The following is a 47475-nucleotide window of genomic DNA, read 5'->3' on the forward strand; positions in this document are numbered from 1 at the left end:
AAGAAGAAATCATACACCAGCGGATAAGATGGAAAATCAAATTCCTGATGATATTAAACATGATAGATTCAATAGACTTGTGGCAACTGTTAATGAAGGCATTGTTGCTGGAAACAAGGCAGCAGAAGGAAAGATATATGAAGTTTTAGTTGAAGGAACTAGTAAGAACAATGAAAACAAATTAACTGGTAGAACAAGAAATGCTAAGCTTGTAAACTTTGATGGTTGTAAAGAAATGATAGGAAAGCTTGTTAATGTGAAAATAATTGAAGCTAAGTCATTTTCTTTAGTAGGAGAAGTTGTAGAGTAGGAAAGTAGAGTTGTTATATAAACTGTATTAGGATTAATAGATAATTATCTTAATGCAGTTTATTATTATTTTTGGTAATATAATAATCTAAAAGATTCTATAAGTACTCATAAAACAATAAAGATTATTTAATTGCTTAGTAGATTTTTTTTAGCATGTGGTCAAAAGATAGATATGTGTAAAAAAAATTACAGTTCCACAATAATCATTTTGTCGATTTTTTATAAAGGTGCCATTTTCATAGCTACAGAACATGTGTTCTATAATCGTGAAAATGGCATTTTTATAATAGATTTACATTAAATAAACACAATAAACCTCAAATATTGATAATTATCAATATATAATTAACAGGATCATCTTATCTATTAATATAATTTATTTAATTAAATCTATAAATGTACAATTCAGTATATTTTCTAATTGTTTTGGATTCATTTCAATTTGAGATCCAATTTTACCACCACTAAATACTATTGTTCCACAATTCAAAGCGGTATTATGAATAAAAGTTTTAAATGCTTTCTTCATTCCGATAGGAGAGCATCCTCCTCTTATATATCCTGTAATTTTATTAATATCTTTAACATGTATCATTTCAATACTTTTTTCAGATGCGGCTTTTGCAGCTTTTTTCATATCTAATTCTTGTGCAACTGGAATAACATATACATAAAATTCTTTAGAATGTCCTTGAGTGACCAAAGTTTTAAAAACTTCATTTTCATCCTTATTTATTTTATGAGCAACAGCTACACCATCTATTTTTCCATCTTTATTTTGATAGTTATAAGTGGTATATTCTATTTTACTGCTGTCTAAAATTCTCATAGCATTAGTTTTACTTTCTTTTGCCATAATTTTTTCCTCCTGTTATATAAATAAAATATTACTGAATAAAAATCATTAGACCATATCTATAAATTTTTATTTAATTCATCTACCTATTAATTTTATATAAAAAATTCTAAGTAAATACATATATATATTATATATTATATTGTATTTTTGTCCAATTTTTCATTCTACTTCTATTTTTAAAATAGAATTTGAAAAACAACAAAAAGTGTAATTCTTAGAATAAAGAAAAATTCAAATTCAATTTTTGATACAAATTCAATATTATAATATGTGTAAAACTTTATATTTTAAGGAAAATCAAAAAGAATTCTAGTGATTAGTTTACTAAATAACAATCATTAAAAATTTAATTATTTTTACAATTTAAGGAATAAAATTATTCATGGATAATAATTCTTATCTAAATGAAAATACAAGACTGATAAATATCCATAAAATTAAAAGTATATAATTTAGCTTATTGGTTAATAATTTAAGTTAGATGGATAATTAAATTTATATTTTAATAAGCATTAAATCTAAAACCAAGATTAAAATTTCAAATAAATCAATTTTAATGCTAAAAATCGCTTAATTTTATTTCGGGAAATATACATTTCCCGAAATAATTGATTAAAAATTCATTTATTGGTATAATATATTTAAATCTTATGAAAATAGATTTAAATTATAATAAATGATGGTGATAAAATATATGAATTATGATATTGATTTTTTTCAAAACAACGACTTACCTAATTCGGTAATAGATTTTTTAAATTACTTAGAAACCATAAAAAATAAATCTACAAATACAATTGCTGCATACAAAAAAGATTTAACTATCTTTTTTAAATTCATGAAATTATATCGAGGACTTATTAAAGATAAAAATATAGAATTCGAAGAAATAGATATTAGAGATATTGATGATGATTTTTTAAAAGGTATAAAGCTTAGAGATCTATATGCCTTTATGTCTTTCATTGAAAAATATAGAAATAATAGCGCTTATGCAAGAGCTAGAAAAGTTGCTACTTTAAAATCTTTTTTTAAGTTTTTACAAGGAAAAGCTAAAATAATTGTGGACAACCCTACAACAGAGCTAGAATCCCCTAAGATAAATAAACGACACCCTGTATATCTTACATTAGATCAAAGCATACATTTACTTGGATCTTTAGATAAAAATGATAAAAATTACGCTCGAGATTATTGTATATTAACTTTATTTTTAAATTGTGGAATGCGTCTTTCAGAATTGTGTGGAATATTAATTGAAAAAATTAGAAATGATATTTTAACTATTATAGGTAAAGGTAATAAAGAACGTACAGTTTATTTAAATGATGCTTGCTTAAAAGCAATTGAAAATTATATGGTGGTTAGGGATGATTCTAAAGCTTTGCCAGAATACAAAAAGTTTTTATTCTTATCTTCTCACAATAAACCAATAAATCAAAGAACAGTTGAGATAATGATTAAAAAACATGTAAAAAATGCAGGGTTAACAGATGAAAAATATACTCCTCATAAATTGAGACATACTGCTGCTACACTTATGTATAAGTATGGAGATGTGGATATAAGAAGTCTTCAAAATATATTAGGCCATGAAAATATTTCCACTACTCAAATTTACACTCATGTAGATGATGATACATTAAGAGATGCCGTAAAATCAAATCCACTATCAAAATTATAAAGAATTCTCTCCTACTTTATAAAAAATCTCTATTATTATAGTCTAAAAATATAATAATAGAGATTTTAAAAATATAAGTAAATTATTTTACATAATATTTATACTGTAATTTATATTTATTATCTTATAGGATTTCCTAAGGTTTCTTTAAATTGAGCAACATAGGTTGGATCATTACCTTCATATACAACCAAAGTATTCCCTTTTTTATAATAATTAGGTTTAGTTTTGTAATCTACAGTGGCCCCTTCTATTTTCATTCCATCATCAGATATCCTTTTTATATCTTCATCAATTTTATTAGAATCATCATATTCATAAACTCTAACATAATCATTTCCGACCATGTAGTCAGTTTCTGTTCCACTAAAATAATCTTTTTTACTTCCATTTACTGCATCTTTAAGTTCATTACCAGCATTTACTACATCATCTTTAAAGTTTATTGCTGTATATTTTATGGTTTCCCCAGCATCTTTTGTTGCATCTTTAACGTTATTACCTAAATCCTTAACATCTTCTTTAACATTTTCTCCTGCTTCTTTCATGTTTGTTTTAGAATCATCAGAATTATTAGATCCACATCCTATAAACATTGAACATGATAGCAATGTAGCCAATAGTAAGGCTAAAATTGATTTTCTTTTCATAAATCTTACACCTCATTTCTAATTAATCTTCTAATTTAGTTTGCCAAAAAACACTTAATATATTCACATTCGTTAAAACCGCTATTTTTTTAAACATAATAAACATTATGTAAACTAATATAAATAAAAAGATGAAATAACTCATAATACAAAGCTATTTCATCCGGTACGATTTTAAATGAATAAATTTCCAAACAATTTATTAAAGTGATACTCTTGCAGCACTTTTAATGCTATTACATGTTTTTATTATTCATAGACTTATATAAACAATATTGCTAATAATAAAATTAATTTTTTCATAAAAATTATCTTTCTTTTTCACAACTATTTCAATAATAGTTGTGTTAAAAAAGGATATATTTTTTTATGCTTTATTTTTGAATTTTCTTACGCCAGGATATACTTCTTCTGTAAGTTCTTCTATATTATCATCATTAAATAATTCATTATCATCTAAATATTCAATATGATCGAATGCATCTTCATATTCTGTTTCTTCAGTAAGTTTAAATTCATCACTATTTAATCCTTTAGATTCAATGAATTTAGAATAAATATCTTTTAAGTTTAAATTATTTTGTTCTAATTCTTCTATTTGATCTTCATCAAGAGATGATTTTAAGTTATTAAAAAATTCTTCTTCTAAAATCTTATTTTCATCTTTAGTTTTTGAAATTTCTTCTATTTTTATAGCTTTAATATCAACACCATCTATTTCTAAGCATTTACCACAATTATCACATATTTTATTTTCATATATATCGCAATAATCATCATCATTATATTTATTTGTCATTATTAAGTACCCTCATTTCTATAATGAAATTGTCATTCTATTATATCAAAACCATAAATTTAAATCAAATAAAATATTAACTTTAATCTTTGAAACATACAGAACATAAGTTTGTTATATTATAAAACCTATGTTATAATAACAATAAGATAGAGAGGTGTAATATTAATGATCGAGAGTAAGGACAGACAAACGGAAATTTATGAATTTTTAAAATTATATATAGAAAACAAGGGATATCCACCTTCAGTAAGAGAAATATGCGAAGCTGTTTCATTAAGATCTACATCTACTGTACATGGTCATTTAAAAAGATTAGAAAAAAAAGGATTAATTAGAAGAGATCCAACGAAACCAAGAGCATTAGAAATAGTTAAAAATAATAGAGATAAAAAAGAAATGGTAAACATACCCATAGTTGGTAAAATTACTGCAGGTATTCCGATACTTGCAACTGAAAATATAGAAGACTCGTTTCCGATACCTCTTGATTATATAAAACATGATAATGAATTATTTATGTTAAGAGTATCTGGTGAAAGTATGGTTAATGCTGGCATAAGAGATAATGATTTAGCAATTATTGAAAGCTGTAAGACTGCATTAAATGGAGATATTGTTGTTGCTTTAATAGATGAAGAAGCAACAATTAAACGATTTTTTAAAGAAAAAGATCATATAAGATTACAGCCTGAAAATGATTCTATGGACCCGATAATAGTTGATAATTGTTCTGTTTTAGGTAAATTAGTTGGAATATTTAGATCTTACTAACTTAATCAATTAAATTTAAAACAATATAATTTAGTCTTTATTAAATTAGTGAATTAAATTAATTACTATGCTTTAATTAGTGCTGAAAAGTTATGAGCTGAAATACTAAGTTATAATTTAGTATTTCAGCTTTTTTAATGTTTAGTACTAATTAAATTTTTAGTTATTTTACTTCAAGTACTTTACTTAATCCTATTAAGATTCCTATTTTACCATGATCAAAGTTTAGCCCACCTTGCATATAAGCTATATAAGGTTCTCTTATTGGACCATCTGCAGACAATTCAATTGTTGATCCAGATATAAATGCGCCAGCTGCCATTATTATTTCACTATCATATCCTGGCATTGCCCATGGTTCACACACAGCAAATGCATCAATTGGTGAAGCTGCTTGAATTCCGTTACAAAATTGAATTAATTTTTTAGGATCACCAAATTCTATAGCTTGTATTATGTCAGTTCTCTTATCAGTAGATGCTGGGAATCCCTTAAAGCCAGCAAGTTCCATTGTTTTAGCACAAAATATTGCTGTTTTTACAGCTTCCATAGAAATGTGTGGTGCTGAAAATAATCCTTGATATAAACTTCTCATAAGTCCATAAGTTGCGCCATACTCGCCCCCTATTCCTGGAACAGTGAATCTATAAGAGGCTTGTTCAACATATTCTTTTTTACCAACTATATATCCACCACCTGGAGCAATACCTCCACCTATGTTTTTCATAAGAGATCCTGCCATAAGATCTGCTCCAACTTCTGTTGGTTCAATAGCTTCAATAAATTCTCCGTAGCAATTATCTACAAAAATCACAACATCTTCTCTTACTTCTTTTATGCATTTTATTACTTCTTCAATTTCTGAAACTAAGAAAGATTTTCTAGAAGCATATCCTGTACTTCTTTGTATATGTATTAGTTTTATAGCTTTATCATTTTTTAATGTCTCTTTAATTTTATCGAATTTAAATTTTCCATTCTCATCTAATTCAATAACATCTGTTTTTATATTGTATTCATCTAATGAACCTTTAGTTTTTTTGTCAGCAAGTCCTAATACTCCTAAAAGAGTATCATAAGGCATTCCAGAAACACAAAGTATTTTATCACCAGGTCTTACATTTCCCATCATAGCAGCACCAATAGCATGAGTTCCGCTTACGAAATTAGGTCTAACTAAACCTGCTTCAGCTTTAAATATTCTAGCATAAACTCTATCTAAAGTATCTCTTCCAAAATCATCAAGACCATATCCTGTTGTATTAGTAAAATGTGATTCACTTATTCTTTCTTCTTGAAAGGCTTTTAATACTTTAAGTTGATTAAATTCTCTTATTTCATCGTACTGTACAAATATATCTTCAGTCTCTTTTAAAGCTTTTTTATATAATTTAAATGCTTCTTCACTAATATTGTAATTATTAATTAAAAATTCTTCTGTTTTCTTTAACATTTTTGTATATTCTCCTCCTAGGTATTACAAGTATATTTCCTCAAAAATAAATAGGCAAATAATTGCCTATTTATTTTAGTTTTCATTATCTACAAATAAAATTGGTTTTTCTGGAGTTACAGTGGTTATTGCATGTTTATATATAAGCATTTGTTTACCCTCACTATCTAAAATAACAGTAAAACTGTCAAACCCTTTTACAGTTCCATTTAGTTTAAAACCAGTTGAAAGATATATTGTTACAGGTATTTTGTTTTTTCTTGCACTGTTTAAAAATATGTCTTGTAGATTATTCTGTTGCTTATTCATAAAACCATATTTACCTCCATTTTATTAATTCTCTTTATACCATTATAAACCTAGTTATTTGTTATGTCATCAACAATTTTGCTTAATATTTCCTCATCAGACAATACATCTTTATCTAAAAAAGTACATCTAGGATCTCTTCTAAACCAAGTTAATTGTCTCTTAGCATAATTTCTTGAACCCTGCTTTATCAAATTAATAGCTTCATCTAATGAAATTTTTTTATCTAAGTAATAAAATATTTCTTTATATCCTATTCCTTGCATAGATTGCATATCAGAAGTATATCCAAGTTTTTTTAATTCTATGCATTCATAAATAAGTCCATTTTCAATCATGATTTCTACTCGCTTATTAATCCTATTATATAACTTTTCTCTATCCATAGTTAATACATAATAAAATACATCATAATCTGTTTTATAAAAATCATCACCTACATTATATGAACTAAATGGCTTTCCAGTAATTTTATAAACTTCAAGAGCTCTTATTACTCTTTTTCTATTGTTAGGATGTATCTCTCTATAACTTATTTCATCTATTTCTTTAAGCATTTCATGGACATAGTTATTACCATTAGCTTCTGCAAGTGATTCTAGATAAGCTCTATACTCATCATCTTTTTCAGATTCTGTAAAAGTAACATTACAAGTTAAAGAATTTATATAAAGTCCTGTTCCTCCAACTATCATAGGAAGCTTTTCCTTAGCTATAATTTCTTTTATTGCTTTTTCACCTATATTTTTAAAATCTGCAACTGAAAATTCCTCTTCTGGAGAAACAATATCTATCATATAATGATTTATATCTTTCATCTCTTCTTTTGTAACTTTAGCTGAACCTATATCCATGTTCTTATATATTTGCATTGAATCTGCTGATAGTATCTCTCCATTTAACTTTTCTGCAAGTTTTATTGAAAGTTCTGTTTTCCCAACAGCTGTAGGACCTCCAAGAACTAAAATCTTTTGTTTCATTATTTAAACAATCCTCCTAAATTTTTTATCTATATCTGTACTAGTAAATTGAATAATAGTTGGTCTTCCGTGAGGACAATGGAAAGGATCATCTATATACCGTAACTCTTCTATTAATTTAACCATCTCTAACTCATCTAAAGAATCATTTCCTTTTACTGCTGATTTGCATGCTTTAGTTGCTATAGCATTATATTTAACTTCAGTAGTTTTACCTGATCCTAAATTTTTAAGATTATCTAATATTTCTAAAAACAAATTCTTAGGTTTTAGCTTACCTAGAAAATAAGGTACTTCTTTTAATGCTATAGATGTGCCACCAAATTCTTCAATAGTAAAACCAGCTTCTTTAAATATATCTTTGTTTTCTTCAAAATACGAGTAATCATCCATGCTTAAATCAATTACTGTTGGTATCATAAGGGGCTGTATTATTATATCTCCACAATTTATATCATTTAAATACTTTTCAAACATTATTTTTTCATGAGCTGCGTGTTGATCTATCATATAAAGAGTTCCTGCATATTCCCCTAATATATACGTTTTATTATATTGACCAATAATTTTTATAGCAGGAAACTTTGGAATTTTTTCTTTTAATAATTCTGATGTTCCTACTGTTTTTGATTTACTTTCCTTATATTTCTCACCTTTACAGCTATCTTCATACTTATTAGAGTTAGATGTATAAGAGGTTTCATAATTTACTTCATTATTGTCACAAATCACTTCTTTATTAGAACAACTATTAGCATCATCTTCTAATTTAATGTGATCACTTTTTAAATCAACTGGAATATTAACATTTAAAGGAATCTTATTATGAATATCAGTGTCTTTTTTGTATTTTTCATCATAAATATGATTATTTATGCTATTATCCTCGTATATAGAACATATGTTCTTTTGTGACAAATGATTAGTATTAAGCTTAACTTTTTCTTGTTCTTCTTCAATTTTAAATGTTATTTCCTCAATATTTAAATTAGGATTCTTACGAGTAGCTTCGTTTTCTTCTTCTGGTATTGAAAATGTACTAAAAACTTCTTCCTTTAAAGATGTATGAACAGCACCAAATATCTTTTTAAAAATAAAACGTTCATCATTGAATTTTACTTCTGATTTAGTTGGATGAATATTCACATCTATATATTCAGGGTATATATCTATAAATAATATAAAGAAGGGAAACTTACTTACAGTAGAAAATGATTTAAATGCTTGCTCTACTGCAATTCCTAAACTTCTATTCTTTATATATCTGCTATTTACAAAAATACTTTGATTATTCCTAGAACCTCTAGCGATATCCTCTTTTCCTACGTAACCATAAATAGTAGCAATATCAGATGTATCTTCAAAATATAATACATTTTCAACTATACTTTTACCATATATAGTTCTTATAACATCTTTCATGTTGCCATTACCATATGTATGAACAATCTTTTTCCCATTATTAAATAGTTTAAAACTAATGTTAGGGTTAGATAAAGCTATTCTAGTTATAATATCATTAATTAAAGATGATTCTTTAGATGTTGTTTTAAGAAACTTTTTTCTTGCTGGAACATTGAAAAATAAATCCCTTACTTCCATTATAGTTCCTTTATTAACTCCACATTCTGTAACTTCTGAAAATTTTCCACCTTCTATTGTAATTTCATATCCACATTCTTCAGTTTCTTGTTTTGTTTTTAAATTAACTCTAGCTACTGATGCAATAGATGGAAGAGCTTCCCCCCTAAAACCTAATGTGTTAATACTATATATATCTTCAGACTCTTTTATCTTGCTTGTGGCATGTGGCAAAAAAGCTTTCTCTATATCCTCTTTATAAATGCCATCTCCATCATCAATAATTCTTATTAAAGAACTTCCACCCTCTTCTATTTCTATTAATATATTCTTAGAATTTGCATCTATAGCATTTTCGACTAATTCCTTTACTACTGATGCAGGTCTTTCTACTACTTCACCTGCTGCAATTTTATTAGCTGTATCTTCATTTAATATATTAATTCTTTTCACATTTTGCACCCCCTTGTAAGTCTCTACTTTATAAGTAAATCTAATATAACATATTGCATGTATATTTAGATATTTAATTCCCATTTATAAGTTTCTTCAAATGTATTATATCCAATTTAATTGCTAATAACAAATCTAAATTATATTTACAAATACAAATTAAAAACTCTTAGGTTATATTTCTGAAAATAACACCTAAGAGTTTTTAATTATTTAATAAATCATTATAATTTTTATTTACGTCTTCTTGCAAAATCTACAAATTTAAACTTATCTGGTCTATGTCTAGACTCAGTATATTGAAACAGACTTGTATCATCTAAGTAAGTATAACTTTTAACAACAACAATCATATTAAAGTTTTTCATATTTAAATACTTTTTGTCTTCTTCTGTTGCAAATTGAACAGTTATTTCTTTTTTTGCATAAGCTATTTTTAATCCAAGTTCATCTTCAATATACTTATAAATAGATTCTTCACATATTTCTTCAGTGATATTTTCAACATATTTTTTTACTAAATAATCTTTATCTAAGATTATTCTTTCATCTGCGATGCTTCTAGATCTTATTATTTTCCAAACCTTATCCTTAGAGCTTAATTCTAGTTTTCTACTAATACTTTCATTTGGATGAACACATTCTAAAACTTCAACTTTAGTTTTAGAATTTGGTCCTAGTTTATCTGCAATTTCTTTAAAACTAACTACACCTGATACAGGAAAATCAAATTTATTTATATCTAACACAAAAGACCGTCTACCTTTTATCTTTTGTATATATCCATTTTCCTCAAGCAAAGTTAATGCTTTTCTTGCAGTATCTCTAGAAACTTTATATTCTTTCATAAGATCACTTTCTGAAGAAATTTCATCATTTGCTTTAAATATCCCATTTTCTATTTTATTTGCAATTTCACTATATATATTAAAATATTTACTCGCCATAATTTATCACCATAAACATTTTAACATAATATATACTTAATTCTCAACAATATAAACAACAGATTCATATGGTCTAAGTAAAATTTTATCATTTAAATCCATACTATCTTTATAATTTGAAATTAATATTCTACAATTTTTAAATAAAAGATTATGTGGTAATAATACCTCAGTCTTTTCAGCATAAAAGTTATTTAAAACTATTAATTTCTCATTGTTATATTCTCTAGTATATGCTAAAACTTTTTCATGTTCTTCAAGTATCATATTAAATGATCCATTTGAAACAACATCATATTCCTTTCTAATCTTTATAAGATTTTTATAATGATAGAATATAGAATCACTATCTTTTAATGCATTTTCTGCATTTATTTCTTTATAAGATTTACCTACTGGTATCCAAGGTACGCTAGTTGAAAATCCACTATTATTTTTATCATTCCATTGCATAGGGGTTCTTGAATTGTCTCTTGATTTTGATGCTAATATCTTATATATTTCTTCTTCATTAACACCATTTGCTTTTAAAATATCATAATAATTCTTAGATTCAATATCTCTATATTCATCTATTGAATTAAAATTAGGATTTGTCATTCCAAATTCTTCACCTTGATAAATATATGGTGTTCCTCTCATCATATGAATACAAGTTCCAAGCATTTTTCCACTTTCTTTATGATATTTATCAGTATTTCCAAATCTAGAAATTATTCTTGGCTGATCATGGTTACACCAAAATACTGCATTCCAACCATTCCCTTGTTCCATACCTTCTTGCCATTCTTTGAAGATAGATTTTAGTAATTTAAAATCAAAGTTCATAAGTGTCCATTTATCACCATTATCATAATCGACTTTTAAATGATGAAAGTTAAATACCATAGATAACTCTTTTTCATCCGGATTTGAATATTTAATACAATTATCTATAGTTGTAGAGGACATTTCTCCAACTGTTATTATATCGTTATATTTACCGAAAGTATTTTTATTTAATTCCTTTAAATATTTATGTATATTAGGACCATCTGTATAAAATCTTCTTCCATCGCCCATAGTATCATCTTCAAATTTTTCTGGTTTTGAAATTAAATTTATAACATCAAATCTAAATCCTTTAACACCTTTGTTTATCCAATGGTTTACTATTTTGTATATTTCGTTTTTAACTTCTGAATTGGTCCAATCTAAGTCTCCTTGTGTCTTATCAAATAAATGCAAATAGTATTCATCAAATTTATCTATATATTCCCAAGCACTCCCTCCAAATTTTGATTGCCAATTAGTTGGTGGTTTACCTTCTTTACCTTCTTTACCTTCTTTACCTTCTTTAAATATATAGAAGTCTTTAAACTTTTCCTCTCCATTTAGAGCACTCTTAAACCACTTATGCTCTGTTGAAGTATGGTTAAATACCATATCAAGCATTATATTAATATTTCTTTTTTTAGCTTCTTTAACAAGTTTATCAAAATCTTCATTGGTTCCAAACAAAGGGTCTATATTATAATAATCAGCTACGTCATAACCATTATCCTTTTGTGGTGATACATAAAAAGGAGTAAGCCAAATATAATCAATCCCTAATTCCTTTAAATAATCTAGTTTGTTTATTACTCCATTTAAATCGCCTATTCCATCTCCATTTGAATCATTAAATGATTTAGGATATATTTGATAAACAGTACTTTTTTTAAAGTCTTTCATACTGCTAATTCCTCCAATTTAAAATTATTATTTATTAGCTTAGTTTTTTCTTTCCAATTATTAAAGTTAACATAAATGGTACTACTATAGCTATTACCATTGCTACTGCAAACATAAGCATATGTTGTGGTTTAATTGATAGAATACCAGGTAATCCACCAATTCCTACAGAGTTTGCCATTACTCCAGTTGATACAGATATTACAGCGGCTATAGCTGATCCTATCATTCCACATACAAATGGGAATCTATATTTTATATTTATACCAAATAATGCAGGTTCAGTTACACCTAAGTAAGCTGATATACATGCTGGAATGGCTATTTGTTTTTCTTCTTCATTTTTTCTTTGAAGATAAATCATGGCTAAAACTGCTGATCCTTGAGCTATATTTGATAAAGCTATCATTGGCCATAAAGATGTTCCTTTGAATTGAGCCATTAATTGTAAGTCTATTGCATTAGTCATGTGATGTAATCCAGTTATAACAAGCGGTGCATAAAGGAATCCAAAGATTGCAGCAAATATACTACCAAATGCTGATGTTAATCCACCATAAACTACTGCTGAAACCCAAGATCCAATTGTCCAACCTATAGGTCCAAGAACAGTATGTGCTATTAATACCGTTGGTACTAAAGCAAAGAATGGTACAAATATCATTGAAATTGAAGAAGGAACTATTTTTCTAACTCCTTTTTCAAGATATGCTAGTACAAATCCAGCTAAAATAGCAGGTATAACTTGTGCTTGATAACCAATCATATCTATTTTTGCAAAACCAAAATCCCAAAATGGAATTATGTCAGCTTCTGCAACAGCATAAGCATTTAAAAGTTGAGGTGATACTAATGTAATACCTAGTACTATACCAAGTATTTGAGTTGTTCCCATTTTCTTGGTTACGGCCCATGTAATTCCAACAGGTAAGAAGTGGAATATCGCTTCACCTATTAACCATAGAAAGCTATGCGTTCCTGCCCAAAACTGTGATATTTCAATAAGAGTTTTTGTACTGTTTTCAAACATCTTAATATCACCTATGATATTTCTAAAACCTAATATAAGTCCTCCTACTATAATTGCAGGTATTAAGGGTGAAAATATTTCTGCTATATTAGCCATCATTCTTTGAACAATATTCATATTTGATTTAGCTGAACTTTTTAAGTTGTCCTTGCTTACTCCATCAATTCCAGCTAATGCAGTAAAATCATTATAAAATTCCGCTACATCGTTTCCAATAATAACTTGAAACTGCCCTGCTTGAGTAAATGTACCCTTAACAGATTTTATTTTTTTAATTTTTTCTTCATCTGCAATAGATGTATCATTTAAAACAAATCTCATTCTTGTTGCACAATGTGATACAGCACTTATATTTTCTTTTCCACCAATGAATTCTAATAACTCTTTAACTTCCTTATTATACTTAGACATTATTTTTCCCTCCCTCTCAATACATATACGTATATGTTGTGATTAAATAATAACCTATACGTATATGTATTGTCAATGTTTACATTAAACTTTTTTATTTAGTAAAAAATACCTTAAAACAAACTATTAGATTAGAATGTTTTAAGGTATCTTAAATTTAATTTACATCATCATTAAAAATCTTAGCTTCTCTAATTACATAATTACATTGGGGATTTGGACAAGCTCTCTCTATTATTATATATGCTCCATCTATTTTACGTTTTCTAAGTAGATTTTTACTGCATTTTGGACATTCTAAAGGAATACTACAACCACAATTCATAAATTTATCTCCTATTTATCATTTTTATTAAAGTTTTTTTGCATCTGTAACTAATTTATATAAAGTATTCATAGCTTCCATAGGATTAAGGTTTAATATATCTACTTCACTAAGTTCTTTTATAAAACTTTCTTTTTCTATAAATTCAAAGTTAATTTGCATATTGTCATTAGAAACATCTTTATGCTTCTTGGTGTGTTTATTATTGTTTGATTCTTTTAACTCTTTTATTTCAGATTTTAAAGATTTTATAGTTTCTTCATACTCTGCATTTTGAGTTTCAACTCTTAAGATTCTCTCTTCAGTATAGTTACAACTAGTTTCATTTATATCTATATTTTGATCTAGATTATTTTGTGCATTAGAAATAATTTTATCCTCTTCATTTTTAGTAGAATCAATAGCAATTTCTTTTTCTTCATCTGAATCCATTGAACATGCTGATACTTTATTTATATCAAAGGCATTTTTGCCTTCTAAATCCTCAAGAATTTCTCTAGCACGATTAATAACATTCTCAGGAAGTCCTGCAAGCTTTGCAACTTCTATACCGTAAGATTCATCTGCACCGCCCTCTACTATTTTTCTTAAAAAGACTACGTTATCTTTTAATTTTTTAACTGCTACAGAGTAATTTTTAACTCCAGGTAAAATCCCTTCAAGTTTAACAAGTTCATGATAGTGAGTTGCAAATAAAGTTTTGCATCTTAAATCCTTATTCTTAGTTATATATTCAATAACAGACCAAGCAATTGAAAGTCCATCATAAGTTGAAGTTCCTCTTCCCACTTCATCAAGTAAAACTAAACTATTACTTGTAGCATTTTTTAAAATATTAGAAACTTCCCACATTTCAACCATAAATGTAGACTTTCCACCTGCTAAATCATCAGATGCTCCTATTCTTGTAAAGATCTTATCACAGATAGATATGTTTGCACTAGTTGCAGGTACAAATGAACCTATTTGAGCCATCAATGTTATAAGGGCTACCTGTCTCATATACGTAGATTTACCAGCCATGTTAGGTCCTGTAATAAGAAGTAATTCCTTATCAGTTTGATTTAATGCAGTATTATTTGATACAAAGTCTCCCTTTCCAATTACTTTTTCAACTACAGGGTGTCTTCCATCAGTTATTTTGATTAATCCATCTGTATTTATTTCAGGTTTAATATAATCATTTTCTAAAGCAACTAAAGCTAAAGTTGAAATACCATCTAAATCTGATATTATCCTAGCGCTCTTTTTTAATCTGCTTATTTCTTTTTCAATTTTATCTCTTATTTCAACAAATATAGAATATTCTAAGTTAATAAGTTTTTCTTCAGAACCTAAAATTTTATCTTCCATAACTTTAAGTTCTTCAGTTATAAATCTTTCAGCATTAGCTAATGTTTGCTTTCTTATATATCTACCTTCTGGGATAGAATTATAATTTGATTTACTTATTTCTATATAGTATCCAAATACCTTATTATAACCAACCTTTAAAGACTTAATACCTGTAAATTCACGTTCTCTATTTTCAAGAGCAGCAATCCACTCTTTTCCATGAAGTTTACTTTGACGTAATTCATCTACTAAAGTATTATATCCATCTTTTATTATGTTTCCTTCTTTTAAACTTAAACCAGGATCTTCTTTAATAGAGTCATTTAATAAATCTCTTACATCAATCAATTCATCTAAATTTTCATAGTATCCTTTTAACAATTCAGAACTAGTATCTTTTAAAAGTTCCTTAATACATGGAAGTTTATCTAAAGATGATTTAAGAGATAATAAATCTTTAGCATTGACATTTTTATTGGATATTTTACCAACAATTCGTTCTATATCATAAATTTCTTTTAAAGCGCTTCTTAAGTCTTCATTGAAACCTATTGAATTAAATACTTCTTCAACTCCACTTAATCTTTTTTCTATTTCATCTTTAACTATAAGAGGTTCATCTATCCATTTTCTTAAAGTTCTTCCCCCCATAGATGTTGCACTTTTATCAAGAACCCAAAGAAGAGATCCTTTTTTAGTTTTTTCTCTTATACTTTCTGTAAGCTCTAAGTTTCTTCTTGAATTTCCATCTATGGTCATATAATTTATAATTTCATATTGTTCTAATAAATTGATATTCGTTAAACTCATCTTTTGAGTTTCATTTATATATTTAAGAAGTACTTTACTTGGAATCTCTCTTTCTATTGTTAATCCACTTACTTCTAAGTCTGAAAACTGCTCTATAAGTTCTTCTTTTGAAACTAAAAACTCATTAAAATCTTTTTTCGTTATAAGAACAGGAAGTACATTGTTTATTTCTTCTAACAATTCTTCGCTTATATTATTGTCAACTAGTATTTCTTTTGGAGAAACCTTTGAAATCTCATCTAATAAGCTCATCTTAATATTATTAAAAGATGTAGTTTTAAATTCACCAGTACTTATATCAGACATTGCTATTCCAAATTTATCTTCATATCCATATATCACCATTAAATATGTATTATCATTTTCTAAATTAGAATTACTATCTATAAATGTTCCTGGAGTTATTACTTTTACAACTCCTCTTTTTACTATTCCTTTGCTTTGCTTGGGATCTTCAAGTTGTTCACATATAGCAACCTTATATCCTTTAGTAACAAGTCTTGGGATGTATGCAGCAGCTGCATGATGTGGAATACCACACATTGGTGCTCTTTCTTCAAGTCCACAATTTTTGCCTGTTAAAACAAGTTCAAGCTCTCTAGATACAGTTAGTGCATCATCAAAGAACATCTCATAAAAGTCACCTAATCTATAAAATAGAATACAATCATTATATTCTTCTTTTGTTTTCATGTACTCTACCATCATTGGCGTTAAAGCCATAATAATTTCCTCCTTTTAATTAGGTATAATAACATTTAATATTCTTACCTAATTTTAAACTTAAAATCAAGTCTTATTTTATCATAGGGGGAACCAGTAATCAAAATTAACTTAAAAATTACTTTATTCAAATAATATTAATTTTACTATATAACTAAAAAACAAAATATTATCACCATTGTTAATAATAGTCCGTTATTTAAAACATTAAAAACCATAAGCAAGGCTAAAATAATAATTACTACCCATATAACTGAATAATATAATTTATAAAAATTTTAAACAAAATATAAAAAAGCCTTCCAAAATAAAATGGAAGACTTTCTTTTAAATAATATACTTTATAACACTATTTTCAAACAATTCATTTATTTTAATTGTAAAAAATGATTTAACCTCTTCTAGCTGTTCTTTAGTATAAACATATTTTCCATATCCAAATTGACCGTACTTATATTTACGTTCTTCATCATTCATTGGTAAAGTATTATCTGGAAATACTTCATTTATAACATTTTTTGCTCTTGTAGTATATCTATGGGTTATAACTTCAAATGATAATGGATATTTTAAATCCTTAGGCATCTTATCATGTAATCTTATCAGAAGCTCATTGTAGTCTTCTTTCCAATTTTCATATAAAAATACTGGAGCTATTATAAATCCAATTGGATACTGTGCTTTTGCAACTTTTTCACAGGCTTCAAGTCTTAAATCATAAGAAGATGTTCTATTTTCAAAATCATTTATTACTTTATTCGTATTTAGAGTAAATCTAATTTCTGTCTTTCCTTTATGATTTATATTCAAAAGCGTATCTACATCATTATATTTAGTTACAAATCTAAATTTACCTTTTTCTTCATTTGCAAAAAATTCAATAGCTTTTTGTAAAGAATGAGTATATGGTTCTACTGGTATAGGATCTGATGTAGCAGCACCTTCAAATATTGTTATCTCAGGACTTCTCTCAATAATATGCTTTTTTGCTTGATTTAATATATCATCTATATTTACATTAACTTTAATAAATGGTTTAGTACTTAAGTTAGTATTAAGATAGCAATACTCACAATGTCCTGTACATCCAGAAAGAAGAGGCAATTGATAATGTGCTGAAGGCTTACATGACTGGAACTTAAAACCCTTTTTAATTCCAACTACTAACGTATTTTTACCTTCTCTATAATAACTATAAGTATCATCTCCTGGAATATGCTGTTTTACCCTATTTCCACTTATATTTATAATATCAACATTTTTATTATCTTTAAATGTATTATATATACTTTGACCAATCTCATAATCTAAACTTCCCTTTTCAAATAATATTCTTTTAGGAATAAACATATATAATTTTCTCCTCTCAAAAAGTTGATTTTATAGATTTTATTTTGTAAAATTACCATTAAATCAATAGTTAACATTTTTCAATAATTGTTTTCAAACATATTTTTTAATATTTGAAAATCTTAAGTATAGAAATCTAACATAATCTAATTTTTATTTTTAGTTAAATTTAGATATTTATACATATTGAAAATTATTTTATATGTATAAACACTAACTATGATCTTTTAATGCATATAATTAACTACATACTATTAATGTGCATATGATTACTAAATAAAAATAACTGCTTATTTAATAAAACAAGCAGTTATTTTGGTTAATTATCCATATAAATTACAGGTGGTTTTAAGACCTATTATATATTTTAACTTTATAATTTTATTTTATTCATTAGATTGATAATTTGTGATTTATTTCATTATATATCCTGTATATATTGTAACTCAGATAATTTAATACAAATTTTATTAATATCATCGTAACTTTTAGATATACTGTTAATATTGTTATTTAAGTCATCAATACTTGATGATACTTCTTCCATTGAAGAAGCAATATTTTCAATATTTTTACTTACATAATTAACTTCTTTTAATGTATCATTAAATTCTTTTTCTAGAATACTACAATTGCAATTTATGTTTTTTGAATTGTGCAATACATTTGAAGTATTGTTGTTTATATTATTAAATAAGTCCTTTACAGCTTCAGTATGCTTATTGCATACTTCAATTGATTTTTGCTCATTTAATATTTCATCTGAAACAATTATAGTTTTACCTGATATATTATTTAGTATTAATGATATTTTTTCCGTTGCATCTCTTGAATTTTCTGCAAGTTTTCTAACCTCTTCTGCAACTACTGCAAAACCTTTTCCATGTTCTCCAGCTCTTGCTGCTTCAATTGATGCATTAAGTGCTAAAAGATTTGTTTGATTTGATATTTCACCTATTGAATCAATTATTTGTACAATTTTTTTGTTTTCATTGCTAAGCTCTTTAATTAGATCAACCACATTTATAATGTTAGAATTCACTTTATTCATCTCTATAGAAAATTCATTAAAACTATTAATACCGTTAGTTACAACATTTTCAGTTTTTAAAGATAAATTCTCCATTTTTTTAATTGAAGTTGTAACTTCGTTAAGATTTTTTGCACCATTTTTCATCAATTCAATAACTTTATTTATAATTAGGACTTCTTCAGTAGTTTTTGCTGCTACAGCATTTGATGACTGGGTAATTTGATTGAAAATTTCTCCGGTGTTATCAATTCCAGATTTAATCATAATATTTGCATCAGTTAAATGATTAACAGTCTGATTAATTTCAGATAATAATTCATTAGACTTAGAATTTGATTCTATTATTGCTTTAGCATTCTCTTCAGATTTTTTATATGCCTTTTTAGTTAATATAGATAAGAACACCAATATACCAGTCATAACAACAATATAAGCTATAAAAAGTCCAAGTTGTTCATAATTAGCATTATTAAATACTTCAACTCTATATTTGAAGAAAAAGTATATAACTACTCCAATATTTATAATAGAATTGTATATAACAACTTTCTCTTCTTGATAAATACTTGTTAAGATAATTCCATAGTAGATAAGTACAAAAGCAGCTAAACCTGGCTTTAAATTCATTATTAAAATATTTAATATAGGAAATATTGTTACTGAATAATACATAGCACCAATCATATGATCTTTCTTAATTAAACATCCTAAAATAAAAATACAAATTCCACCAATTACTATTATTGGCATTATAACATGGATTCCAGATTTAAAAAATAAATCAAAACTTATTCTTCCAATCAAAGAAACCAAAAGCCCAAGTAACATAACTATATTTTTGAGCTTTAACATTTCACTGTGATTCATTTAATTTCCTCCTTAGTTAAATTCAACTTATAAAAATTATAATATTTTTATATATCATAGTCAATTATTGTTATTAAATGAAACATTTTGTAAAAAAAGGTATTTTTATGTTTAAAAATATAACTAAGATATAAAAACACGTTTATTTTCTTCAATTAGAATCTTTCTTTTAATCGCCAAGGTAAAAATCACCTAAGATAACTAAATCTTAAGTGATTTTTTTATTTAATCGTAATTTAAATGATTATATTATTTCCTCTACACAACAGACATCTTCAATATTATGAAGTTGAAGAGTGTAGTCAGAATGATTCCATTTTTGAGAGAGTTTTAATGTCATTGTTAAAGCAATTATACGATCATCCTTATTCGTAGTAGCTTTTTTCACTTCAATATTAGATATTTTAGTTCCGTCAGCTTGTACAGTTTTCATAAAATTAGCAACGCCTCTTATATCTCGAAGTTCTGTATAAACATCCATAACTCTAGAATGAGTTCTTGAATATAAATCTAGTCTATGAAGTCCTGTAACTACAGCAAGCATAAACACACATGCTATAATTGCACCCTCGTAAAAACCTATTCCAATAGCTAATCCCATGCATGCACATGCCCAAAGACCAGCTGCTGTTGTAAGACCTGTAACTTGATTTTTCCCAACTACTATGATTGTTCCTGCGCCTAAAAATCCTATTCCACTAATAACTTGTGCACCCAGTCTAGTTATATCTCCAGTACTATGAAGAACATCTCTCATATATTGACTTGTTATCATAATTAATGTGGCACCAATGCATACTAAAATATGTGTCCTAAATCCTGCAGGTCTATTTTTTCTTCCTCTTTCCGCACCAATAATTCCTGCACAAATAGTTGCTAAAGCAAGCCTTACAATTATTGATACTGTATTAATTTCTCTTAAGTATAAAATAAAATCATTCATACGCTATTAATCAACCTAATTTTACATTAGCTGACTTTTAATCACCCACCTTTGTATATTTAATATAATTATAACACTATAATATTAAGATTTTACGCCTTAGATATTAATGTGAATTTTTTATTTCAATCTATAGTATACGATATTCTTCTTCCTTTGAATCATCAAATAAATAATTCTTTTAGTACATTTGGATAGTTAGTTATTATTGCATCTACTCCTAAATCAATCATATTTTGCATATCATTTTTATCATTAACAGTATAGACATTTACTTTTAAATCATTATCATGTGCTTTTTCAACAATTTCTTTATTTACGCTATGATATTCTGGATGAAGAGCATTTCCACCAACCATTTGTACATAATTATGAGGTTCAAATATACAATCATAGTATAATACTCCTGTTTTTATGGTTCTATCTAGTCCTATACATCTTCTTACAGAGTAATGATTAAATGTAGATACTATGACTCTTTCTTCTAGCTTATATTTTTTGATTAAATCATAAGTTGTTTTTTCTATATTTTCATAATCAATTATGCTATTTTTAATTTCTATATTTATAATAATATTCTTATCACTAATATACTTTAAGAATTCTTCTAATGTTGGAATTTTTAATCCTTTAAATTCCTCACCAAATTTTATTCCAGCATCAAAATTCATTAATTCTTCTAATGTATAATCTTTAATTAAGCCTGTGCCAGTTGTAGTTCTATCAAGTTGTTCATCATGGCATATTACTGCATATCCATCCTTAGTTAATTGAACATCAGTTTCTATTCCATCACAGCCAACTTCTATAGCTTTTTCAAAAGCTAGCATTGTATTTTCTGGATATACTCCACTAAATCCTCTATGAGCAATATTTACTATTTTTTTCATTTATAGTTTCCCCCTAAGTCAATCTACTTTTCAAGTAATAACTAAACATAAATCTATTCTAGTTTTTTATACTAATTATTTATTTTTATCTAATAAAATTTTAAAATAGATTCTATATGATTATAATAACAAAATAAATATTATTATTAAAGAGTAGCAATAATTGGATTAATAGAATATGCTACTCTTAATATATTATTTCTTACTATTAAATTTTAATTCAAATAAAATGGACTATTTTATTTGAATCTATATCATTTCTTCAACCATACAAACTCCTTCTATATGATGAAGTTGTAAAATATATTCCATATGATCACAGCTTTGATTAAGCTTTAATGTCATGGCTAGTGCAATAACTTTTACATCACTATTTTTATTCTTAATTTCAACATTAAATATTTTAGTTCCATCTTTTTTAACGCAGGTCATAAAGTTCATAACTCCTTTAATATCCTCAAGTTCAACATAAATATCAATAGTTTTAGAATGTGTTTGCATATATTCATCAAGTTTATGAAGTCCAGTGACTACACCCATTAAAAATATACATGTTATAATAGCACCTTCATAAAAACCTATTCCAATAGCTAGTCCCATACAAGCACATGCCCAAAGTCCAGCTGCTGTTGTAAGTCCCTTAACTTGATTTTTTCCAACTACTATTATTGTACCTGCACCTAAAAAGCCTATACCACTAATAACTTGTGCACCCATCCTACTTGCATCACCTTGTAAATTTAATACATCAGTCATATACTGATTTGTAATCATTATAATTGTAGCTCCAATACACACTAAAATATGTGTCCTAAATCCTGCTGGTCTGTTTCTTCTTCCTCTCTCAGCTCCAATAATTCCAGCACAAATAGTTGCTAAAGTAAGTCTAACTATTATTGATACTGTATTAACTTCTCTTAAATAATTTATTAAATCTAAACTTTGCATATCATCACCTACTTTTAAACTCTTAACAAAAATCTTTTACAATTCTAATTTAAATAACAGAGATTTTTATAAATGCCTAATCTTATTTAAAGTTCTATATAAGAAGAGAGACAATGTAACCAAAATTTTGACTACATTGCCTCAATAGACATTGTATGTTTAAATTTATTCTATTTAAGTTTAAAGTTATGTTTTGCAAAAAGTTTATATATTCATAAACAAAGCTGAAGTAACAATTGAACTTACGTTTAAAACATAATTTTATAGATATTAATTGAATAAATTAATAATTTGTTCTTCATTTAAGGTATTTATAAATGAACCTATGTTTAAATCATCACCTAGGATTGTATCTATAAGCTTTCGTTTACTATCTTGAAGTTCTACTATCTTTTCTTCTATAGTACCTTGTGCTATAAGTTTAATTACTTCAACAGTGTTTTCTTGACCAATTCTATGTGCTCTGTCAGTTGCTTGATCTTCTACTGCTGGATTCCACCATGGATCGAAATGTATTACTATATCTGCACTAGTTAAATTAAGACCAGTTCCTCCAGCCTTTAAAGATACCAAAAATACATTATTCTCTCCATCATTAAAATCATCAACCATTCTCATTCTATTGATAGATGATACTGAACCATCCAAATAAGAAAATAATATGTTATTTTCTTTAAGTAAGTTACCTATATTTTTAAGCACAGATGTAAATTGAGAAAATACTAATATTTTATGGCCTGAACTTATGCTATGATCTAGTATCTCTAAAAGTGCATCTATTTTCCCACTTGTACCTAAATAATTTCCCATAATAACTGATGGATCTAAGCAAATCTGTCTTAACTTTGTTATATATGATAAAATTTCTATTTTACTGTTCTTAAATTCATCATCTTCAACTTTCTTTTGTATTAAATCTCTAGCATATTCAGAATAAGTTTTATATACTAATTTTTGCTCATCACTTAAAGGAATAACTAATCTTTTTTCAATTTTATCAGGTAATTCTTTAATTACATTTTTCTTATATCGTCTTAATATAAACGGCTTTACAAGTCTATTTATTTCTTCTAATATTTCTTTTTCTTCTTCAAGCCTTCTATAATATCTACTTGTAAATCTTTTTTCATCATAAAGATACCCAGGCATTATAAAGTCAAAAATAGACCAAAGTTCCATTAATGAATTTTCTATAGGTGTACCTGTTAATGCAAATCTTGATTTTGATTTAATACTTTTAACAGCTTTTGCATTTTGTGATGAAGCATTCTTTATGTTTTGAGCTTCATCTAAAATACAATAATCAAATATCATGTCATATAAATCTAAATCTCTTCTCAAAAGATTATATGTTGTTATAATAACATCATAGTTATTATATGCTTTAATAAGCTCTTCACGTTCCTCTTTATTCGAATTTACTATACATACTTTCATTGAAGGAGCAAATTTTTTAAATTCATTAAACCAATTATATATAAGAGAAGTTGGTGCTACTATAAGTGAATGTGAATTTTCTTTTGATAATAAAAATACTATGGCTTGAAGTGTTTTCCCAAGCCCCATTTCATCACCTAATATTCCACCAAATCCTAAATAATCTAATGTTCTAAACCAATTATAACCATCTCTTTGATATTCTCTAAGTTCCGCTTGAATACCATATGGGGGTTGAAATGATTTATTTTTAATGTTTTTAAGTTTATCTCTTATGTCAGTGATTTTTTCTCTACCAGTTATAAATCTAAAATCTTTATCTTCTAAATATTGTTCTAAGTAAATTCCTTTATTTTTATATAAAGCAATTGTGTTATTATTTAAAGTCTCTTCTAAAAGTAAATTATCTAAAAGAGTTAGTATTTCTTTTAGGTCTTTATCTTCTAAATCTAAGAACTCACCATTTTCTAATTTATAGTACTTTAAATTACTTCTAAAGCTTCTTAATATATTAGTGGTTTCTTCTTTAGATAGGTCTGATAATATAAATTCAAATTCAAAATAATCAAATTTGCCTTTTCTAACATCGCCTTTAAAGTCAGATTTTGATATATTTCTTATTCCTTTAAAATTCTCTGAATAAAAAACTTCACCATAATCTTGAAATCTTTCTATATCATATTTAAAGAATCTAAATATATAATCATCATCTTTTAAAAAGATAAATCTATTATTTACATCTTCAAATCCAAATTTTTTTACTAATTTATATACTTCTTTTTCTTTTTGAGAATCTCTATATATAACTTTTTCTTTGAATTCTTCAAAGTAATTAAATTCATACCCACCATATGAAACCTTTAATGTTAAATAAACATTTTCCCTGTCTTTATCAAAGTAAAATTTGAAAATAACAGGTGCTATTACTACCTTATTTTTAAGTTTTTTAGATAAATTTAATCCATTACTTACATTTTGTATTGATGGTATAAGCTCTTTTAACACTCTTTTTTCATCATTTTGCCCAAATGCTATACTCTGTGTATTATTAAATACTTTAAGATAAGGAACTAATCTTTCACTTTGTTCTGTAGATGGAACATATATTGAAGTACCATAAAGAAATACATCTTCATCTTGTGTAAGTGCTTCTGGCATACCATTAGGAACTTCTAATATTATATTATTTCCACTGTCACATAAAGAAAAAGGAATTGGTATATCTTCATAAAGTATTTCTGAATCGATTATTCTACAGAAAAACCCATCGCCTAAATATATTCTGTGATTCTTTATTATATCTAAAAAAGTTTTAACTAAGATATCAGGTATAGTTAAAGTTTTTCCATTTATAATTTTATCTTGACTTCTTTTAAATGAGCTTTGTAAATTTTCTTTTTCACTCAATCTATAAATAAACTTGATAAGTCTTCTATCATCAAATGATAAATTCTGCTTCCTTATATCAAAAATAAAATCTTTTCCATATTTGATGGGCATTTTATTGTACATACATGTTAAAAATTGATTTATATCTTTTAACACATACATTTTATTATTACAACTTTTTAAACCGATTTTAAATTCGGCTTGAAGTTTTGAAGACCATGTATTTCTATTTAAGGTTATCTCAAATTTAACATTTTCTTTATTATGTTCTAATAGTGAACTTAATAAATCTTGAGATTTTGCTGCTTTAGAAAAAAAACTCTTATCATCATCTTTGCTCTCTTGCAAAAATAATAACTTTTCTTTTAACTCTTTATCATTATCTAAACTATTTAAAAAATAGTAAAAAGATGCTATTAAATGCTTACAACAGTAATTATCCTTTGAAAATTCTTTTTTCTCAAAATCTGTACAACTACAATATGTACCTATAACCTCTTTTGTTTTACTATCAATTTCTATTTTACAGGAATATTCATTAAAAAGACTTTCTGATATTACAGAAGAGATAATATCTATCATATGATTATCTACATTAACTTTTATATCTTTCACTAAATCATTTTTAAGTATTACCTCAGCTTTAACTCTATTTCGTCCGCTTATGCTATTATTGAATCCTTCCATTAACACTTGTTTTATCATAAATTATCACCGTTTATAAATTACTTATTTATTTCTCTCATTCTTGTTATTAAAGAAGATTCTATATACTCAGATTTAGAAAATCCTTTTCTAAAATATCTTACTTGCTTATATTTTTTCCCTTGAAGCTCCATATCTAAAACATCTATTCTATCACCTTTAAATATTAGAGGTTCTTTCTTTCCTTTTAAGTAAACTTGTAGTTCCACTATAAATCCTCCATTATTGTTTTTTCTTTGAATTATATTCTTCTATTGAAGCTGCAATTTCATTTAAATATTCCCATCTCTCATACTTCTGCTCTAATTCTTGCTCAAGAGATTCTTTTTCCTTCATCAATTCATTAAGCTTTCCATAATTAGTAGCATTTTGCTCTAAATCTTTATCAAGATGCTCTATCTTACTTTCTAAAGTAGATATATCTCCATCTATAGTTTCAAATTCTTTTTGTTCCTTAAAAGTAAACTTAGGTTTATCTTCTTTATTTTTAACTCTTTCTTTTTTCACTTTATTAGTAGACTTTTCATTTTCTAAAGATTTATTATTTTTTTCTATCTCTTTTGCTATTAAGAAATCACTATAATTACCATTATATTCTTTAATTAATCCATCGCCTTCATAAGAGAATATTTTATTACAGATTCTATCTAAAAAGTATCTATCATGTGATACAACAATTACAATACCCATAAATTCATCTAAAAATGATTCTAGAATTTTTAAAGTTTCAATGTCCAAATCATTTGTAGGCTCATCTAATATCAAGAAATTAGGCGATTCCATTAATACTCTTAAAAGATGTAATCTTCTTTTTTCTCCACCAGATAATTTTTCAATTGGAGTATATTGCATTGTGCTATCAAATAAAAATCTTTCACACATAGAAGAGGCTGTTATTTTAGTTCCATCTTCAGTTGGAATATACTCTCCACCTTCTTTTACATAATCTATAACTCTTAAATTATGATCAATATGAGCATTGTCTTGTGCAAAACAACCTACCTTTACAGTGTCACCTATTTCAATTCTACCACTATCTAGTGGTATTAAACCTCTAATTAAGTTAACTAAAGTTGTTTTTCCTGCTCCATTTTCTCCAACTATACCTATTCTGTCATCTCTTAAAAATAGATAATTAAAATCTTTTATAATTTGTTTTTTATCAAAAGATTTATTTACATCATATAATTCAACTATTTTTTTACCTAATCTACTTCCTACAAAAGATATATCAACATTATCTTTTATTTCAATAGATTTTGTATTTACTAATTCATCAAACCTTTGTAATCTTGCTTTTTGCTTAGTTGTTCTAGCTTTAGCACCTCTTCGTACCCATTTTAATTCATTTCTAATTAATGCGTCTCTCTTTTCTTCTTTAACTTGTTCTGTTTCAAGTCTTTCAACCTTCTTTTCTAGAAATGCAGTATAATTTCCAGGGTATGTATAAAGGTTTCCTCTATCTAATTCAATTATTCTATTAGTAACTCTATCAAGAAAATACCTATCATGAGTAATCATTAAAAGTGCACCTTTTCTTGTGTTTAAAAATTCTTCAAGCCATTCTATAGATTCAGCGTCAAGATGATTTGTAGGCTCATCTAATATAAGTAATTCACAAGGTGTTATAAGAGCTGATGCAAGGGCAACTCTCTTTTTTTGTCCACCAGATAAATTATCCATTATTTCATTATAGTTAGATATTCCTAGCTTATTTAAAATACTTTTAGCTTCACTTTCTAAGTCCCATAAATTAAAAGAATCAATTTGACCTTGAAGTTTTATGAGTTTATCATTTAATTTATTAAATTCTTCACCGTTGCAAGCGTTTATCTTTACTAATATATCTTCATATTCCATAAGAAGTTTCATTTCTTTAGTGTCACCTCTAAATATTTGTTCTAAAACTGTGGCTCCACTTTTAAAATCTGGGTTTTGAGAAAGATATTCTATTCTAACATTTTTTCCTTTTGTTATAGAGCCATCAAAAAATTCATCTTTTCCCCCTACAACTTTTAAAAATGTTGATTTTCCAGCTCCATTAATGCCTATAAGTCCAATTTTATCACCATCGTTAATTCCTAACGATATATTGTTTAATAATATTTTTTCACTGTAACTTTTATATATATTTTCTAAAGTAATTATATTCATTAAAATTAAAACTCCTTCATGTATTTCTTCATAATAATAATCTACCTCTTATTTTAACACATTTTTAAAAATTCCACCTTATAAAAGAAAGATCCAATAGAATTTAAATAATTATATATCTATGATTATAGCAAATAGAGTCAACATTTCTTATAAAAGAAACACTGACTCTATTCTTACTTTTATTTTTTTATTGGCTTTGTTTTAGCAGAGTGTTGATATATGCATAAGGATTAATATGTATTATTTTTGATTGTGTGCTCCAATATCAATTATTATTAACACTGACCAATCAGTTTCTGGATTTTGAATCCACTTACATTCAATATCAAGAAATTTAAGCCAAGCATTAAGTCCATGACTTTTTTTACTAACATTAGGCGATTTTCTTCCATGAACTTCTTTTATAAATTCTAATAATTCTATTTGTTCATTTTTTTCAATTTTTTGATCTAATAAGTCTCTTATTTTTTCACAACATTTGTTGTAAGCCATTGGATCTTCTAAATATAACTCATCTGAATATACTTGTCTTTCCTTATTTAAAAGATCAGAAATTTCATTAATTTCATCTATGTTTGACAAATAGTGTTTAACTCTCCTTAATGCCTCAATATCAGCATCTAGTTTATTTATTGTTTTTTCTAATTTCTCAAATTTCATTTAATCTTCTCACTTTTCTTTTTTTATTTGCTATGTTTTAAAATATCAATTATAAAACATAGCTTTGTTTCATAACTATGATACCTCATTATAACACTATTTTTCATTCCTTCAAATTAATTAATAATTTTATTTTAATTAACTAATAATTTTATTTTAATTAACTTGTATTATGCTTTATCGATCACCTTTTCAGTGTGTATAATTTTACCAAGATTATTTGTTGATTATTTGACAATAATAACAATAAAATTAAAGAATAAATCAATAAAATATTGGTTTTTCTACTTATTTAATTTTTGTATGAGGTATTAGATATGAATAAAAAAATCATAGTAATTGGAAGCGGTATTGGTGGACTATCTGTAGCTGCACGCCTTTTATCAAGGGGTTTTAATGTTACAGTATTAGAAAAAAATTTAACAATAGGAGGGAAAACTAACTTTTTTGAAGTTAATGGATTTAAATTTAATTTAACAGCATCATTAATCATGTTTTTTAGAGACTATATTGAGGTTTTTGAGTATTGTAATAAAAATTATAAGGACTATTTTTCTCTTATTCCTATAGAAACACTCTATAGAGTGTTTTATTCTGATAATAGCATTTATGATTTTTCAAATAAATTTTCATCACTTTCTTCAAATATCAACCAAATTACAAATGGAAATATAGAGGACATATACGGTTATTTTAACTTTTTATCTTCTAATTATGAAAAATATCAAATTGTAAACAAGTATTTTTTAAACCAAAATTTTTCTAATAATAATAATTTTTTTAAATCTATAATTAGTAATACACATCTTGATTTGAAAATACTTCATTCATCTTATAAGGATTGTAAGAAATATATTAAAAATGAAAAGCTTATAAATTATTTTATGTTTCAAACTATGTATATAGGAGGATCACCATACACTTTATCAAACATATATAATTCAATTCCAGCTGTAACTCAAATAGAAGGGTTATATCATATGCAAGGAGGAATATATTCTTACATAAAAGCATTAGAAAATTTAATATTAAATCAAGGTGGAATTATAAATACTAATTGTAATGTAAAGAAAATATTATTTGAAGATAAGAAAGCTATAGGGGTAATAGTTAATAATCAAAAATTAAATGCAGATGCAGTAATTTGCAGTAGTGATTACTCTTATACAATTGATAATCTTATACAGGATAAGGATATAAAAGATTCAGTTAAACCAGTAGAACAATTAAAATATTCTTGTTCAACATTTATTTTATATTTAGGCTTAGATAAGAAATATCCTATGCTTAACGTAAATAATATCTATATAAATAAAAATTTCAAGAAAAACTTAAAAGCTCCTTTTAAAGGAATACTTTCAAAAGATCCATCAATATATATTTATTGCCCTAGTTCAGTAGATACCACTATTTGTCCAAATGGATATGAATGTATTAATGTTATGATTAGAGTTCCTAATTTACTTTACAATAATATTACTTGGAATTTAAAAACCAAAAATATGATAAAGAAAGAACTTTTAGATATATTATCATCAATAGATACCCTTAGTGATATAAAGGAACATATAATACTTGAAAAATATTTAACGCCACTTGATTTTAAGTACGCATTCAATACATATGGTGGAACTGCATTTGGTTTAAGTCATACACTAAATCAGACTAATATATTTAGACCTCAATGTGAAATCAAAAATATTAATAATCTATTCTTTACAGGTGCTTCTACTCATCCAGGTAATGGAGTGTCCATGGTTATTAAATCTTCTAAAATTTGTAGTGATAGAATCTGTGATTTATATAAATAGAGTGAAAATATATCTTAAGTTTATTTATATTATAGTTTTACTTTAAATATTAAGATAAGTAGAATTTCTTTAACACATAAACATACTCTTATTTGGATAAACTACATTCATATTAATTTTAAATGGTGGTGAAAATTTATGAGAAAATTGAGCATTTTTTTTATATGCTTTATTATACTTTTTAATATACCTATAATATCAAAGGCTGAAGAAATTAGAGATTATGAAGTACAAATGAAACAAGATTTATTGGTCTTAATGTTATCATATCCTAACGACATTGTAGGAATTGAAAAAAGCGATGATAAAGTTTATATTGTTATGAAATCTGGAAAAAAAATCTTATATGATGATAAAATTCAAAAAAGTCATGAAGAAAAATTAGCAAATCCAGACCTTCAAGATATGTTAGAACAGTACTATCCCCTTGATAAAAATGATGTAATTATGGATAAAAGCATTGATCCTGGAAGAGGTAGAAATTATGAATTATTAAATGAAGTATACGGTAGTTCAAGAAATGCCATAGAAAAAAATTTAAAGAACTTAAAATATGGATATACAAATTACCAATTTAATAAACAAAATAATGCTAACGCCTCTTTAGATAATGCCTTAAAAGACCTTGTTCCTTTGTGCAAAACTAGAAATGATATAGCTAGTATACTTTATCCTGCTAGTGGAACTTACAATTATAGAGTAATATCTGGTACTGGTAGGTTAAGTCCTCATTCTTATGGAATAGCAATTGACTTAAAAAGTGATAAAAGAGATTATTGGAAATGGGGTTCTGAAAAAGATGCACAAAAAAGGCTTTCTGAATATCCTAAAGATTTAGTAGAAACATTTGAAAATAATAACTTTGTTTGGGGTGGAAAATGGGGGCATTTCGATATATTACACTTTGAATATAGGCCTGAAATTATTTTAAAAGCTAAGTATTTTACTAATTGGAATAATGAAGAGAATTGGTTTTATGGAGTTCTTTTAGAAGATGAAACTACAAAAAATTATATTGATATTATTGAAAAAGCATTAACTTAAAATACTATTTAGAAAGAGGTAGTAATATATGTACATATTTAAATTCACTAAATTATCTCTAAAAAAAGCAATTATATTATTTACTATAATTTTAACATTATTTAATATATTTTCATTTAAAAATGCTTTTGCTAGTGACACAGAAGATGAGTTAAAAAAACATATAGAAAATATTTTTTTAATAAAGAGTAGAGCTGTATTAACTCAAGATTTAGATTGTCTAAGAAGTCTATATTGTGATAATACAAAAATTGCTCAATGGGCCTATGAATATGAAGAAAAGAAAGTTAAATATATAAATAACTGGGCAGAAAAGCAAGGAGTTAAGTTTTTAGATATAATACCAAAAATAAAAATTACCAAATGTAATATTGGTGATAAAATATGTTCTTTTTATGTGTTATGTGACACTGAGTATAAGTATGAATATTTAGACAAACCTAATATAATTAACAGTTCTAGAATTGGAACTTCACATTCAATGAGACTCACTAAATATGATGATGAATGGATAATAACAAAAGAATGGTACAATGATCCCTTTGCTGATTCATTAAGTTTAGAAAACATTAAAGTAGATGATATTAAAGAACATATTAAAAATCAGACTTCAAGAGATTTTTCTTCTTTAGATGAGAAACGAAAGAATGCATTAGAATATGCTGAAAAACATTGTGGTGTATCTTCATTAGATGAACATAAATTTAAATACAATAAAAAATATAAAAATTTTAATTGTGAAGGTGGAGATTGTGCAAATTTTGCTTCCCAAGTGCTTCATGAAGGGGGTAAATTTAAAAAAAATTCTGTTTGGAATTATGATAAAGGTAGTGCTACTGGTCCATGGGTAAATGCTGATAAATTTACTCGTTATATGTTAAACAGTGGTAGAGCTTCTGTTATAGCTACTGGTAATTATGAGAGAGTTTACAAAGCCTCTTATAAATTACTACCTGGAGATTTTATAGCTTATGAAAAAAAAGGTCATATAACGCATGTCTCTGTTGTTACTGGTGCTGACTCTAAAGGTTATAGTCTAGTTACTTGTCACAATACAGATAGAAATAATGTCCCTTGGGATTTAGGCTGGAGCGATAAAAAAATGAAATTTTGGCTAATTAGGGTTCACTATTAGATAAAAAAGTAGGCTACGTTAAAACATAGCCTACTTTTTTAAATAATGTAATTTTCGTATAAGTCTTGAACTTTATTCCAATCAATTATATTCCATATATTTTTGACATAATCTGCTCTTAAGTTTTTATATTGTAAATAATAAGCATGCTCCCAAACATCTATACAAAGAATTGGCGTTAACCCATTACTAATTGGACTATTTTGATTTAAGGTTTTTAAAATTGATAAATTTCCATTATTATCTTTTACTAAAAATCCATAACCTGATCCAAACTGACTTATGGCCAAATTAGTTAATTGAATTTTCAAATTCTCTATATCTGCAAACTTGCTATTTATCTCATATAATAAAGTTCCTTCTGGTTTTAATTTAGGATTTGGAGATAAATTATAAAAATATAAGTTATGATTAGCAACTCCTCCACCTTGATTTATTATATCTTGCCTTATCTCTTTTGGAAAAGATTCTACATTTAATAGTATTTGCTCTAAGGTTTTCCCTTCAACCAGATCTGTATGTTTTTCTAATATTTTATTTAAGTTATTAACATAAGTCTGAAGATGTTTATTGTAGTGTATATTTAGTGTTTCAGCATCTATATATGGTTCTAATGCATTATATTCATATGGTAATTTTATTTTATCAAACATGTGTTTCCCCTTTCAACAACAATATTTTGGTTATATTATATTAATATTCTAAAAATTGATTTTAGTTATAAAATTACTCTATTTTCATTTAATAAAATATATAAATTTTAATATTATTGTTTACTTTCTATTCCACACTTCATATAATTATTTAATAATAAATTAATTTCAACTATTATAATCTATAGAATTATAATTTCTTAATATTTGGGTAAATTAAATAAAAAGAGGTTTATAAATATGAAACAAATGACATTTGGAGAAAAACTTAAAGATAAAGAATACAAGCAAAGAATTGGTGCATATGCACTAATCTTTAAAGAAAATAAAGTAGCTGTTATAAAATTGCCAGGTGGATATTTCTTACCTGGTGGTGGTATAGAACAAAATGAAAGTAATGAAGAATGCTTAAGAAGAGAATGTATGGAAGAATTAGGTTGCACAATAAACATAAAAAAATTTGTATGTATAGGTTCTTCTTATCATTGGGGACGTAGATTTAATGGTTATATTCATAGCATTGGTAATTTTTATTTAGCAGATTCATTAAAAAAAGTAGCAAATCCAATAGAAAAAGATCATGAGTTAGTTTGGCTTAATATTGAAGAAGCATATAGTAAAATGTTTTTGGCACATCAAGCTTGGGCTATAAAAGAAGGATCTATCTTTAACGAAAATTTAAATAAAAGATAGAAATAATATAAAGTGTACTATATATTTAGTATTTTTAATATATAGTACACTTTTCTTTAATAAAGCTTTTTAATTTTTTCATTAAATTTATTATAAAGTTCAATCATATCAGGTTCATTTGAATATAAATTAATTTCACTTATAGGAATCCATTTAACACCACTATTTTCATCTTTCTTTATTATAAGTTCTTCATTTTCATCACATTCTAAAACATAAGCCACTGATAAATGTAAATGTGCAGATATATAATTTTCTTTTTTAAAATGTCCTTTAACAGGTAATACATCTAATGATAAAATCTCATTAGTAACTACATTAAAATTTTTAACACCAGTTTCCTCTTGAGCTTCTTTTATTGCAACATGTAGAAAATCACTATCACCATCAGTATGACCACCAGTCCATGCCCATGTATTATATATATTATGATGAATCATTAATACTTTATCTCTGTTTTTATTTACTATGTATCCAGAGCTGGTCATATGAGCCAATGAATTTTCTCTAGTAAGCAAATTATCATATTGATTTATACAGTCTAATATAAATTTTTTATCACTAGCTTCCTGCTTATTATATGGATTATAATTCTCTATTTCTCTAATCCAATTCATTAAAATCTTCCCCTTATATATATTATTTGGGTCTATACTTATAGATTATCCATCTGTTTTTATTGTAACATATCCATCTTTAGTAAGAAATGTTTGCGACTTTATTATTGTTATTACTTAAAAATTCTAATTCCAATAACACAATAATTTATAAAAGTATAGGACTATCTTAAAATAATTCTTTTAACATAGTCCTATTATATTAAATGGGGTTAATTGGCTCCAATGTTACATGTTAGTCCTATATCTTCAACAATTTTTTTGAAATTTAACATTACTTCTTCACTTGGGGTATTAATATCATTTTGCATTAAATATTCTTTACCTAAGCAATCATATTTATTTAAACCTAATTTATGATAAGGTAATAAATGAATCTCTGTTATATTGTTTAAGCTTTTTGTAAATTTAGCAATATCTTGTATGCTTTTTTCATCACAATTAAACTGAGGTATAACAGGAACTCTAATAATAGTACTAGTTACCAATTCTGATATTAACTTTGCATTTTCTAGTATTATCTTATTGCTTGCTCCAACATATTTTATATGCTTATCTTCATTAAGTGTCTTTATATCTAAAAGTACTAAATCAACCCAAGGTGCTATTTTTTTAAAAACCTCTTTATCTACATGCCCTGTGGTTTCTATCGTTGTATGAATTCCTATGCTTTTACATCCTTTTAATATTTCTAGCGCAAACTCATGTTGTAATAATGGCTCTCCACCTGAAAGTGTAACTCCACCATTAGATCTTCTAAATTGAGAGGAATCTTTATTTAACTCATCTAAAACTTCTTTAACGCTCATTTCTTTTCCTGAAACAACAAGAGCTCCTGGATAACAGTTTTCTGCACATTTTCCACAACTAATACATTTATCTCTATCTATTCTATTAAGATTATTAAAATCAATAGCATTATATTCACATATAGTTTCGCACTTATGGCATCCTGTACAATTCTTTATATTAAAAAGTAATTGTTTATTTACATTTTGAGATTCAGGATTGCTACACCAATGGCAAGATAATGGACATCCTTTTAAAAATACTATAGTGCGTATGCCTGGTCCATCATTTACTGAAAATCTTTGTATATTAAAAACAGTACCTATTTTGTTTAAATCCACTTCGTTTTTTAGCATAGCTTTTTCCTTTCATAAGAGTATTTATATTTATTTCTATATTTAAAATTTACTTATAGTAACTTATTTATAAATTTTGTTCTGTTCTCTTTATAATATCATCTTGTACGCCCTTATCTAAACAAATAAATTGAGCACTATAACCAGCAACACGTACTATTAAATCTCTATATTGTTCAGGATGTTCTTGAGCTTCAAGAAGAATTTTTTTATCTATTACATTAAATTGTATATGCATACCTTTTCTATCAAAATAGCTTCTTATTAAAGATCCTAAGTTTTTCAACCCATTATCTCCTTGTAGAGAATTTGGATTGAACTTTTGATTAAATAATGTTCCACTTGGAGCTGCAAAATGTTCTAATTTAGATACTGAATTTGCAGCAGCTGTTGGTCCATTAACGTCTGCACCTCTAGTTGGAGATACTCCATCTGCTAAAGGTTTAAATGCACTTCTACCATCAGGTGTTGCACCAACAAGACTGCCTAAATATACATTATTTGAAACCGGATATAATCCTGGAATGAATTTTCCTCCACGTTGATTTGTATATTTTAATACTTCTTTACAATAAATAAGTGCACCATCACGTGTAAATTCATCTACTTCATCTATATCATTACCAAACTTAGGAACTCTATTTAAAATTAATTGTTTTATATCTTCATATTCTGCTTTTTTAATTGGATCATCTTCATTTTCACCAAAGTTACTATCAACAGCAGCTTTTAATTTTAATAAAGTAATTTTGTTTTCATCAAATATAAGCTTCTTTATAGCCATGAATGAATCACCAACATTTGCAATTCCAACACCTAAAGGTCCTGAAAAACGATAGTGTCCTCCACCTTCTTGAATTGACTTTCCTGTGCCAATACAATCATCAAGCATAGATGATAAAAATGGAAGTGGTGCCCTTTCAGCATGTGCTATATCAACACAATTATCTGCTGCAACCATATGGAATACAAAATATTCTATTTGTTTTTTATATGCATTTATAAAATCATCTATATTTTTAAATGAAGTAAACTCACCAGTTTCAGGACCAACTTGCTTGCCATTAAGTCTACCATTATTCATAGATAGTTCTAATATCTTTGCTAAGTTAAAGAATGCAGCATCATACCAACCATCAGTTTTTCCAGGCTTTTGAGGTTCAACGCATCCTACAATTGCATAATCTCTAGCATCTTCTATTGTTAAACCTTGATTAATCAAGGTTGGAATAACCACTTCATCATTATAAAATGCTGGCAGACCAGTTCCTAAACGAGTTAATTCACAAGTTCTAATTAAAAATTCATCAGGAGTTTTGCTCCATATTCTAACACAAAGAGATGGTTGTGGTAATTTTAAACTTCCAGTAGCTTCAAGGCACATATAAGATAATTCATTTGTTGCATCCTTTCCATCTGGAGTTTGTCCACCCACAATTAAGTTTTGGAACATAGAATAGCCACTAAAAGCTTTAGTTGTTGTTTCATCACGAACTTTAGTAAGATCATTAAATTTAACCCACAAACAATGAAGAATTTCTGTATTTATTTCTTTAGTTGCAAATTTATTATCAATATCATTCTTATAATAAGGATACATATATTGGTCAAAACGTGCTGGAGATATAGCATGTCCGTTAGATTCTAAGCTAATTATAGCTTGTACAAACCAAAATGATTGACATGCTTCATAAAATGTTTCTGCTGGATTAGCTGGAACTTTGCTACAGATTTCAGCAATTTTTAACAATTCATTTTTTCTATCTATATCTAGTGTTTCGCCTGCTAATTTTTTAGCTAATTCACTATACCTATTTGCATATTTTATTGCTGCCTTACATGAAATTATTATAGAATCCCAGAATACTTTCTTTTTAACATATTCAGGATTGCTTTTATCAGCATTAATTATAGCATTCTCTGTTTCATTTATAATTCCTAAAAATCCTTTTTCTAGTACTTTAGGATAATCTACAGAAATATGACCTAAACCATTAAAATGATAATTAGCCACTGTAAATACTTTTGTATTCATAGCATCTTTAGTTTCATTAGACATATAAGATGTAGCTAATTCACTTACTGTTTTTCCTTGCCAATACTTAAAAACTTCTTTAAGCTTAGATTTTGTTTCTTCTGGAATTTTGAATAAATCTGAAGTTCTTTTCTCAAATTTATCAAATTCATCTACTAACCATTGGTTTGAAAATTCAGGAAAAACTTGACATGATCTAGGATTCTTAGTTAAGCTTCCTACAATAAGTTCATTATCTCTAATTACTATAGGTATTTCACTTAGTATCTTCTCAAGAGATTTAGCCTTTCGAATAATTATAGGTTCATTTTCTGTTTCTTTAAATGATGCAGTTAATATTATTGCTCTATCAGCTTCAATACATGGAATTGCTGAAAATATCTCTTCTTTTAATTTTTCTACTCTTTTAGTAGGATTTATAAATCCTTTTGCTAATATATCCATAGTTCTCCCCCTCTTATTACAAGATATTTTATTTGTAAGCTAATCAAGGTAATTTTTATAAGAATACGTTTACTTATTTTAGCTCAAATAATTTATTTCTTATATACTATAATACAGGTTGACTTAGATATTTTTTAATACTTATGTGTCCAATCGATTATAATATTTTTCCAGTAAATATTATAATCGCTGTTTTTTATTAAATTTAAGTAATTATTTAACTATAAGCTATATTTTTATGTCATACTTTTTCTCTATATTCAGATGGGGTAATGCCTTCTTCTTTTTTAAATACTTTACAAAAATAATTAGGCTCATTGTACCCCATATCAAATGCCAAATCATTTATGCTAATATTAGTTTCTTTTAATACACGTTTTGCTTCTTGTACTCTTATTTGTGTTATATATTTATTAAAATTAACACCCACATATTTTTTAAAGCTCTTACTAAAATATGCTGTACTATAATTCATATACTCTGCTACTTCTTTAAGTGTTATATTTTTTTTGAAGTTTTTTTCTATATAATTTAAAGTTTGATTTAACTTATATTCATTAGATAGATTTTCATCTAAAAGCATACACTCATTATTTTTCATGTATTCATTTAGTATCTCTATAACCTTTTCTGGTTTGACTGGTTTTAATAAATAGTCATCTGCCTTTACTTTTAAAGCCCTTTGTAAAGATTCAAAGTTATCATAAATACTCATTAATACAATTATTTTCTCTTTATAATTTTTCTTTATAATTTTAGTTACTTCAAATCCATCTTTTCCTGGAAGCATAGTATCTAAAAAAATTATATCTGGATTTAAATTATTATTCATGCTAATTACTTCATCACTATTACAAGCTAATCCAACAATACTAATATTTTTTATCTTTTTATATATAATTATTTTTAAAGCTTCAAGTTCTAAAATGTCATCAGAAGCTATTAATACTTTACACATACTAATGCTCTCCCCCCCTTTACATTTCCCTGATTTTTTTAATTTTAGACTCTATTTTTAATGTGTGTTGATATATTGTTTAGGTAAAGTTTTCTTGTAATTAGACTATACATTTTAGTATTCCTAATTCCAATTACTAAGTCCTTATTTTGCCTATACACTTATACATATATCAACGTTTTACTAAAAAAATCTATAATGGTAGTTTAAAACTCACATTAGTCCCTATATTTAGTTCGCTTTTTATATTAACTTTATATTCTTTTCCATAATATTTAACGAGAACATTATTAGCATTATATATGCCTGCTCCTAAAGAGCCTTTTTTGCATTTACCATTTAATATTGAAAATAATTCATCTTCAGAAATTCCTATGCCATTATCTTGAATTAAAATAGTAGCATTATTTTCACAGCAGTCTCCTTTAATAAAAATAGTTCCTCCATCTTTTTTAGGGCATAGTCCATTTAATATTGAATATTCTATAAATGGTAAAAAAATCATAGTTGGTATTTTAATGTGATTAATTTTTTCATCTATATTAATTTCATATCTTATTCTCTCACCAAATCTAGTTGATTGTATCTTTAAATATGTTTTGATGTTTTCTATAGCTTTCTCCATAGAAACTAAGTTACCAATATTTTTAAAGTTATATCTAAATAGTTTTGTTAAAGAATATATCATTTCTTGAGTTTTAGGAGCATCTTCTATTAGTGCAAGACTAGATATTGTGTTTAATGTATTAAGAATAAATTCAAAACTTATAGGTGTCTCCAAAGAATCCAATTCACAAAACTTAAGTTTTTCTTCTAATTCTTTTCTTTCCTGTTTTTCTCTAATAAGCTTTATATTATTAAAGCTTAATTCTTCCTGAATTGAACTAAGTTCAGATTTTTCAACCAATAAATTTACAATTATATTAATTAAAGAATATATTGATTCAATCTTAGAATAATCTATAAATTTTGTGCTATTGAAGTCATTTAATAATTCATTATCATTTCTACACATTTTAGAATAATAATTTGATTTTCTAATTGGTTCAAGCTTATCTTTATTAGTTCTAACTTGTCCAAAAAAAACTGCGCCAAGATAATTACCATTTACAATAATAGGAATAGCAACATCTACTAAACCTGCTGGACATTTAAAAACATATGGTTTTTGTCTTATAGCCGCTTCTAATCCTGCATGCGCATTTGTATCATAACATATTTTCATACCTTCTTTAGTATTTCTAACTTTACTACAAAAATCACAAAAGTTTGAATAATTATTAATTGGATTACCCTTAAAATCAACTATATTATATGCAAGTCCAGTAATTTCAGCTAATCTATCTTGTATTGATTTTAATAAATTAATATCAATTATATCATTTAAATTTCTATTACCAATCATTTAAATTAACCACCTTTTGGTTAGTATATTTTTTACATTTAATCTTTTTTATTCCACAGCTAATTCTAATAATATTATCCCATATTAATTTATGCTGTCAAGAATTTGATGGTTTTTTACTTTTTTGTGTTTTCTTTTGTTTTTTTATCTTTTATTTTATTGTGGAGTTATGTTTTAAAGGTATGTTACATTAACGTTATAATATAAAATATCCAAATTAGTTTTTTAACAAAAATCACAAAAAATAAATTAGTATATTAATACTAATTTATTTTTTGCTGTTTAATTATTTATGACCTTGTGAATAAATACTGTCTGGATCTGATCAACATCTAATATTTTCATCTTTATCCTATTAGTATTTTAGCTTCTGGATATTTATATAAAGTCCTTTTTCTTCTCTTAGTTAATGCTAATGCAACTGTTAAAGGTCCTACTCTTCCTAAATACATCATTATAATTATCATACCTTTACCCATACTACTTAACCTTTGAGTAACTCCTGTAGTTAACCCCACGGTACCAAAAGCTGATGTAGCTTCATATAAAAGTGAAATAAGAGATTCATTAGGATCAGTTATTGTTAATATCATAGTAACAACAATAACTAAAGTCATACCAATAAATAACAATGAAAAAGCTTTGTATACCAATTCTTTTGGAAATCTCCTACCAAAAAGTTCAGTATCTTCTTTCCCTTTTATAACACAAAGAACAGTAAGAATTATCACGCCAAAAGTAGTAGTCTTAAGTCCTCCAGCAGTTGATCCTGGCGATCCACCAATAAACATCAGTATAATGGTAAAAAACTTACTTGCAGTATGCATTTCATCTATTGGTATACTATTAACCCCTGCTGTTCTTGGCGATACTGATGCTAACAATGAATTAAATATTTTATCTTTTAAATTCATATTACCAATTGTATTTAAATTAGTATATTCTAATGCAAATATGAAAACACCTCCAAATACTATTAATGCAGCAGTAACTAAAAGAACCAACTTAGTGTGACTAGATAATTTTTTTATACCTTTGAAATTATATATTTCAAGTAAAACAGTAAATCCTAATCCACCAATAATAATTAAACTACTAACTGTTAATAATACAACAGGCTTATTATAATATCTTGTTAAACTTTCAAAATTCCCTATTACATCAAATCCAGCATTACAAAAAAAAGATACTGAATGAAAAATGCTATAAAAGCTACCCTTTTTCAATCCAAATTCAGGTACAAATTGTGTTGATAAAATGCATGCGCCTAATATCTGTATTGAGAAAGTAATTCCCATAACATACCTTAACATCTTTACAAGACCTTGTATGCTTAATGTATTCATAGCTTCTTGCATAACTAATCTATTTTTCAGTGTGATTTTTTTACCAAATAGCATAGCTATAAATGTAGCAAACGACATAAATCCTAAGCCACCTATTTCAATAAGTATTAAAATTATTACTTGTCCAGTGCTACTCCAATATGTACCTGTATCTTTTACAACTAAACCAGTTACGCAACTTGCAGATGTAGACGTAAATAACGCATCCAAAAAATTAGTTGATTCTCCCGAAGCTGATGACATTGGTAAAGATAATAATAATCCTCCTATAAAAATTAGTATGACAAAACCTATTGCTAGTATCTGCACAGGATTTAATTTAAATTTATTATTTATTATTGACATAACGATCACTCCACATAATATAGTATTCATATATTATAATATATTTTTTATCATTAATGACCAATTAATATATTATTTAACATAAATATAACGCTATTTTACTACAAAATTTGAACCTTATGGTAAAATAGCGTTGTAAATGTTATACTTCTATGATTAATATTTAAATTTATATGCTTAATTGGTCAATAGCTGACTTTATTTTACATCTAATTTATAATAATTTATCACTAAGTTTCATAAACTCTTCTATGTCTTCTTCTATTGTCTTTAAAGAGTTTTTCCAAAATTCTTTATCATGTATATCTATTCCCATAACTTTTGTTACATCTGCTATTTTATTTTTACCTGTAATTGAAAGTAATTTTTCATATTCATTAGGGAATGACTCTCCTCTTTTTAAGTATTCAGCATATAGCCCTTTAGCAAATAATAACCCAAACGCATATGGGAAATTGTAAAAATTACTATCTGCATAATAATAATGTGGCTTCCAAGTCCACATATATGGATGTAAGTAAGTTTGATCTAATCCATCACCATAAGCTTCTCTTTGAGAATTTAACATTAATTCTTTAATTTTATCTACACTTAGAGCGCTTTCTTTTCTTACTTCAAAAAATGATTTTTCGAATAAAAATCTTGAATATATATCAACTATTACTTGAGTACAATCACTTATTTCAGTTTCTAATATTGATAAGGCCTCATCTTTAGTAGCTTCTTTTATAGCTGCTTTTTTTATTATAGTTTCACAGAAAGTCGATGCAGTTTCTGCTATTGGCATAGGATAATCAGAATTTAATGTTGTTTCATTATTTAAACACTCACCATGAAATCCATGACCTAATTCATGAGCAAGTGTTACAACATCACCAAAACTTTCACCATAATTAAGTAAGAATCTACTTTCACCTATAAAATGTAGATTTTCACAAAATGCTCCTCCTACCTTACCAGACTTTGGCATTACATCTATCCATGCATTATCTATAGCTTTCTTAGCAAAATCAGCTAAGTTATTACTAAAAGTATTGAAATTTTTAATAACAAATTTAGTTCCTTCTTCATAACTGAACTTCATATCAGCATCATTAATCGGTGCATATAATTCATAAAATGGCAATCCATTATTATATCCTAAAATTTCGGCTTTTCTTCTTAAATACTTTCTAAAAATAGGTAAACTTTCTTTCATTGCAGAAATCATAGCATCTAAGGATTCCTCATCCATTCTTGAATCTTTAAGTGTTTGTTCTAATGGAGATTTATATCCCCTTAAATCACATACAGTTAAAACTTCTCCTTTTATTCCATTAAGAGCTGCTGCTACCCCTTCCTCAACCTTTTTATAAGAAGCTATTTCAGCATCATATGCTTTTTTTCTAACAGTTGAATCTTTATCATATGCCATATTTAAGACTAAAGTTAGTGGTATAGATTTAATTTCTCCATTTTCTTCAATTTCTACTTTTAAGTTAGAAATTAGTTTATCCTTAAGTTTAAGCCAAGCATTAGATCCCGTATTTTTCATACTAGCAATTATATTTTCCTCTTTGTCACTAAGTAAATATTTACTATTTTTAATTATATTTTTTAATATAAACTCATGGTCTTTAAGTAATCTTGAATTACTTATAACTTCATCTATATTTTCTATGCTACTAATCCATCTTTCTAATTTAGTACTGCTTTCAACAATTTCTGTTAACTTTTTCTCTATAACATCTGAATATTTTAAACCTTCTTTATCTGTAGTGTCAACACTTAAAACCAAATTTATATATATTGATAATTTACTTGCTAAATCAGTAAATTTAGTAAACTTCTTTATATATTCTTCTAATTTAATTTTTAAGTTTTCTTTATCTAAAGTTATCTCTTTACTCCACTCATTAATATTCTCTATCATATAGTTAAGCGATTCTAAATCACCTTTAAATTCCTCACTATTAAATGATGAATATATTTCTTTTAAACTCCAATTTAATTCCATTCTCTTTACCTCTACTTCATTATTATTAGCTATGTAAAATTTGCCTAAATCAATAATCTACATAACCATTATATATTGTATCATGTAAATAATGGATTATAAGCTTTTGTTTCAAATTATTCCTCTTTAAATTTATTATATTAATGTTTTTTCAATAGTTCTTATTTGTTTACTTATAGTTTTTATTATATTGCTTAATATTTCATAAGTTTTTGGCTGAGTGTCTTTTGTATTATTTACAAGTCTACCTTGTATATCAACAAATAAAGAATATTTATCTTTAGCTAAATTAAGTGAGAATTCTAAATATTCCCTAACATTATTCACTTTTGGATTATATAACTTATTGTTAAATTCATTTATTAAAAAAGACATTTTATCATAAGTCATAATGTCTATTTCTTCAAGTTCTGTATTACTCACTTCATTTCTTAATTCTTCATAATGTTTTATCATTGCATCTAATTGATTAGATAATACTTTTGCTATTACTTTTACAGCAGGATTATTAGTATTTTCATTTACAACACTATTAATTATTATTTTTCTTCTTTCTTCAATATTTATAGCTTTATCAATGATATCAATTCCATTATATCCCATACAATAAATTCCTTTCAATTATATTTTATGCATATAACCATACATACTGTTATTGTTTGCTATGTACATATAATTATATTTTTGTTATAACACTGTTTATTATTTAATGTAATATATTGCATTATAATTAATAATATATATTAACTTAATTTTATAGAAAAATATAAGTTTTCAATGTATAATTATAATATATTATTTATCTAAAGAAAGTTGAGGTTTATTATAAATGTATAAAATGAAAGAAGAATTTAAAACAGGCATTGAATTTATTGATGAACAACATAAAAAACTCTTTGAGATAGCTGATAAGGCATATAATTTACTAACCAATAATTTCACATTAGATAAATATGATTCTGTTGTAAATATTATTGAAGAATTAAAAGACTATACAACATTTCATTTTAAATCTGAAGAAGAATACATGGATAGTATAAATTACAAGCGAAGATTCTCTCAAAAAATCGCACATGAAAAATTCATTGAAGAACTTAATAATGTGGATTTAAAAATTGTGGATGAAAACCAAGATGAAGGTATAAAAAAAATACTAGAATTTTTAAATACTTGGTTAACTGAACATATATTATATAGCGATAAACTTATCGGAAAATAAAAAAATAATACTATAAAGATTTTAAGTTATCTTTATAGTATTATTTTTTTATTTACTTTTTATACTTTATTTTAAATTATATATTTGTTTCTTTATATTTAGTTTTTAAAGCTATCATTGCTTTTTTTAATCCTTGATTTGCAGCTTTTTTATACCATATATATGCAGTTTTACGATCTTGAGCTATTCCATTTCCCAAATAATACATAGTAGCTAAATTATATTCTGCATATGAGTATTCTTGATATGCAGCTTTTTTATAATACTTAACAGCTTCTTCATAGTTTTTTTCTATTCCAATACCCTGTTCATACATATAACCTAATGTATTTTGAGACTTCTCATAGCCTAAAATTGAAGCTCGCATGTGCCATTTAAATGCCTTTTTATAATCTGTATCAACGCCTTTTCCATACATATATAAATTACCTAAGTTATATTGTGCATAAAAATCTTCTTGTAATGCGGCTTTTTCATACCATTTAATAGCTTCTTCATAGTTTACTTCAGTTCCTAATCCCTCTTCATACATACATGCTAAATTACATTGTGCATCTGGATTTCCTTGATTAGCTGAATATTTAAAATATTCTATAGCTTTTTCATAATCTTGCTTTACTCCATTTCCACAATAGTACATATCTCCTAAATTATATTGTGCAACATCATAGCCTTGCTTAGCAGATTTTATATACCATTTAACAGCCTCTTCATAATCCTGCGTAATCTCCTCACCAGTATAATATCTATCACCTAAAACATTTTGTGCTTTTTTGTTTTCTCTATCTGCATATTTTCTTATTTTTTCTAAGCTTAAACTTTCAAAATCTATATCTGCATTTTTATAATTATCTATAATGTTCTTTATTGTTATTATTCCACCCACTGCTTCATCCCCCATTTATTACAAATTAAAATTTAATTTGCATATAAATTTGATTCAATATTATTATACACTATTTAAAAACAATATGTTTTTCCATTTTATATATTTTTATTTTAGGCTCTGTTTTAAATGAGTGTTGATATATGCAATAGGTAAAGTGGCATTGTAATTGGACTTTGAGAATTCTCAATGAGTATTGTCACATTTACTGCTTGT

39 protein-coding genes are annotated in these 47475 nt (G+C 26.1%); 8 read left to right on the forward strand and 31 right to left on the reverse strand.

Annotation, left to right across the window (positions count from 1 at the left end):
* The coding region (locus tag RGC78_RS11980) for a TRAM domain-containing protein (RefSeq protein WP_309556694.1) at nt 1-310 on the forward strand (310 nt) is incomplete at its 5' end.
* A 378-nt stretch (nt 311-688) separates the two neighbouring features.
* Here the strand turns inward: RGC78_RS11980 and ybaK are convergent.
* The gene (ybaK, locus tag RGC78_RS11985; RefSeq protein WP_252212266.1) at nt 689-1168 is read right to left on the reverse strand and encodes a Cys-tRNA(Pro) deacylase; all 480 of its coding nucleotides are present in this window, start codon (nt 1166-1168) and stop codon (nt 689-691) included.
* A 697-nt stretch (nt 1169-1865) separates the two neighbouring features.
* Here ybaK and RGC78_RS11990 point away from each other — a divergent pair.
* Nucleotides 1866-2855 (forward strand): tyrosine recombinase XerC, encoded by a 990-nt coding sequence (locus RGC78_RS11990; RefSeq protein ID WP_252212265.1) that lies wholly within the window; start codon nt 1866-1868, stop codon nt 2853-2855.
* A 119-nt stretch (nt 2856-2974) separates the two neighbouring features.
* On the opposite strand, the gene RGC78_RS11995 is transcribed toward RGC78_RS11990, so the two are convergent.
* A complete protein-coding gene (locus RGC78_RS11995; RefSeq protein ID WP_252224362.1) occupies nt 2975-3505 on the reverse strand; it encodes a YtxH domain-containing protein in 531 nt (176 codons plus the stop codon).
* Nucleotides 3506-3872: 367 nt separating this feature from the next.
* Nucleotides 3873-4304 (reverse strand): hypothetical protein, encoded by a 432-nt coding sequence (locus RGC78_RS12000; protein ID WP_252212263.1) that lies wholly within the window; start codon nt 4302-4304, stop codon nt 3873-3875.
* Between the two features lie 168 nt (nt 4305-4472).
* Here RGC78_RS12000 and lexA point away from each other — a divergent pair, with 168 nt between their 5' ends.
* Nucleotides 4473-5078 carry a transcriptional repressor LexA gene (gene lexA / locus RGC78_RS12005; RefSeq protein ID WP_252212262.1) on the forward strand — a complete coding sequence of 202 codons (606 nt, stop codon included), beginning with the start codon at nt 4473-4475 and terminating at the stop codon, nt 5076-5078.
* A 163-nt stretch (nt 5079-5241) separates the two neighbouring features.
* Here lexA and RGC78_RS12010 read toward each other — a convergent pair whose 3' ends face one another.
* The 18 genes from RGC78_RS12010 to RGC78_RS12095 all read right to left on the reverse strand — a co-directional run bounded on the left by RGC78_RS12010 (nt 5242) and on the right by RGC78_RS12095 (nt 29527).
* A complete protein-coding gene (locus RGC78_RS12010; protein WP_252212261.1) occupies nt 5242-6531 on the reverse strand; it encodes a methionine gamma-lyase family protein in 1290 nt (429 codons plus the stop codon).
* Nucleotides 6532-6606: 75 nt separating this feature from the next.
* Complete coding sequence (gene hfq / locus RGC78_RS12015; RefSeq protein ID WP_252212260.1) at nt 6607-6840, reverse strand: RNA chaperone Hfq; 234 nt, start codon at nt 6838-6840, stop codon at nt 6607-6609.
* A 50-nt stretch (nt 6841-6890) separates the two neighbouring features.
* The gene (gene miaA, locus RGC78_RS12020) at nt 6891-7820 is read right to left on the reverse strand and encodes a tRNA (adenosine(37)-N6)-dimethylallyltransferase MiaA (RefSeq protein WP_309556695.1); all 930 of its coding nucleotides are present in this window, start codon (nt 7818-7820) and stop codon (nt 6891-6893) included.
* Nucleotides 7821-7823: 3 nt separating this feature from the next.
* Nucleotides 7824-9854 carry a DNA mismatch repair endonuclease MutL gene (gene mutL, locus RGC78_RS12025; protein WP_309556696.1) on the reverse strand — a complete coding sequence of 677 codons (2031 nt, stop codon included), beginning with the start codon at nt 9852-9854 and terminating at the stop codon, nt 7824-7826.
* 233 nt (nt 9855-10087) lie between these two features.
* Nucleotides 10088-10801, reverse strand: coding sequence for a trehalose operon repressor (gene treR, locus RGC78_RS12030; RefSeq protein ID WP_252212257.1), 714 nt, complete (start codon nt 10799-10801; stop codon nt 10088-10090).
* Between the two features lie 36 nt (nt 10802-10837).
* Nucleotides 10838-12514 (reverse strand): alpha,alpha-phosphotrehalase, encoded by a 1677-nt coding sequence (gene treC / locus RGC78_RS12035; protein WP_309556697.1) that lies wholly within the window; start codon nt 12512-12514, stop codon nt 10838-10840.
* Nucleotides 12515-12548: 34 nt separating this feature from the next.
* Complete coding sequence (treP, locus tag RGC78_RS12040; protein ID WP_309556698.1) at nt 12549-13955, reverse strand: PTS system trehalose-specific EIIBC component; 1407 nt, start codon at nt 13953-13955, stop codon at nt 12549-12551.
* A gap of 157 nt (nt 13956-14112) precedes the next feature.
* Nucleotides 14113-14280, reverse strand: coding sequence for a hypothetical protein (locus RGC78_RS12045; protein WP_252212254.1), 168 nt, complete (start codon nt 14278-14280; stop codon nt 14113-14115).
* A gap of 27 nt (nt 14281-14307) precedes the next feature.
* Nucleotides 14308-17148: a DNA mismatch repair protein MutS gene (gene mutS, locus RGC78_RS12050; RefSeq protein ID WP_252212253.1), complete on the reverse strand. Its 2841-nt coding sequence runs from the start codon at nt 17146-17148 to the stop codon at nt 14308-14310.
* 327 nt (nt 17149-17475) lie between these two features.
* On the reverse strand, nt 17476-18498 hold the full coding sequence (gene splB, locus RGC78_RS12055; protein ID WP_309556699.1) for a spore photoproduct lyase: 1023 nt from the start codon (nt 18496-18498) through the stop codon (nt 17476-17478).
* A 421-nt stretch (nt 18499-18919) separates the two neighbouring features.
* Nucleotides 18920-20398 (reverse strand): methyl-accepting chemotaxis protein, encoded by a 1479-nt coding sequence (locus RGC78_RS12060; RefSeq protein WP_252223832.1) that lies wholly within the window; start codon nt 20396-20398, stop codon nt 18920-18922.
* 244 nt (nt 20399-20642) lie between these two features.
* Entirely contained in the window at nt 20643-21341 is a 699-nt protein-coding gene (locus tag RGC78_RS12065; RefSeq protein WP_252212250.1) for an MgtC/SapB family protein, read from the reverse strand.
* 164 nt (nt 21342-21505) lie between these two features.
* Entirely contained in the window at nt 21506-22231 is a 726-nt protein-coding gene (locus tag RGC78_RS12070) for a glycerophosphodiester phosphodiesterase (protein ID WP_252212249.1), read from the reverse strand.
* A gap of 249 nt (nt 22232-22480) precedes the next feature.
* Nucleotides 22481-23179: an MgtC/SapB family protein gene (locus tag RGC78_RS12075; protein WP_309556700.1), complete on the reverse strand. Its 699-nt coding sequence runs from the start codon at nt 23177-23179 to the stop codon at nt 22481-22483.
* A gap of 270 nt (nt 23180-23449) precedes the next feature.
* Nucleotides 23450-26710, reverse strand: coding sequence for a DEAD/DEAH box helicase (locus RGC78_RS12080; protein WP_309556701.1), 3261 nt, complete (start codon nt 26708-26710; stop codon nt 23450-23452).
* A gap of 20 nt (nt 26711-26730) precedes the next feature.
* Nucleotides 26731-26919, reverse strand: coding sequence for a hypothetical protein (locus tag RGC78_RS12085; RefSeq protein WP_309556702.1), 189 nt, complete (start codon nt 26917-26919; stop codon nt 26731-26733).
* 13 nt (nt 26920-26932) lie between these two features.
* Nucleotides 26933-28864, reverse strand: a complete 1932-nt coding sequence (locus RGC78_RS12090; RefSeq protein WP_309556703.1) for an ABC-F family ATP-binding cassette domain-containing protein — start codon at nt 28862-28864, stop codon at nt 26933-26935.
* A gap of 243 nt (nt 28865-29107) precedes the next feature.
* Nucleotides 29108-29527 (reverse strand): hypothetical protein, encoded by a 420-nt coding sequence (locus tag RGC78_RS12095; protein WP_252212245.1) that lies wholly within the window; start codon nt 29525-29527, stop codon nt 29108-29110.
* A 317-nt stretch (nt 29528-29844) separates the two neighbouring features.
* Between RGC78_RS12095 and RGC78_RS12100 the strand changes: the two genes are divergently transcribed.
* From RGC78_RS12100 to RGC78_RS12110, 3 genes are all read left to right on the forward strand, one after another.
* Nucleotides 29845-31338, forward strand: a complete 1494-nt coding sequence (locus RGC78_RS12100) for a phytoene desaturase family protein (RefSeq protein WP_252212244.1) — start codon at nt 29845-29847, stop codon at nt 31336-31338.
* 138 nt (nt 31339-31476) lie between these two features.
* Nucleotides 31477-32382, forward strand: a complete 906-nt coding sequence (locus tag RGC78_RS12105) for a M15 family metallopeptidase (RefSeq protein ID WP_252212243.1) — start codon at nt 31477-31479, stop codon at nt 32380-32382.
* A gap of 28 nt (nt 32383-32410) precedes the next feature.
* A complete protein-coding gene (locus tag RGC78_RS12110; RefSeq protein ID WP_252212242.1) occupies nt 32411-33517 on the forward strand; it encodes an amidase domain-containing protein in 1107 nt (368 codons plus the stop codon).
* 38 nt (nt 33518-33555) lie between these two features.
* Here the strand turns inward: RGC78_RS12110 and RGC78_RS12115 are convergent, their stop codons facing one another.
* Entirely contained in the window at nt 33556-34170 is a 615-nt protein-coding gene (locus RGC78_RS12115) for a superoxide dismutase (protein WP_252212241.1), read from the reverse strand.
* A 240-nt stretch (nt 34171-34410) separates the two neighbouring features.
* Between RGC78_RS12115 and RGC78_RS12120 the strand changes: the two genes are divergently transcribed.
* Nucleotides 34411-34863, forward strand: a complete 453-nt coding sequence (locus RGC78_RS12120; protein ID WP_309556704.1) for an NUDIX hydrolase — start codon at nt 34411-34413, stop codon at nt 34861-34863.
* Nucleotides 34864-34919: 56 nt separating this feature from the next.
* On the opposite strand, the gene RGC78_RS12125 is transcribed toward RGC78_RS12120, so the two are convergent.
* From RGC78_RS12125 to RGC78_RS12160, 8 genes are all read right to left on the reverse strand, one after another.
* On the reverse strand, nt 34920-35480 hold the full coding sequence (locus tag RGC78_RS12125; RefSeq protein ID WP_252212239.1) for an NUDIX hydrolase: 561 nt from the start codon (nt 35478-35480) through the stop codon (nt 34920-34922).
* Nucleotides 35481-35692: 212 nt separating this feature from the next.
* Entirely contained in the window at nt 35693-36625 is a 933-nt protein-coding gene (locus tag RGC78_RS12130; protein ID WP_252212238.1) for a glycyl-radical enzyme activating protein, read from the reverse strand.
* A 67-nt stretch (nt 36626-36692) separates the two neighbouring features.
* A complete protein-coding gene (locus tag RGC78_RS12135; protein ID WP_309556705.1) occupies nt 36693-39104 on the reverse strand; it encodes a glycyl radical protein in 2412 nt (803 codons plus the stop codon).
* A 241-nt stretch (nt 39105-39345) separates the two neighbouring features.
* Nucleotides 39346-40062: a response regulator transcription factor gene (locus RGC78_RS12140; RefSeq protein ID WP_252212236.1), complete on the reverse strand. Its 717-nt coding sequence runs from the start codon at nt 40060-40062 to the stop codon at nt 39346-39348.
* 193 nt (nt 40063-40255) lie between these two features.
* Complete coding sequence (locus tag RGC78_RS12145) at nt 40256-41467, reverse strand: sensor histidine kinase (protein ID WP_252212235.1); 1212 nt, start codon at nt 41465-41467, stop codon at nt 40256-40258.
* A gap of 347 nt (nt 41468-41814) precedes the next feature.
* Entirely contained in the window at nt 41815-43158 is a 1344-nt protein-coding gene (locus RGC78_RS12150) for a TrkH family potassium uptake protein (protein ID WP_252212234.1), read from the reverse strand.
* Nucleotides 43159-43372: 214 nt separating this feature from the next.
* Nucleotides 43373-45154, reverse strand: coding sequence for a M3 family oligoendopeptidase (locus RGC78_RS12155; RefSeq protein ID WP_309556706.1), 1782 nt, complete (start codon nt 45152-45154; stop codon nt 43373-43375).
* 135 nt (nt 45155-45289) lie between these two features.
* Complete coding sequence (locus RGC78_RS12160) at nt 45290-45757, reverse strand: hypothetical protein (RefSeq protein ID WP_252223851.1); 468 nt, start codon at nt 45755-45757, stop codon at nt 45290-45292.
* A 226-nt stretch (nt 45758-45983) separates the two neighbouring features.
* Between RGC78_RS12160 and RGC78_RS12165 the strand changes: the two genes are divergently transcribed.
* Nucleotides 45984-46373, forward strand: a complete 390-nt coding sequence (locus tag RGC78_RS12165; RefSeq protein WP_252212231.1) for a bacteriohemerythrin — start codon at nt 45984-45986, stop codon at nt 46371-46373.
* A 76-nt stretch (nt 46374-46449) separates the two neighbouring features.
* Here RGC78_RS12165 and RGC78_RS12170 read toward each other — a convergent pair whose 3' ends face one another.
* The gene (locus tag RGC78_RS12170; RefSeq protein WP_252212230.1) at nt 46450-47259 is read right to left on the reverse strand and encodes a tetratricopeptide repeat protein; all 810 of its coding nucleotides are present in this window, start codon (nt 47257-47259) and stop codon (nt 46450-46452) included.
* Between the last annotated feature and the right edge of the window lie 216 nt (nt 47260-47475).

The sequence above is a fragment of the Clostridium aquiflavi genome (assembly GCF_031344075.1).
In the GTDB taxonomy this organism is placed as follows: Bacteria; Bacillota; Clostridia; order Clostridiales; family Clostridiaceae; genus Clostridium; species Clostridium aquiflavi.

Excerpts from the sequence above, each read along its gene's own strand:
- ybaK (WP_252212266.1), bottom strand. The coding sequence starts at position 1,168 with ATGGCAAAAGAAAGTAAAACTAATGCTATGAGAATTTTAGACAGCAGT.
- RGC78_RS11990 (WP_252212265.1), top strand. The coding sequence starts at position 1,866 with ATGAATTATGATATTGATTTTTTTCAAAACAACGACTTACCTAATTCG.
- RGC78_RS11995 (WP_252224362.1), bottom strand. The coding sequence starts at position 3,505 with ATGAAAAGAAAATCAATTTTAGCCTTACTATTGGCTACATTGCTATCA.
- RGC78_RS12000 (WP_252212263.1), bottom strand. The coding sequence starts at position 4,304 with ATGACAAATAAATATAATGATGATGATTATTGCGATATATATGAAAAT.
- lexA (WP_252212262.1), top strand. The coding sequence starts at position 4,473 with ATGATCGAGAGTAAGGACAGACAAACGGAAATTTATGAATTTTTAAAA.
- RGC78_RS12010 (WP_252212261.1), bottom strand. The coding sequence starts at position 6,531 with ATGTTAAAGAAAACAGAAGAATTTTTAATTAATAATTACAATATTAGT.
- hfq (WP_252212260.1), bottom strand. The coding sequence starts at position 6,840 with ATGAATAAGCAACAGAATAATCTACAAGACATATTTTTAAACAGTGCA.
- miaA (WP_309556695.1), bottom strand. The coding sequence starts at position 7,820 with ATGAAACAAAAGATTTTAGTTCTTGGAGGTCCTACAGCTGTTGGGAAA.
- treR (WP_252212257.1), bottom strand. The coding sequence starts at position 10,801 with ATGGCGAGTAAATATTTTAATATATATAGTGAAATTGCAAATAAAATA.
- treC (WP_309556697.1), bottom strand. The coding sequence starts at position 12,514 with ATGAAAGACTTTAAAAAAAGTACTGTTTATCAAATATATCCTAAATCA.
- treP (WP_309556698.1), bottom strand. The coding sequence starts at position 13,955 with ATGTCTAAGTATAATAAGGAAGTTAAAGAGTTATTAGAATTCATTGGT.
- RGC78_RS12045 (WP_252212254.1), bottom strand. The coding sequence starts at position 14,280 with ATGAATTGTGGTTGTAGTATTCCTTTAGAATGTCCAAAATGCAGTAAA.
- mutS (WP_252212253.1), bottom strand. The coding sequence starts at position 17,148 with ATGGCTTTAACGCCAATGATGGTAGAGTACATGAAAACAAAAGAAGAA.
- splB (WP_309556699.1), bottom strand. The coding sequence starts at position 18,498 with ATGTTTATTCCTAAAAGAATATTATTTGAAAAGGGAAGTTTAGATTAT.
- RGC78_RS12060 (WP_252223832.1), bottom strand. The coding sequence starts at position 20,398 with ATGAATCACAGTGAAATGTTAAAGCTCAAAAATATAGTTATGTTACTT.
- RGC78_RS12065 (WP_252212250.1), bottom strand. The coding sequence starts at position 21,341 with ATGAATGATTTTATTTTATACTTAAGAGAAATTAATACAGTATCAATA.
- RGC78_RS12070 (WP_252212249.1), bottom strand. The coding sequence starts at position 22,231 with ATGAAAAAAATAGTAAATATTGCTCATAGAGGATTTAGTGGAGTATAT.
- RGC78_RS12075 (WP_309556700.1), bottom strand. The coding sequence starts at position 23,179 with ATGCAAAGTTTAGATTTAATAAATTATTTAAGAGAAGTTAATACAGTA.
- RGC78_RS12080 (WP_309556701.1), bottom strand. The coding sequence starts at position 26,710 with ATGATAAAACAAGTGTTAATGGAAGGATTCAATAATAGCATAAGCGGA.
- RGC78_RS12090 (WP_309556703.1), bottom strand. The coding sequence starts at position 28,864 with ATGAATATAATTACTTTAGAAAATATATATAAAAGTTACAGTGAAAAA.
- RGC78_RS12095 (WP_252212245.1), bottom strand. The coding sequence starts at position 29,527 with ATGAAATTTGAGAAATTAGAAAAAACAATAAATAAACTAGATGCTGAT.
- RGC78_RS12100 (WP_252212244.1), top strand. The coding sequence starts at position 29,845 with ATGAATAAAAAAATCATAGTAATTGGAAGCGGTATTGGTGGACTATCT.
- RGC78_RS12105 (WP_252212243.1), top strand. The coding sequence starts at position 31,477 with ATGAGAAAATTGAGCATTTTTTTTATATGCTTTATTATACTTTTTAAT.
- RGC78_RS12110 (WP_252212242.1), top strand. The coding sequence starts at position 32,411 with ATGTACATATTTAAATTCACTAAATTATCTCTAAAAAAAGCAATTATA.
- RGC78_RS12115 (WP_252212241.1), bottom strand. The coding sequence starts at position 34,170 with ATGTTTGATAAAATAAAATTACCATATGAATATAATGCATTAGAACCA.
- RGC78_RS12120 (WP_309556704.1), top strand. The coding sequence starts at position 34,411 with ATGAAACAAATGACATTTGGAGAAAAACTTAAAGATAAAGAATACAAG.
- RGC78_RS12125 (WP_252212239.1), bottom strand. The coding sequence starts at position 35,480 with ATGAATTGGATTAGAGAAATAGAGAATTATAATCCATATAATAAGCAG.
- RGC78_RS12130 (WP_252212238.1), bottom strand. The coding sequence starts at position 36,625 with ATGCTAAAAAACGAAGTGGATTTAAACAAAATAGGTACTGTTTTTAAT.
- RGC78_RS12135 (WP_309556705.1), bottom strand. The coding sequence starts at position 39,104 with ATGGATATATTAGCAAAAGGATTTATAAATCCTACTAAAAGAGTAGAA.
- RGC78_RS12140 (WP_252212236.1), bottom strand. The coding sequence starts at position 40,062 with ATGTGTAAAGTATTAATAGCTTCTGATGACATTTTAGAACTTGAAGCT.
- RGC78_RS12145 (WP_252212235.1), bottom strand. The coding sequence starts at position 41,467 with ATGATTGGTAATAGAAATTTAAATGATATAATTGATATTAATTTATTA.
- RGC78_RS12150 (WP_252212234.1), bottom strand. The coding sequence starts at position 43,158 with ATGTCAATAATAAATAATAAATTTAAATTAAATCCTGTGCAGATACTA.
- RGC78_RS12155 (WP_309556706.1), bottom strand. The coding sequence starts at position 45,154 with ATGGAATTAAATTGGAGTTTAAAAGAAATATATTCATCATTTAATAGT.
- RGC78_RS12160 (WP_252223851.1), bottom strand. The coding sequence starts at position 45,757 with ATGGGATATAATGGAATTGATATCATTGATAAAGCTATAAATATTGAA.
- RGC78_RS12165 (WP_252212231.1), top strand. The coding sequence starts at position 45,984 with ATGTATAAAATGAAAGAAGAATTTAAAACAGGCATTGAATTTATTGAT.